At 69.0% G+C, this 51,427-nt stretch carries 49 protein-coding genes (1 of these 49 cut by a window edge); 19 read left to right on the top strand and 30 right to left on the bottom strand.

What is annotated here, in order from left to right; genetic code table 11:
- Nucleotides 1-99 precede the first annotated feature (99 nt).
- The gene (locus ACZ5IK_RS13985; RefSeq protein ID WP_465488010.1) at nt 100-576 is read right to left on the bottom strand and encodes a nuclear transport factor 2 family protein; all 477 of its coding nucleotides are present in this window, start codon (nt 574-576) and stop codon (nt 100-102) included.
- A gap of 77 nt (nt 577-653) precedes the next feature.
- On the opposite strand from ACZ5IK_RS13985, the gene cysD reads away from it, so the two are divergent.
- Nucleotides 654-1,562, top strand: coding sequence for a sulfate adenylyltransferase subunit CysD (cysD, locus tag ACZ5IK_RS13980; protein WP_465488009.1), 909 nt, complete (start codon nt 654-656; stop codon nt 1,560-1,562).
- Nucleotides 1,562-3,391 carry an adenylyl-sulfate kinase gene (cysC, locus tag ACZ5IK_RS13975; RefSeq protein WP_465488008.1) on the top strand — a complete coding sequence of 610 codons (1,830 nt, stop codon included), beginning with the start codon at nt 1,562-1,564 and terminating at the stop codon, nt 3,389-3,391. The genes cysD and cysC overlap by 1 nt, the downstream gene beginning before the upstream one ends.
- Before the next feature lie 3 nt (nt 3,392-3,394).
- Here cysC and ACZ5IK_RS13970 read toward each other — a convergent pair whose 3' ends face one another.
- Genes ACZ5IK_RS13970 through ACZ5IK_RS13955 form a run of 4 tightly spaced genes read right to left on the bottom strand, consistent with a single transcriptional unit; the run spans nt 3,395 to nt 6,909 of the window.
- Entirely contained in the window at nt 3,395-4,432 is a 1,038-nt protein-coding gene (locus ACZ5IK_RS13970) for a serine hydrolase (protein WP_465488007.1), read from the bottom strand.
- A gap of 18 nt (nt 4,433-4,450) precedes the next feature.
- Complete coding sequence (locus ACZ5IK_RS13965; RefSeq protein ID WP_465488006.1) at nt 4,451-5,104, bottom strand: response regulator; 654 nt, start codon at nt 5,102-5,104, stop codon at nt 4,451-4,453.
- Nucleotides 5,101-6,330, bottom strand: coding sequence for a sensor histidine kinase (locus ACZ5IK_RS13960; RefSeq protein WP_465488005.1), 1,230 nt, complete (start codon nt 6,328-6,330; stop codon nt 5,101-5,103). The genes ACZ5IK_RS13965 and ACZ5IK_RS13960 overlap by 4 nt, the downstream gene beginning before the upstream one ends.
- A gap of 9 nt (nt 6,331-6,339) precedes the next feature.
- The gene (locus ACZ5IK_RS13955; RefSeq protein ID WP_465488004.1) at nt 6,340-6,909 is read right to left on the bottom strand and encodes a TetR/AcrR family transcriptional regulator; all 570 of its coding nucleotides are present in this window, start codon (nt 6,907-6,909) and stop codon (nt 6,340-6,342) included.
- Between the two features lie 89 nt (nt 6,910-6,998).
- On the opposite strand from ACZ5IK_RS13955, the gene ACZ5IK_RS13950 reads away from it, so the two are divergent.
- Nucleotides 6,999-8,216 carry an MFS transporter gene (locus tag ACZ5IK_RS13950; RefSeq protein ID WP_465488003.1) on the top strand — a complete coding sequence of 406 codons (1,218 nt, stop codon included), beginning with the start codon at nt 6,999-7,001 and terminating at the stop codon, nt 8,214-8,216.
- A gap of 13 nt (nt 8,217-8,229) precedes the next feature.
- Nucleotides 8,230-10,197, top strand: coding sequence for an ABC1 kinase family protein (locus ACZ5IK_RS13945; RefSeq protein WP_465488002.1), 1,968 nt, complete (start codon nt 8,230-8,232; stop codon nt 10,195-10,197).
- Here the strand turns inward: ACZ5IK_RS13945 and lepB are convergent.
- The 9 genes from lepB to ACZ5IK_RS13900 form a co-directional block, all read right to left on the bottom strand.
- On the bottom strand, nt 10,121-10,921 hold the full coding sequence (lepB, locus tag ACZ5IK_RS13940) for a signal peptidase I (protein WP_465488001.1): 801 nt from the start codon (nt 10,919-10,921) through the stop codon (nt 10,121-10,123). The two genes, ACZ5IK_RS13945 and lepB, sit on opposite strands and share 77 nt — an antisense overlap.
- 42 nt (nt 10,922-10,963) lie before the next feature.
- Complete coding sequence (locus tag ACZ5IK_RS13935) at nt 10,964-11,290, bottom strand: YnfA family protein (RefSeq protein ID WP_465488000.1); 327 nt, start codon at nt 11,288-11,290, stop codon at nt 10,964-10,966.
- A gap of 331 nt (nt 11,291-11,621) precedes the next feature.
- On the bottom strand, nt 11,622-12,029 hold the full coding sequence (locus tag ACZ5IK_RS13930; protein WP_020637162.1) for a metal-sulfur cluster assembly factor: 408 nt from the start codon (nt 12,027-12,029) through the stop codon (nt 11,622-11,624).
- A complete protein-coding gene (sufU, locus tag ACZ5IK_RS13925) occupies nt 12,026-12,475 on the bottom strand; it encodes a Fe-S cluster assembly sulfur transfer protein SufU (RefSeq protein WP_101606798.1) in 450 nt (149 codons plus the stop codon). Before sufU ends, ACZ5IK_RS13930 begins: the two co-directional genes overlap by 4 nt.
- The gene (locus tag ACZ5IK_RS13920) at nt 12,472-13,776 is read right to left on the bottom strand and encodes a cysteine desulfurase (protein ID WP_465487999.1); all 1,305 of its coding nucleotides are present in this window, start codon (nt 13,774-13,776) and stop codon (nt 12,472-12,474) included. The genes sufU and ACZ5IK_RS13920 overlap by 4 nt, the downstream gene beginning before the upstream one ends.
- Nucleotides 13,777-13,814: 38 nt before the next feature.
- Nucleotides 13,815-14,585, bottom strand: coding sequence for a Fe-S cluster assembly ATPase SufC (gene sufC, locus ACZ5IK_RS13915; RefSeq protein WP_465487998.1), 771 nt, complete (start codon nt 14,583-14,585; stop codon nt 13,815-13,817).
- Nucleotides 14,586-14,621: 36 nt separating this feature from the next.
- Nucleotides 14,622-15,794 carry a Fe-S cluster assembly protein SufD gene (sufD, locus tag ACZ5IK_RS13910; protein ID WP_101606795.1) on the bottom strand — a complete coding sequence of 391 codons (1,173 nt, stop codon included), beginning with the start codon at nt 15,792-15,794 and terminating at the stop codon, nt 14,622-14,624.
- Between the two features lie 2 nt (nt 15,795-15,796).
- The gene (sufB, locus tag ACZ5IK_RS13905) at nt 15,797-17,203 is read right to left on the bottom strand and encodes a Fe-S cluster assembly protein SufB (RefSeq protein WP_409492618.1); all 1,407 of its coding nucleotides are present in this window, start codon (nt 17,201-17,203) and stop codon (nt 15,797-15,799) included.
- Nucleotides 17,204-17,241: 38 nt separating this feature from the next.
- Entirely contained in the window at nt 17,242-18,042 is an 801-nt protein-coding gene (locus tag ACZ5IK_RS13900; protein ID WP_465487997.1) for a helix-turn-helix transcriptional regulator, read from the bottom strand.
- A gap of 213 nt (nt 18,043-18,255) precedes the next feature.
- On the opposite strand from ACZ5IK_RS13900, the gene mptB reads away from it, so the two are divergent.
- The 5 genes from mptB (at nt 18,256) to ACZ5IK_RS13875 (ending at nt 23,690) form a co-directional block, all read left to right on the top strand.
- On the top strand, nt 18,256-19,842 hold the full coding sequence (gene mptB, locus ACZ5IK_RS13895) for a polyprenol phosphomannose-dependent alpha 1,6 mannosyltransferase MptB (RefSeq protein ID WP_465488031.1): 1,587 nt from the start codon (nt 18,256-18,258) through the stop codon (nt 19,840-19,842).
- A gap of 19 nt (nt 19,843-19,861) precedes the next feature.
- Nucleotides 19,862-20,788 (top strand): ABC transporter ATP-binding protein, encoded by a 927-nt coding sequence (locus ACZ5IK_RS13890; protein WP_465487996.1) that lies wholly within the window; start codon nt 19,862-19,864, stop codon nt 20,786-20,788.
- Nucleotides 20,785-21,585, top strand: coding sequence for an ABC transporter permease (locus tag ACZ5IK_RS13885; RefSeq protein WP_465487995.1), 801 nt, complete (start codon nt 20,785-20,787; stop codon nt 21,583-21,585). The genes ACZ5IK_RS13890 and ACZ5IK_RS13885 overlap by 4 nt, the downstream gene beginning before the upstream one ends.
- A 75-nt stretch (nt 21,586-21,660) precedes the next feature.
- The gene (locus ACZ5IK_RS13880; protein WP_465487994.1) at nt 21,661-22,629 is read left to right on the top strand and encodes a COX15/CtaA family protein; all 969 of its coding nucleotides are present in this window, start codon (nt 21,661-21,663) and stop codon (nt 22,627-22,629) included.
- 113 nt (nt 22,630-22,742) lie between these two features.
- Nucleotides 22,743-23,690 carry an acyl-CoA desaturase gene (locus ACZ5IK_RS13875; RefSeq protein ID WP_465487993.1) on the top strand — a complete coding sequence of 316 codons (948 nt, stop codon included), beginning with the start codon at nt 22,743-22,745 and terminating at the stop codon, nt 23,688-23,690.
- A 69-nt stretch (nt 23,691-23,759) separates the two neighbouring features.
- On the opposite strand, the gene ACZ5IK_RS13870 is transcribed toward ACZ5IK_RS13875, so the two are convergent.
- Together ACZ5IK_RS13870 and ACZ5IK_RS13865 are read right to left on the bottom strand one after the other, a co-directional pair.
- On the bottom strand, nt 23,760-24,632 hold the full coding sequence (locus tag ACZ5IK_RS13870) for an ATP-grasp domain-containing protein (RefSeq protein WP_465487992.1): 873 nt from the start codon (nt 24,630-24,632) through the stop codon (nt 23,760-23,762).
- Nucleotides 24,629-24,937, bottom strand: a complete 309-nt coding sequence (locus tag ACZ5IK_RS13865; protein ID WP_465487991.1) for a hypothetical protein — start codon at nt 24,935-24,937, stop codon at nt 24,629-24,631. Before ACZ5IK_RS13865 ends, ACZ5IK_RS13870 begins: the two co-directional genes overlap by 4 nt.
- Nucleotides 24,938-25,032: 95 nt before the next feature.
- Between ACZ5IK_RS13865 and ACZ5IK_RS13860 the strand changes: the two genes are divergently transcribed.
- Both ACZ5IK_RS13860 and ACZ5IK_RS13855 read left to right on the top strand, forming a co-directional pair.
- Nucleotides 25,033-26,004, top strand: a complete 972-nt coding sequence (locus ACZ5IK_RS13860; protein WP_465487990.1) for a quinone oxidoreductase family protein — start codon at nt 25,033-25,035, stop codon at nt 26,002-26,004.
- On the top strand, nt 26,001-26,534 hold the full coding sequence (locus ACZ5IK_RS13855; RefSeq protein ID WP_465487989.1) for a GNAT family N-acetyltransferase: 534 nt from the start codon (nt 26,001-26,003) through the stop codon (nt 26,532-26,534). The genes ACZ5IK_RS13860 and ACZ5IK_RS13855 overlap by 4 nt, the downstream gene beginning before the upstream one ends.
- Before the next feature lie 74 nt (nt 26,535-26,608).
- On the opposite strand, the gene ACZ5IK_RS13850 is transcribed toward ACZ5IK_RS13855, so the two are convergent.
- From ACZ5IK_RS13850 to ACZ5IK_RS13835, 4 genes are all read right to left on the bottom strand, one after another.
- On the bottom strand, nt 26,609-27,178 hold the full coding sequence (locus tag ACZ5IK_RS13850; RefSeq protein ID WP_465487988.1) for an FKBP-type peptidyl-prolyl cis-trans isomerase: 570 nt from the start codon (nt 27,176-27,178) through the stop codon (nt 26,609-26,611).
- A gap of 10 nt (nt 27,179-27,188) precedes the next feature.
- Nucleotides 27,189-29,444 (bottom strand): HelD family protein, encoded by a 2,256-nt coding sequence (locus ACZ5IK_RS13845; protein ID WP_465488030.1) that lies wholly within the window; start codon nt 29,442-29,444, stop codon nt 27,189-27,191.
- Between the two features lie 70 nt (nt 29,445-29,514).
- Nucleotides 29,515-30,756, bottom strand: a complete 1,242-nt coding sequence (locus ACZ5IK_RS13840; RefSeq protein WP_465487987.1) for an MFS transporter — start codon at nt 30,754-30,756, stop codon at nt 29,515-29,517.
- 85 nt (nt 30,757-30,841) lie between these two features.
- Nucleotides 30,842-31,822, bottom strand: a complete 981-nt coding sequence (locus ACZ5IK_RS13835) for a heme o synthase (protein WP_465487986.1) — start codon at nt 31,820-31,822, stop codon at nt 30,842-30,844.
- A 301-nt stretch (nt 31,823-32,123) separates the two neighbouring features.
- Between ACZ5IK_RS13835 and tkt the strand changes: the two genes are divergently transcribed.
- From tkt to ACZ5IK_RS13800, 7 genes are all read left to right on the top strand, one after another.
- Nucleotides 32,124-34,226, top strand: a complete 2,103-nt coding sequence (tkt, locus tag ACZ5IK_RS13830; protein WP_465487985.1) for a transketolase — start codon at nt 32,124-32,126, stop codon at nt 34,224-34,226.
- A 13-nt stretch (nt 34,227-34,239) separates the two neighbouring features.
- Nucleotides 34,240-35,352: a transaldolase gene (tal, locus tag ACZ5IK_RS13825; protein ID WP_465487984.1), complete on the top strand. Its 1,113-nt coding sequence runs from the start codon at nt 34,240-34,242 to the stop codon at nt 35,350-35,352.
- 8 nt (nt 35,353-35,360) lie between these two features.
- A complete protein-coding gene (locus tag ACZ5IK_RS13820; protein WP_465487983.1) occupies nt 35,361-36,980 on the top strand; it encodes a glucose-6-phosphate isomerase in 1,620 nt (539 codons plus the stop codon).
- The gene (gene zwf, locus ACZ5IK_RS13815; RefSeq protein WP_465487982.1) at nt 36,977-38,506 is read left to right on the top strand and encodes a glucose-6-phosphate dehydrogenase; all 1,530 of its coding nucleotides are present in this window, start codon (nt 36,977-36,979) and stop codon (nt 38,504-38,506) included. Before ACZ5IK_RS13820 ends, zwf begins: the two co-directional genes overlap by 4 nt.
- Complete coding sequence (gene opcA / locus ACZ5IK_RS13810; RefSeq protein WP_465487981.1) at nt 38,503-39,513, top strand: glucose-6-phosphate dehydrogenase assembly protein OpcA; 1,011 nt, start codon at nt 38,503-38,505, stop codon at nt 39,511-39,513. The genes zwf and opcA overlap by 4 nt, the downstream gene beginning before the upstream one ends.
- Nucleotides 39,510-40,265, top strand: a complete 756-nt coding sequence (pgl, locus tag ACZ5IK_RS13805; protein WP_465487980.1) for a 6-phosphogluconolactonase — start codon at nt 39,510-39,512, stop codon at nt 40,263-40,265. Before opcA ends, pgl begins: the two co-directional genes overlap by 4 nt.
- A gap of 468 nt (nt 40,266-40,733) precedes the next feature.
- Entirely contained in the window at nt 40,734-41,936 is a 1,203-nt protein-coding gene (locus ACZ5IK_RS13800; RefSeq protein WP_465487979.1) for a sensor histidine kinase, read from the top strand.
- A 133-nt stretch (nt 41,937-42,069) separates the two neighbouring features.
- On the opposite strand, the gene ACZ5IK_RS13795 is transcribed toward ACZ5IK_RS13800, so the two are convergent.
- The 7 genes from ACZ5IK_RS13795 to ACZ5IK_RS13765 all read right to left on the bottom strand — a co-directional run bounded on the left by ACZ5IK_RS13795 (nt 42,070) and on the right by ACZ5IK_RS13765 (nt 47,885).
- A complete protein-coding gene (locus tag ACZ5IK_RS13795; protein WP_026467877.1) occupies nt 42,070-42,411 on the bottom strand; it encodes an RNA polymerase-binding protein RbpA in 342 nt (113 codons plus the stop codon).
- Nucleotides 42,412-42,476: 65 nt separating this feature from the next.
- Nucleotides 42,477-42,707: a preprotein translocase subunit SecG gene (gene secG, locus ACZ5IK_RS13790; RefSeq protein ID WP_005152283.1), complete on the bottom strand. Its 231-nt coding sequence runs from the start codon at nt 42,705-42,707 to the stop codon at nt 42,477-42,479.
- Nucleotides 42,708-42,846: 139 nt separating this feature from the next.
- Nucleotides 42,847-43,632: a triose-phosphate isomerase gene (tpiA, locus tag ACZ5IK_RS13785; RefSeq protein ID WP_465487978.1), complete on the bottom strand. Its 786-nt coding sequence runs from the start codon at nt 43,630-43,632 to the stop codon at nt 42,847-42,849.
- Nucleotides 43,632-44,849, bottom strand: a complete 1,218-nt coding sequence (locus ACZ5IK_RS13780) for a phosphoglycerate kinase (RefSeq protein WP_465488029.1) — start codon at nt 44,847-44,849, stop codon at nt 43,632-43,634. Before ACZ5IK_RS13780 ends, tpiA begins: the two co-directional genes overlap by 1 nt.
- A gap of 9 nt (nt 44,850-44,858) precedes the next feature.
- Nucleotides 44,859-45,863 (bottom strand): type I glyceraldehyde-3-phosphate dehydrogenase, encoded by a 1,005-nt coding sequence (gene gap / locus ACZ5IK_RS13775; protein ID WP_125793806.1) that lies wholly within the window; start codon nt 45,861-45,863, stop codon nt 44,859-44,861.
- Nucleotides 45,864-46,041: 178 nt separating this feature from the next.
- Nucleotides 46,042-47,229, bottom strand: coding sequence for a winged helix DNA-binding domain-containing protein (locus ACZ5IK_RS13770; RefSeq protein ID WP_465487977.1), 1,188 nt, complete (start codon nt 47,227-47,229; stop codon nt 46,042-46,044).
- A 227-nt stretch (nt 47,230-47,456) separates the two neighbouring features.
- A complete protein-coding gene (locus ACZ5IK_RS13765; RefSeq protein ID WP_465487976.1) occupies nt 47,457-47,885 on the bottom strand; it encodes a nitroreductase/quinone reductase family protein in 429 nt (142 codons plus the stop codon).
- Between the two features lie 87 nt (nt 47,886-47,972).
- Between ACZ5IK_RS13765 and ACZ5IK_RS13760 the strand changes: the two genes are divergently transcribed.
- Entirely contained in the window at nt 47,973-48,911 is a 939-nt protein-coding gene (locus ACZ5IK_RS13760; RefSeq protein ID WP_465487975.1) for an AraC family transcriptional regulator, read from the top strand.
- On the opposite strand, the gene ACZ5IK_RS13755 is transcribed toward ACZ5IK_RS13760, so the two are convergent.
- The 3 genes in view from ACZ5IK_RS13755 to ACZ5IK_RS13745 are tightly spaced (at most 53 nt apart) and all read right to left on the bottom strand, a layout consistent with a single transcriptional unit that may run on beyond the window.
- Complete coding sequence (locus ACZ5IK_RS13755; RefSeq protein WP_465487974.1) at nt 48,895-49,308, bottom strand: PIN domain-containing protein; 414 nt, start codon at nt 49,306-49,308, stop codon at nt 48,895-48,897. The two genes, ACZ5IK_RS13760 and ACZ5IK_RS13755, sit on opposite strands and share 17 nt — an antisense overlap.
- Nucleotides 49,298-49,564 carry a type II toxin-antitoxin system Phd/YefM family antitoxin gene (locus tag ACZ5IK_RS13750; protein ID WP_101606770.1) on the bottom strand — a complete coding sequence of 89 codons (267 nt, stop codon included), beginning with the start codon at nt 49,562-49,564 and terminating at the stop codon, nt 49,298-49,300. The genes ACZ5IK_RS13755 and ACZ5IK_RS13750 overlap by 11 nt, the downstream gene beginning before the upstream one ends.
- A 53-nt stretch (nt 49,565-49,617) precedes the next feature.
- On the bottom strand, nt 49,618-51,427 hold the end of the coding sequence (locus ACZ5IK_RS13745; RefSeq protein ID WP_465487973.1) for a hypothetical protein. The gene runs 2,666 nt beyond the window's last position; 1,810 of the gene's 4,476 nt are visible here — the last part of the coding sequence; its start codon lies beyond the right edge, outside the window; it ends in the stop codon at nt 49,618-49,620.

Below are 51,427 nucleotides of genomic sequence, written 5' to 3'. Positions count from 1 at the left end.
ACGGTTCCAGTATCGCCCACTGCTCATTCGTCAGGTCACCACGCCCCACACGAAGATCATCTCAAACCAAGACACACTTCTAAAACACGCCCTAGAGGACTACTTGCGGGGTGGGGACCATCGGTTCGCGGTGAGCTTGAAGCTCGGCAAGTCGGCGGTCGACGTCATCGTTTCGTACAGCCGGTCGTACTGGGTCGAGGCGGTCAGCCACTCGCCGTCCACCCGCCGATAGGTGTCCTCGTAGTACGCCGCGCCCTCGATCACCACGCGATGCTCGGGCACGATCACCTTGTCCCGCATCAGCCACGTGCCCGTCGCGGTGTCGCCGTCGACGTCGATCTCCGGCTGCCCGGCGAAATGCACCGTGATGACGCCGGGCCCGACGGCGTTCCGGAAGAACCCGATGATCTCGTCGCGGCCATCGAAGGTCAGGGGCTTGCCGTACGACGGCGTGCCGTAGCGCGCGTGCGCGTCGGCGGTCAGAGTCCCTGCCATCTCGTCCCACAGCTTGAGGTCGAGACACCGGAGGTAACGGGCTTTGAGGCGTCGGATCTCTTCGAGCGCGACCAGGTCCATGCCGACAGCGTCCTCCTCCCCTTGACCAAGCACAAGAACTTGTTCTACTTTTCTGATCTCGAACCACGGAGGTCACGATGGCGTCCCCGGCCTACGAGCTCACCCATCTCGAAGCACTCGAAGCCGAAGCCGTGCACATCTTCCGAGAGGTCGCGGCGACCTTCGAACGGCCGGTACTGCTGTTCTCCGGCGGCAAGGACTCGATGGTGATGCTCCACGTGGCGGCCAAGGCGTTCTGGCCGTCGCCACCGCCCTTCCCGGTGATGCACGTCGACACCGGGCACAACTTCGACGAGGTCATCGAGTTCCGCGACCGCACAGTCGGCACCTACGGCCTCCGGCTCGTCGTCACCAGCGTGCAGGACGACATCGACGCGGGCCGGGTCGTCGAAGACCCCAAGGCCGGCCGGAACCGCCTCCAGACCGCCGCCCTGCTGCGCGGCATCCGCGAGCATTCCTTCGACGCGGTCTTCGGCGGCGCCCGGCGCGACGAGGAGAAGGCCCGCGCCAAGGAACGGGTGTTCAGTTTCCGCGACGAGTTCGGCCAATGGGATCCGCGTAATCAGCGCCCGGAGCTTTGGGATCTCTACAACGGCAGGCACCGCAAAGGTGAGCACATCCGCGTCTTCCCGCTGTCGAACTGGACCGAGCTCGACATCTGGCAGTACATCGAGGCCGAGGGCGTCGGCCTGCCGTCGATCTACTATTCGCACCGGCGCCCGGTCGTCCAACGGGACGGCATGCTGCTCGCGCACACCCGCTTCCTCACCTTGAGCGAAGGCGAAAGTCCTTACGAGGCAACGGTTCGCTTTCGCACCGTCGGCGACGCGACGTGCACCGGCTGCGTCGAGTCGACGGCGACGTCGCCGGGTGAAGTGGTCGCCGAGGTGGCCGCAAGCAGGCTCACCGAGCGTGGCGCCACCCGCGCCGACGACCGGATCTCCGAGACCGGAATGGAAGACCGGAAGAAGGAAGGCTACTTCTGATGGGCGCTTCACAGCTGGTCCGCCTCGCGACCGCGGGCAGCGTCGACGACGGGAAGTCGACCCTGATCGGCCGCCTGCTGTTCGACTCGAAGACGGTGTTCACCGACCAGCTCGAAGCCATCGAACGCACCAGCCGCGCCCGCGGCGAGGCGTACCCGAACCTCGCGTTGCTCACCGACGGCCTGCGCGCCGAACGCGAACAGGGCATCACCATCGACGTCGCCCACCGGTATTTCGCGACCCCCCAACGAAAGTTCATCATCGCCGACACCCCGGGACACGTGCAGTACACCCGCAACATGGTCACCGGGGCGTCCACGGCGGACCTCGCGCTGATCCTGATCGACGCCCGTAAAGGCGTGCTCGAACAGTCGCGGCGGCACGCCTTCCTGGCGAGCCTCCTGGGCATCCCGCATCTGGTGTTGTGCGTCAACAAAATGGACCTCGTCGACTGGTCGCAGGAACGCTTCGAGGAGATCCGTGAGGACTTCCGCCGCTTCGCCATGAAACTCCAGGTCCACGACCTGACCTTCATTCCGATGTCGGCGCTGCACGGTGACAACGTCGTGCACCGGGGCGCCAGTATGCCCTGGTACGAGGGCACTTCCCTGCTGCACCACCTCGAACAAGTACACGTGGCCTCGGATCGCAACCTCATCGACGCGCGATTCCCGGTGCAGTACGTGATCCGGGAACACGGCCGCGATTTCCGCGGGTACGCGGGCACCGTCGCGGGCGGGGTGTTCAAACCCGGCGACGAGGTCACCGTGCTGCCGTCCGGTTTCACCACGACGGTGCGCGCGATCTGGGGGCCGGGCGGCACGACGATCACCGAAGCCTTCGCCTCGCGGGCCGTCACGATCGAACTCGCCGACGACCTCGACCTCGGCCGCGGCGACCTGATCTGCCGTCCCGGGAACCGCCCGCACACCAGCCGGGACGTCGACGCGATGGTGTGCTGGTTCTCCGAGCAGGGATCCTTGTCCCCCGGGGCGAACTACCTCGTGCGGCACACCACCCGCGAGACCAAGGCCGAGATCCGCGACCTCGACTACCGGCTCGACGTCACCACCCTGCATCGCGACGAGACCGCGAAAGCGTTGTCCCTCAACGAGATCGGCCGAATCCGGCTGCGCACCCGGCAACCGCTGCTGTTCGATTCCTACCGCCGCAACCGGTCCACCGGCGGTTTCCTCCTCGTCGACGAGCATTCCGGGGCGACGGTCGCGGCCGGGATGATCACCGGGCCGAGCGTGACGGCGTCGAACGTCGTCTGGCACACCGCCGCGGTCACCAGGACCGAACGCGCGACGCGTGGACTCACTGTCTGGCTCACCGGGCTTTCCGCGTCCGGGAAATCGAGTGTGGCCGTCGAACTGGAGCGGCGCCTGGTCGCCTCCGGCAGGCCCGCGTATCTGCTGGACGGTGACAACCTCCGGCACGGGCTGAACGGCAACCTCGGCTTCAGCCCTGCCGATCGCGCCGAGAACGTCCGGCGCGTCGCGGAGGTCGCGAAGCTGTTCGCCGACGCCGGGGTGGTGTCGGTGGTTTCGCTGATCAGCCCGTACCAGGCCGACCGCGAACTCGCCCGCGCCGCGCACGAAGCCGCCGGGCTGCCGTTCCTGGAGGTCTTCGTCGACACCCCGCTCGAGGTCTGCGAAGACCGCGACCCCAAGGGGATGTACGCGAAGGCGAGGGCGGGCGAGATCAGCGGGTTCACCGGGGTGGACGCTCCCTACGAACGTCCCGAGACCCCGGAACTGGTGCTACGGCCCGAAAACGGCGATCCCGCCTCGATGGCCGCGCTGATCCTCGCCGCCCTCGAGTGACGATCAGCCGCCGTTGGAGGCCCGGTACGGAACGGCCGCGTAGGTGCGGGCCGTGGCGGCGGTCAGCTTCTCGACCGAACGGAACATCGTCTTCCCGAGCTTCGCCCGCGCCTTGAGCGCCGGATGCGTCGCGGCGTAGTCGTCCTTGGTGACCGCCGGGTCGCCCGCGAACGCGCCCGACGCGAACAGCGAGTACGTCAGGATCGGCTTGCCGTCGGCGCTGAACATCACGCCCGCCTCATTGCGGCCGTCGTTGAACCAGCCGGCCTTCGTGGCGACCCGCAGCCGCTCGGCCGAGGTCAGGCCGAGCCGCACCCCGTCGGTGAACGCGCTCAGCGAGCGCAGGATGTTCAGCAGGTACTCGGTGGACTTCGCCGAAAGCAGCGTCCCGCCGACCAGTTTCCGCAGCAGCGTATGCGTCTCGGCCGGGGTCGTCTTGCCGAGGAAGAAGCGGTTCGGGTTGGCCACCGGGACGACCTGGGTGTGGACGAATCCCTTGCCGCGCAAGATCTCGTTGACCTCCGCGGCGGGGCAGACCAGCCCGCACAGGCGGACGGCGGTGTTGTCGGACAGCGTCAGCAGCGCGGCCATCGCGTGCCCGAGCGTCACCGAACTCGGATACGCGCCGTCCAGGGCGAAGATGCCGTCGGTGTCCTTGATGACGATGTCGGCCGTGACGTCGACGCGCTGGTCCAAGGTGAGCAGTCCGCGGTCGATCTTGTCGAGTACCGCGGTGGCGACCGCGATCTTGTTGACGCTGTAAGCCTCGACGACCTCGTCGGCCCGCTCGGAGACGGCGGTGACCAGGTTCCCGTCGGAGTCCGCGACGCTGACGTGAGACGACCAGGTGCCGCCCGCCTTCGCGGTTTCCCGGGCGTAGACCTGGAAAATCCGGCGAGCGGCGGCCGACGCGTCTTTGGCAGCGATGTCCGATTCGGACTCTTCGGCGGCTTGAGCGAGCTGCGCCGTCCCGAGGACCGCGCCCGCGGCGGCGACCGTTCCCAGCCCCAGCACGCGACGGCGGTTGACGTTCGTATCCACCACGGAACCCTACCGCGTTCAGCCCGCCGGTGTGACGAATCCGGTGTCGTAGGCCTTGATCACCGCTTGCGTCCGGTCCCTCGCTCCGAGTTTCGACAGGACGTTCCCGACGTGCGTCTTCACCGTCTGCACGCCGAGGTACAGCTCTCCCGCGATCTCCACATTGGACAGTCCGCTCGCCATCAGCCGCAGCACCTCGCGTTCGCGTTCGGTGAGCCCCGCGTCGGCGAGACCGTCCTGCGGGCCCCGGTTCGCCTGCTGCGCGGCCAGCCGCCGGATCGCGGCCGGGAACAGCAGCGATTCCCCCGCCGCCACCGTCCGGATCGCCGAGACGATCTCCTCGGGCCGGGTCCGCTTCAGCAGGAAGCCGCTCGCGCCGGCGAGCAAAGCGTCGTAGACGTAGTCGTCGTTCTCGAAGGTGGTCACCACGATCACCTTGGGCGGATTGGCAAGAGTGGCCATCAGATGCGTGGTCGCGCGGATCCCGTCGACCGAGGGCATCCGGACGTCCATCAGCACGACGTCGGGCCGGAACCGCGAGACCAGGCCCGGCACCTCGGCGCCGTCGGACGCCTCGCCCACGACCTCCAGATCCGGCTCGGAGGCGACGATCGCCCGCAGCCCCGCCCGGATCAGCTGTTCGTCGTCGACCAGCAGCACCCCGATGCTCATCGCCGTTTCCCCCATGGCACCGCCACCTCGACCTTCCAGAATCCGTCCGCGCGCCCCGCGGTGATCGTGCCGCCGAGCACGTCCACCCGTTCCGCCATTCCCCGCAGCCCCCTGCCGCCCCCGTCGCGTGACGGAGCCGCGGCGCCGAGCGGGTTGGACACCCGCAGCGACAGCAGTTCCGAGCCGACGTCGACGAGCACCGTCACCGGCACCTTACCGGCGTGCCGCAACGCGTTCGTCAGGCATTCCTGCAGGATCCGGTACGCCTCACGGGAGACGACCGGCGGCACCGACGACGGTTCGCCCCGCACCTCCGCCGTCACCTCGGCGCCCGCCAGCCGCGTGGCTTCGACCAGCGCGGACAGCTCCGTCAGCCCGGATTGCGGCGCGCGTGACGACGCCTCCTCGCGCAGCAGTCCGAGCACGTGGTCGAGGTCGTCCAGCGCGGCGCGGGCGGAGTCCTCGATCGCGGTGAGCGCCTGTTCCGTGAAGTCCGGATCGGCGCGCAAGGTTCGGCGCGCTGCCCCGGCCTGGATGGTCACGACGCTCAGCGCGTGCCCGACCGAGTCGTGCAGTTCCCGCGCCAGCCGGTTGCGTTCGGCGAGCTGTTCGGTGCGTTTCTCCAGCTGGGCGATCCGTTCGGCGGCCGAGACGCCCAGCAGACTGCGGGCGACGCGGGTCAGCACCGCGCCCGCTCCCCACACCACGTACGCCAGCGCGACGACGCCCAGCAGGAAGGCCAGCGGGATCCACGCGCTCGCCCAGCCGGCCGGTACCACGATCGGATCCTCTGTGGACAGTGCGATCCGGCCGGTGAACGGGGCCGCGACGGTGAAACCGAATCCGACCGGGACGAACAGGCTCGCCAGGCTGAGGACGCAACCCGTGCCCACGTGCAGCAGGTACATCGCCGTCGACCGCAGCCGGACGGGCCAGCTCCCGGCGGGCCCGAACGTCACCCCCGGCACGGGATCGTCCAGCAGTTCCCGGACGGCCGCGCCCTCCAGCACCCGGACCGCGGGGATGAACGACGACGCGATGATCACCAGGACGACGGTGATCATCGCGATGACGACCCCGCGCTCCACCGTCACGACGAGCGGCAGCAGCGAAGGCACCACGATGGCGGCGAAGAGCACGTACGGCACGCTCAGGGCGCCACCGAGGATGAAATACACCCACCGGCGATAGGTCGCCCGATCCGCGAGCGGGCCGAAAAGTCGCATGCGCTCTTTCTAGCCTGTGCCCGCCTCGCGCGGATCCCTCAGCAGTATCTCCGCGATCTCCCTCGCCAGGGTGACCCGGTGCGCGTCCCCGTCGATACCGGTGTGCGCGACAGCGCCTTCCAGCAAGAGGAAAAGCTGTTCCGCGAGCCGTTGCGGATCGGCCGCGCCCGGGACGTCCTCGCGGAGGAGTTCGGTGAACTTCGCCCGTACCGCCGCCTTGTGCCGCCGGATCACGTCGAGTCCGGGATGCCCCGCGGGCAGCTCGGCGGCCGCGTTGAGGAACGCGCACCCCCGGTCGCTCCCGAGCTTCGGGTGATCGACGTAGGCGTCGAAGACGGTCAGCGCCCGAGGCGTGCCGGCCTCGGCAAGCCGCTGTTCGAGGTACGCCCACCAGACGTCGTGACGGCTTCGCAAGTACGCGACCGTGAGGTCCGTCTTCGACCCGAAGCACGCGTACAGCGTCTTCTTCGTGACGCCCGCGGCCTCGGCGATCGCCGCGACGCCCACGGCGTTCAGCCCGTCTCGGTAGAACAACGTGCTCGCCGCGCTCAGGACACGCTCGCCCGCCGGTGTCAGCATGCCTCGACTATACCGATCGGTTGACCTGAGCGCGAAATGCGGGAACACTCCCTGAGTATACCGATCGGTATACCTCTGAAGGAGAGCTGATGGTTTCTTCGTACAAACGCGAGCTGACGCTCACCGCGGCCGGGTTGTCGCTGATCGCGGTCTCCTACGGACTCGCGAGGTACGCGTACGGCCTCTTCGCACCGACACTCCGGATGGAGTTCGGGCTCGACGGCGGCACCCTCGGCGCCATCGCGGCGGGCAGCTACGTCGCGTACTGCCTCGCCGTCGTCGCCTCGACCGCCATCACGGCCCGCAGGGGCGCACGGGCGGGCGCGCTCGCCGCCGGAGCGACCGCCACCGCGGGGACCGCCTTGATCGCGGCCGCTCCGAACGCCGCGGTTCTCGCGCTCGGCGTCGTCCTCGCCGGGGGCAGCACCGGCCTGGCGTCCCCTTCGCTCGCGGACGCGGTCTCCCGCGTCGTCCGCGTGACCCGCCGCGACCGAGCCCAGTCCGTGGTGAACGCCGGAACCGGGCTCGGCGTGCTGATCTCCGGTCCGGTCTCCCTGCTCGCGATCGGCGATTGGAGGCTGGCCTGGTGGGCTTTCGCGGCAGCATCGGCACTGGTGACCTTGTGGATCGCCCGCGTCGTGCCGCCGGTCAGGGAGGACCGGAAGAGCGGCCTGCCGGTACCGCTGTTCCCGCCGGCCACCGGACGGCTGCTGCCCGCGGCGGCGACGCTCGGCCTGGCCAGCGCGGCGATCTGGACGTTCGGCCGGGACATCGCCGTGAGCGTCGGCGGGCTCGGCGAGACCGCCTCGACGGTGGTGTGGATCGTCCTCGGCGCGGTCGGCCTTGCCGGTGCGTTCACCGCCGAACTGACCTCGCGGGCGGGGCTGCGCCGGGCCTGGTCCGCGGGAATGATCCTGTTCGCCGTCGCCACGGCTCTCTTCGCCCTCGCCACCCGATCGCTGCCGGCGCTCATCATCGCGGCGGCGCTCTTCGGAGCCGTCTACATCGGACTGACCGGCGTGCTGATCCTCTGGGGCACCAGGGCCTATCCGGCGTCTCCCGCGTTCGGTGTCGGCGTGGCCTTCCTGATGCTGGCGCTCGGCCAGGCCGCCGGAGCGCCACTGATCGGCTTCCTCGGCGACCTCATCGACCTTCGTGCCGGTTTCCTCGCGGCCGCGGCGACCGCCGTCCTCGGCGTCCTGTTCGCCCCCAAGGAGGCGACCACGACCTACAACTTCGGGGTTCGTTCCCTCTCAAGGGTGAGCCCCGTCCCGCCGGAGCGGGAATCCCGCGCGGGCTGCGCGTGATGTCCTCATCGGCATGAACCTGCTGCTCGGCCTGCTCACCCTGCCCGTCTACGCGCTCATGCTGTGGCCACTCGTGGTCGCCGCCCGCCGCGTGCTGGGCGTGCGGATCGGCGTGGTGCGCGCGTTCTGCGCCGCGGGTTTCGGCTGGCTCGTCGCGGGCGGCATCCTCAGCGCGTTCCCCACCCCGATGTACGCGAGCGGCGGCGCCTTCGCCGGGCTGATCATCCCGGTGGCGGGCGGCGCGTTCCTGGCGACGCTGATGTTCCTGTTCGTCGCGGAGTTCGTGCTGCCGTCGGGCTCCGGGCTCGGGCTGATCGGCAGGATCCGTTCCCTGCGCCGCCGCGCCGCCCGGACGCGGCGGTACTCGCAGATCACCCGGATCGCGATCAAGCACGGCCTCGGCCGCTACCTCACCGGCCGCCGGGAAGCCGGGCTCGCCCAGGTCCGGCACGCCAAATTGGCGCGTTCGCTGCGCCGCGCGCTGGAAGAGGGCGGCGTGACGTTCGTGAAGCTCGGCCAACTGCTCTCGACCCGGTCCGATCTGCTCCCGCCGGTGTTCATCGACGAACTCAGCAAGCTCCAGGACCAGGTCGCGTTCGCCGACGCCGACGAGGTCGCGACCGTGCTGCGCGAGGAACTGGGCGGCGACCCGGACGAGATCTTCGCCGAGTTCGATCCGGAACCGATCGCGGCCGCGTCGATCGCGCAGGTCTACCGGGCGAAGCTGCGCGACGGGCAGGAAGTCGTCGTCAAGGTGCAGCGGCCCGGCGTGCAGTCGCTGGTCGACCGGGACCTCGACATCGTCCGCCGCGTCGCCGCCGCACTGGACCTGCGCGCGGACTGGGCCCGCTCGCTCGGCGTCATCGACCTCGCCGAAGGCTTCGCCGACGCCCTGGTCGAGGAACTCGACTTCCGGACCGAGGCCAGGAACATCGAAGCGGTCGCCGCGGCCTACCCCGGCACCGAAGTCGCCCTGCCGACCGTCCACAAAGCACTGTCCACCGAGCGCGTCCTGGTGATGCGGCGCCTCGACGGCAAACCGCTCGCCGCCGCCAAGGAACAGGTCCCGGTCGCCGAACGGGCGAACCTCGCGCGGTCGATGCTGCGCTGCGTACTCGGCCAGGTGATGGGCAGCGGCGTCTTCCACGCCGACCCGCATCCCGGCAACGTCCTGCTGCTCACCGACGGCAGGCTGGGCCTGCTCGACTTCGGCTCCGTCGGACGGCTCGACTCGGGCCTGCGCGGCGGGCTGCAGAACCTCATCCTCGCCCTCGACCGCGGCGACCCGGCCGCGTTGCGCGACGGCCTGCTGGAGATCGTCGACCGGCCGGACGAGATCGAGGAGCAACGGCTGGAGCGGGCACTGGGTTCCTTGGTGGCCAAGCATTTCAACCACGGGCAGGCCCCGGATCTGGACATGTTCACCGACCTGTTCCGGGTGATCGCCGACTTCCGGCTCAGCGTGCCCCCGCCGATCGCCGCGGTGTTCCGCGCACTGGCCACTTTGGAGGGAACGCTGGCCGCGCTGGCGCCGGGATTCAACATCGTCGTCGAATCCCGCGCCTACGCCGCCGAGCAGGTGGGTGCCGGCCTGCGGCCGGAGTCGTTGCGCTCCACCGCCACCAACGAACTGATGGCGCTCCTGCCGGTGCTGCGCCGTCTGCCCCGCCGCGTCGACCGGATCGGCAACGCGCTGGAGCAGGGCAGGCTTTCGGTCAACGTCCGGCTGTTCTCCGACGAACGCGACCGCGACGTGGTGACCGGGCTGGTGCACGAACTCCTGCTGGCGTTCGTCGGCGCGGCCACCGGGCTGATGGCCGTGCTGCTGCTGGGCGGCGCGGGCGGCCCGGAGATGCTGCCCGGCGTCACGCTGCACCAGATGTTCGGCTACAACCTGCTCGTGGTCAGTGCGCTGGTGGGACTGCGGCTGCTTTTCGTCGTTTTCCGGCGAAGCGGGCAACGCTCACGATCGCCCCGATGACACCCAGGACGACGAGGCCCGCTCCCCCGAACACGAGGAGCCGCGAGGTGCGGAACCCGGTGTCGGACACCGGATCCCCGGGAAGACCGGCCTCGACGAAAGCGGTGGTCTGAGGAAAGGGATCCGCGGCGAAAGGGCTTCCCCGCCCGACGACGACACCGTTCACCTTCGACAGCGGCACGGCGCCGTCACCCGGTGAACCGACGTAGATCCGCGAGTCCCGGGAGTTGTTCCGCTGATCGCCCGCGACGAACACCGTGCCCGGCGGCACCTGGACGCTGAACGGCCGGTACTCCTTGCGGCCATACCCGTTGTCGTCTTCGGTGTACGGCTCTTTGACCGGTTTCCCGTTGACGGTGATCAGGTTGTCTTTCGTGCAGCAGACGACCTGATCGCCACCGATGCCGATCACCCGTTTGATGGTCCGGCCCTCACCGGGCCGTGAGTCCGGGAACGCGGAAAGATCCATGAGGACGACGGCCCCGCGTGGGATCTCGGGGGCATCCACCCAGCGGTACAGCACGACCTCCCCGGGCTGGATCGTGGGCGCCATCGCTTCGCCGGGAACGCTCGCCATGCGATAGCTCATCAGGGTCCAGAACCCGTATCCCCCGGCGCCCACGCCGACGACCGCCAGCAGGATCATCACGAAGAGGAGCGGGGAGAATCTTCGCTTCGGCCCCGGTCTCGCGGCGGGCGGAGCGGGGAAGTCCGTTTCGGTCACAGCGCACGATAGCGCTGGTGGCCGACAGTTTCCGGCGAACGCTCAAGCTCGGGGTGCGTACATGATGACCCCGACCCCGGCGAGGCAGATCAGGGCGCCGATGACGTCGTAGCGGTCCGGCCGGAAGCCGTCGGCGACCATCCCCCACGCCAGCGAACCCGCGACGAACACTCCCCCGTACGCGGCAAGGATGCGGCCGAAGTTCGCGTCGGGCTGGAGCGTCGCGACGAAGCCGTAGAGGCCCAGTGCGACGACGCCCGCGCCGATCCAGAGGTATCCGCGGTGTTCCCTGACGCCTTGCCAGATCAGCCAGGCGCCGCCGATCTCCAGCAGGGCTGCGAGTGCGAAGAGCGCTATGGACCGGATCATGCCGTTACCCAACCAGACGCCGGGCGACCTCCGGGGCGCGGTATAGGTCGTTATACGCAAGGGTGACACAGTCCGGCACGAATGTCCCTGTCACGAACGGATCCAGAGGGGGTGTGTGGAAATAGGGACGTTGAGTGGTCCCTATTTCCACACACCCTTGTCAGAGAAGTCCGTGAAGGCCTCCTTGAGGGACTCTGGGTCCCTCAAGGAGGCCTTCACGGACAGCGGCGATCTAGCCCAGAGCAACCCACACCCTAGGTACATGAAGGCCCCCTTCCTGTACCTAGGCGCAAGGAAGGGGGCCTTCATGTACTACGACGAAAAGTGAGGGTCAGACGGTGAAGCCCAGGGCGCGCAGCTGCTCGCGGCCGTCCTCGGTGATCTTCTCCGGGCCCCACGGCGGCATCCAGACCCAGTTGATCCGGAAGTCCTTGACCAGTCCCGTTCCCCCGCCGACGAGCGCGGCACCGGTCTGGTCTTCGATGACGTCGGTCAGCGGGCAGGCCGCGGACGTCAGGGTCATGTCGATGGTGGCGGTGTTGTCCGGCTCCACGTGGATGCCGTAGACGAGCCCCAGGTCGACGACGTTGATGCCCAGCTCGGGGTCGACGACGTCGCGCATCGCCTCTTCGAGGTCCTCGACCTTCGCCAGGTCGGCGGTGTCCGCGGCGGCGGTGGTCTCGGCGTCGAGGTCGGCGGCCGTGCGCCCCTCGCGGGTTTCGGTCTGCTGTTCGGTCATGCCGTCTCAACTCCGTTGGTCGTGCGGGCGACGGCGTCCTTGAACGCCATCCATCCGAGCAGGGCGCACTTCACGCGTGCCGGGTACTTGGCGACGCCCGCGAAGGCGATGCCGTCCTCCAGCACTTCCTCGTCCGGCTCGATCTGACCCTTGCCCTGCATCAGCTCGACGAAGGCGTCCATGGTGGTGAACGCCTCCTCCACGGTGTGCCCGACGACGAGATCCGTCAAGACCGACGTGGACGCCTGGCTGATCGAGCAGCCTTGTCCGTCGTAGGAGATGTCGGCGACCTTCCCGTCGTCGACCTTCACCCGCAGGGTCACCTCGTCACCACAGGTCGGGTTGACCTGGAACGACTCGGCGTCGAACGGCTCGCGCAGACCGCGGCCGTGCGGGTTCTTGTAGTGGTCCAGGATGATCTCCTGGTACATGCTTTCGAGGTTCACAGCGCAGAACCCCCTTGGGCCACCCCGAAGAACCTCTGCGCCTCACGCACACCGTTCACCAGCGCGTCCACTTCGGTCAGGGTGTTGTAGACGTAGAACGACGCGCGCACGGTCGCCGGGACCGAGCAGGCCCGGTGCAGCGGCCACGCGCAGTGGTGCCCGACGCGGACGGCGATGCCGAGGCTGTCCAGCACCTGGCCCGAGTCGTGCGGGTGGACTCCGTCGATGACGAACGAGACCAATCCGCCGCGGTCGATCATGTCGGTGGGGCCGATGATCCGCACGCCGGGGATCTCGCCGAGTCCGGCCAGCGCCGCCTCGGTGAGGAGGTGCTCGTGCGCGGCGACCCGGTCCATGCCGATCGCCGACAGGTAGTCGGTGGCAGCACCCAGACCGACGGCTTGCGACGTCATCGGGGTGCCCGCCTCGAAGCGCTGCGGCGGCGCGGCGAAGGTGGTCTGCTCCATGCGGACCATCTCGATCATCGAACCGCCGGTCAGGAACGGCGGCATCGCTTCGAGCAGCTCACGGCGGCCGTAAAGGACGCCGATGCCGTACGGGCCGACCATCTTGTGCCCGGCGAAAGCGGCGAAGTCGACGTCCAGGTCGTGGAGGTCCACGGGGAAGTGCGGCACCGACTGGCAGGCGTCCAGCACGACCAGCGCGCCGACCTTGCGGGCCTTCTCCACCAGGAACTTGACCGGGTTGATCGTGCCGAGCACGTTGGACTGGTGCGTGAACGCGAGCACCTTGGTCCGCTCGGTGATCAGCTCGTCCACATTGGACAGATCCAGACGGCCGTCCGCGGTGACGGAGAACCACTTCAGCGTCGCGCCGGTGCGCTGGCAGAGTTGCTGCCACGGCACCAGGTTCGCGTGGTGTTCCATCTCGGTGATGACGATCTCGTCGCCGGGGCCGAGCTTGAACCGCTCGGCCTCGGGGCCGGCCGTGGCGGCGTTGCTCATCGCGTAGGCGACGAGGTTGATGCCCTCGGTGGCGTTCTTGGTGAACACCAGCTCGTGCGGGGAGGCGCCGACGAACTCCGCGATCCGCACGCGGGCGGATTCGTAGGCGTCGGTCGCCTCCTCGGCGAGCTGGTGCGCGCCGCGGTGCACCGCGGCGTTCGAGGTCTCCAGGAACCGGCGCTCGGCTTCGAGCACCTGCGCCGGTTTCTGGGACGTCGCACCGGAATCCAGATACACCAAGGGTTTCCCGTCCCGCACCGTGCGGGTCAGGATGGGGAAGTCGGCCCTGATGGCCGCCACATCTAAGGGCACAGAGTTAGCCGTGGTGGTGGTCATCGGGCCAACTCCTCTCGGTGTAGTCGTGAAAACAGTGATCAGACAGCGGCGGTCTCGGTGGAGCCGGCGTACTTGACGTACCCGTTCTCCTCCAGCTCGTCCGCGAGCTCACGGCCGCCGGACTCGACGATCTTGCCGCCGGCGAAGACGTGCACGAAGTCGGGCGTGATGTGCCGCAGGATCCGCGTGTAGTGCGTGATCAACATGACGCCGGCGTCACTGTTGGCCTTGAACTCGTTGACGCCCTCGGAGACGACGCGCAGCGCGTCGACGTCGAGGCCGGAGTCGGTCTCGTCGAGGATGGCGATCTTCGGCTTGAGCAGCGCCAGCTGCAGGATCTCGTGGCGCTTCTTCTCGCCGCCGGAGAAGCCCTCGTTCACCGAACGCTCGGCGAACTCGGACGAGATCTCCAGCTTGCCCATCTCCTCCTTGACCTCCTTGACCCAGTGGCGCAGCTTGGGGGCCTCGCCACGGACCGCGGTGGCCGCGGTGCGGAGGAAGTTGGACATGGACACGCCCGGTACCTCGACCGGGTACTGCATGGCGAGGAACAGGCCCGCGCGGGCGCGCTCGTCGACGCTCATCTCCAGCACGTCCTCACCGTCGAGCAGGACCTGCCCGGAGGTGACTTCGTACTTGGGGTGACCGGCGATGGCGTAGGACAGCGTGGACTTGCCCGAACCGTTGGGGCCCATGATCGCGTGGGTCTCGCCCGACTTGATGGTCAGGTTGACGCCCTTGAGGATCTCCTTGGGGCCTTCCTCGGTCGTGACCGAGGCGTGCAGATCCTTGATTTCCAGCGTAGGCATTTCTTTCCTAAAAGTCTGATGTGGACGGACGAGGGCTTAGACGCCCACGGCTTCGAGCTCGGCTTCGATCGCGGTCTCGAGACGCTCGCGCACCTCGGGAACGCCGATCTTGACCAGGATCTCGTGGAAGAACCCGCGTACGACCAGGCGCCGCGCGGCGTCCTCGCCGATTCCACGCGACTGGAGGTAGAACAACTGCTCGTCGTCGAACCTTCCCGTCGCGCTCGCGTGCCCGGCGCCTTCGATCTCGCCGGTCTCGATCTCCAGGTTCGGGATCGAGTCCGCCCGCGCGCCCGGCGTCAGCACCAGGTTGCGGTTGAGCTCGTAGGTGTCGGTCGCTTCGGCGGCCGCCCGGATCAGCACGTCGCCGACCCACACGGTGTGCGCGTTTTCGCCCTGCAGTGCGCCCTTGTACATCACCCGCGACTTGCAGTTCGGCACCGCGTGGTCGACGAAGAGACGGTGCTCCTGGTGCTGCCCCGCGTCCGCGAAGTACAGGCCGAGCATCTCGACGTCGCCGCCCTTGTCGGCGAACGTCGCCGTCGGCGAGACGCGGACGAGGTCACCGCCCAGGGTGATGACGATGTGCTTGAGCGTGGCGTCGCGGCCGAGCTTGAGGTGCTGCTCGGACACGTGCACCGCGTCGTCGGCCCAGTCCTGGACGCTGACCACGGTCACGTTCGCCGAATCGCCGATGACGAACTCGACGTTGTCGGCGTAGGTGCCGGAGCCGACGTGGTCGAGGACGATGACGGCCTCGGAGAACTGCTCGGCGCGGACCTGCAGGTGCCCGTAGGCGACCTCGCCCTCGCCGGGACCGGTGATCTTCACCGTCGACGGCTTCGACGCCTTGGTCTCCTTGGGCACCGTGATGACGGTGGCCTCGGTGAACGAGGAGTACGCCTGCGCGGCGATCCGGTCGCTCGGGACGCCCGCGACGCCGAGGCGCTCGTCGTCCCTGCCGACCTGCTCGATCTTCAGTTCGGGCGCGGCGTCGGATTCCAGGGTCGCCGAACCCGAAGCGGTGGCGGACCCGTCGTGCAGGCCGCGCAGCCGCTTCATCGGAGTGAAGCGCCAGTTCTCCTCACGGCCGCCGGGGACCTCGAAGGCCTCGACGTCGTGAGAGGTGAACCGCTCCGCGCGGGACGTGGCCGGGATGACCACGCCCTCGCGCATCGCTTCGGAAACGTTGTTCTCGGTAACCGACATGACTAGCCGACGGACCCTTCCATCTGAAGCTCGATCAGGCGGTTCAGCTCGAGCGCGTACTCCATCGGCAGCTCACGCGCGATGGGCTCGACGAACCCGCGCACGATCATCGCCATGGCCTCGGCCTCGTCGAGACCGCGCGACATGAGGTAGAACATCTGGTCTTCGCTGACCTTCGAGACGGTCGCCTCGTGGCCCATGGAGACCTCGTCATTGCGGATGTCCACGTACGGGTACGTGTCCGACCGCGAGATCGTGTCGACCAGCAGCGCGTCACAGACCACGCTGGACCGCGAGTGGTGCGCCCGCTTCGCGATCTTGATCAGACCGCGGTAGGAGGTGCGGCCACCGCCGCGCGCCACCGACTTCGACACGATGGTCGAGGAGGTGTGCGGCGCCAGGTGCTCCATCTTCGCGCCGGCGTCCTGGTGCTGACCTTCGCCCGCGAACGCGACCGAGAGGACCTCGCCCTTGGCGTGCTCGCCCATCAGGAAGACGGACGGGTACTTCATCGTGACCTTGGAACCGATGTTGCCGTCGATCCACTCCATGGTCGCGCCCTCTTCGCACTTGGCGCGCTTGGTGACCAGGTTGTAGACGTTGTTCGACCAGTTCTGGATGGTCGTGTAACGGCAGCGGGCGCCCTTCTTCACGATGATCTCCACGACCGCCGAGTGCAGCGAGTCGGACTGGTAGATCGGCGCGGTGCAACCCTCGACGTAGTGCACGTAGGCGTCTTCGTCGACGATGATCAGGGTCCGCTCGAACTGACCCATGTTCTCGGTGTTGATCCGGAAGTAGGCCTGCAGCGGGATGTCCACCTTGACGCCCTTGGGCACGTAGATGAACGAGCCGCCGGACCACACCGCGGTGTTCAGCGCGGAGAACTTGTTGTCCCCGGCCGGGATCACGGAGCCGAAGTACTCCTTGAAGATCTCCGGGTGCTCCTTGAGCGCGGTGTCGGTGTCCAGGAACAGGACGCCCTGCGCCTCCAGATCCTCGCGGATCGAGTGGTAGACGACCTCGGACTCGTACTGCGCGGCGACACCGGCGACGAGGCGCTGCTTCTCCGCCTCGGGGATGCCGAGCCGGTCGTACGTGTTCTTGATGTCCTCGGGCAGGTCTTCCCAGGAGGTGGCCTGCTTCTCACTGGACCGCACGAAGTACTTGATGTTGTCGAAGTCGATCCCGGAGAGGTCCGCACCCCAGTTGGGCATCGGCTTCAAGTCGAAGAGCTTGAGAGCCTTCAGTCGTGCTTCGCGCATCCACTCCGGCTCGGACTTCTTCGAGGAGATGTCGGTGACGACGTCCTCGTTCAGTCCGCGACGGGCAGTAGAGCCCGCCTCGTCGGAGTCCGCCCAGCCGAACGCGTACTTGCCAAGGGACTCGATGGTCTCTTCCTGGCTCATGGGCGCGGTGGTGGGAGTGCGCTGCTCGGCAGCGGCAGTCATGCGGGTTTCCCTCCATTCGGGATCCGTGCTGTGCGCCCAGGAGAGGGCGCCGTGCTTCCCGGCCGGGGTGTGGCCGGGTGACCCGCCGAAACGACGGGTACGTGTGTGGTGCACGCGTTGTCGCCGCGTGCGATGGTCGCCAGTCGCTGCACGTGAGTACCCAGAAGTTCCGCGAAAGCCTCGGTTTCGGCTTCACACAACTGAGGGAACTCGGCGGCGACGTGGGCGACCGGGCAATGGTGCTGGCAAAGCTGTTCGCCGACACCGACCTGACGGGTCGACGCAGCGTAACCCTCCCTGGTCAGCGCCGCAGCGAGGGCCTCGGCGCGAGCGGCGGGGTCCGCGTGCTTGGTGATGGCCTCCTGATGCGGGCCGACCAGCGAAGCGACACGAGCCTCGGCGAAGGCCTTCACAGCGTCCTCGCCGGCGTGTTCGGAGAGGAACCTGATGGCCGAGGACGCGAGGTCGTCGTAGGCGTGCCCAAAGCGGGCGCGGCCCGCTTCGGTGAGGAGAAAGTTCTTGGCGGGACGGCCTCGTCCGCGGGGGCCGCGACGGGGCGCGTCCCGGGTTTCGGCCTCGCCGTCGGCGAGCAGGGCGTCGAGATGACGGCGGACGGCGGCGGCGCTGATCCCCAGCTGCTCGGCCACCACGACGGCGGTCATCGGGCCCTGTTCCAGCAGCAAGCGGGCCACTTCGTGCCTGGTCCGGCCCTCGGGGCCGACCTGCGCGGGGACAGGCTGAACGTCGGCGTGCGACATGTCGCCACCGGCCTCGTTCCGCGTCCCCGTCTTTTTCACAACACAAGTGTGACGTATTTCCGGGGAGACGGCAAAGAGGGGTGCCTCACGGAGTGGCGTGGGTCACGTTGACCGTCGAAAGCACAGGGGTAACCACGTACCCGTCAAGTCTGTTCCCGCGATCGCTACCCTTCGTGCGTGGCAGTGGACGATCACCCGGTACGGCGGGACACGGACGGGGCAGCACCGGAGGACGCTTCGGCGGCGGGTTCGGTGTCGACGCTCACCCCCGGGCACCCGCGCGAACCGGAGCCGCTCGACGACAAGGAGTTGCGCGGGCTGAACGTGGTCCGCCGGTTCGGCGCGGTCGGTTCCCTGTTCCTCGCCCTCGGCTCGCTCGGCGCGGGCGCAGCACCGGTGATCAACCCGGTGCAGGAGATCCCGGTCCTGCGGCTGTTCACCCGGATCCCCACCGTTTCGCTCGCGATGGGCCTGGCCGGGATGGCGATCATCGTGCTGAGCTGGCTGCTGCTCGGCCGGTTCGCCCAGCCCGCGCGCCGCCGCCTCGCCACCCAGGGCCAGCTCGCCCGCACGATCGCGCTCTGGTGCGCGCCGCTGCTGTTCATCCCGCCGCTGTTCTCCCGCGACGTCTACAGCTACCTCGCGCAGAGCGAGATCGTGGCCCGCGGGATGGATCCGTACTCCCTCGGACCCGCCGAGGCGCTCGGCGTGTCCGATCCGCTGACCTCGGGCGTCTCCAACATGTGGCGCGAGACCCCGGCGCCCTACGGCCCGCTGCTGCTCCGCCTCGGCGGCTGGCTCGCGCCGCTGAGCAGCGGGAACATCGTCACCGGGGTGCTGTTGCAGCGCGGGCTCGCGCTGATCGGCGTCATCCTGATCATCTGGGCGCTGCCCCGGCTCGCCCGGCGGTTCGGCGTGCAGCCCGCCACCGCGCTGTGGCTCGGCGCGGCGAACCCGCTGCTGATCTTCCACTTCGTCGCGGGCGCCCACAACGACGCGCTGGCGATCGGCCTCATGGTGGCCGGGCTGGAGGTCGGCCTCAGCCGGATGCCGGTGCGGTTCAAGGGTGACGCTCCCCCGCCACTGGCCAGGGGCGAGCTGCTGTTCATCGGGCTCGGGGTGGCGATCATCACCCTCGGCGTCGCGGTGAAGCTGAACGCGATCCTGGCGTTGCCGTTCTTCACGGTGATGGTGGCCAGACGCTGGCACGGCAGGCTCAAGGACCTGCTCACCGCGGCGGTGCCGATGGCGCTGCTGTTCGGCGTCGTGCTGGTGGCGGTCTGTTACGGCACCGGACTCGGCTTCGGCTGGGTCGGCGCTCTCGGGACACCGGGACTGGTCCGCTCGTGGATTTCGCCGACGTCGGAACTCGCCGCGCTCGGCGGTGTCCTCGGCATCGCGCTCGGCCTCGGCAACCACACCAACGCGATGGTGCCGATCCTCGGCACGCTCGGCTATCTCGTCGCGGGCGCCGTGACGGTCAAGTTCCTGTGGGACAGCTTCAACTGGCGCTACCGGCCGATCATCGGCCTCGGTGTCTCGCTGGGCGCGGTGATGGTGCTGCACGTGGCGCTGCAGCCCTGGTACCTGCTGTGGGCGATCATCCCGCTCGCCGCGGCGGCGGGCACCTCGCGGTTCCGCATCGCCGCGACGATCGTCACCGCCGTCCTGCCGTTCCTGCTGCCCACGACGGGCAGCACCTTCGACGGCCGCGGGTACGTCCTGCCGTTCGCGTGGGCGGCCGCGGGTGTCCTCACGCTGCTGGGGCTGTTCATCGTCCACCGCATCTCGCCGCTGCTGCTGTCCAGACCGTCCCCGGAGCATTCGGTCCCGGCGTGACGCCGTATCGTGACCTGTCGTGAACACCCCCGCCGTCGAGATCACCGGGCTGGTGAAACGCTACGGATCCACCATCGCGGTCGATGAACTCGACCTGCGGATGGAACGTGGCACACTGCTCGCTCTGCTCGGCCCGAACGGGGCCGGCAAGACCACCACCGTCGAGATCTGCGAAGGCTTCCTGCGGGCTGACGACGGCGAAGTCCGCGTGCTGGGCCTGGATCCGTCGCGGGACGGCTCGGCGCTGCGACCCCGGATCGGCGTGATGCCCCAGGGCGGCGGCGCGTATCCCGGTGTCCGCGCCGACGAGATGCTCGGACTGGTCGCCGCCTGTGCCGCGAACCCGCTCGATCCGGCCTGGCTGCTGGACGTCCTCGGTCTTTCGGGAGCGCGCAAGACGCCGTTCAAACGGCTCTCCGGCGGGCAGCAGCAGCGGCTTTCCCTCGCCTGCGCGCTCGTCGGGCGCCCGGAACTGCTCTTCCTCGACGAGCCGACGGCGGGGATGGACCCGCAGGTCCGCCGCCTGGTCTGGGACCTGCTCGGCGCGCTGCGCGCCGACGGGGTCAGCGTGCTGCTCACCACGCATCTGATGGAGGAGGCCGAAACACTGGCCGACACCGTCGTCATCGTGGATCACGGCAAGGTCGTCGTCGAAGGCTCCCCGCAGTCGCTGACCGTCGACGCGGGCGAAGCCGCGCAGTTGCGTTTCAAGGCCCGGACGCGGCTCGACACCGGCCTGCTGACAGCGGCCCTGCCCGAAGGCCACCTCGTGCGCGAATCCGCGCCGGGGACGTACCTCGTCGAGGGCGCGATCGACCCGCAGGTGGTGTCGACCGTGACGGCGTGGTGCGCGCAGCAGGGTGTCATGCCCGAGGAACTGCAGGTCGGCAAGCGCACGCTGGAAGAGGTCTTCCTGGAACTGACCGGACGGGAACTGCGCGCATGACCACGACACCGGCACCGCGGTTCGCCCCGGGCACGTTCACCCCGGCCCCCGGCCGCGGTTCGCTCGGCAAGATGCTGCGCACGCACGCGAAGGTCGAAGCGAGCCTGACCCTGCGCCACGGCGAGCAGATCCTGCTGACCCTGCTCATCCCGCTCGCGCTGCTGATCGGCTTGTCACTGCTGGACATCCTGCCGTCGTCACAACTCGGCTCGGCGTCCAAAGTGGACTGGATCACGCCGAGGATCCTGGCACTGGCGGTGATGTCGTCCGCGTTCACCGGACAGGCCATCGCACTGGGCTTCGACCGCCGATACGGCGTCCTCAAACGACTTTCCGCCACCGCGCTGCCCCGCTGGCTGCTCGTCGCGGGCCGGGTGGCCGCCGCGCTGGTCGTCGTCGCGCTGCAGGCGGTGATCCTCGGTGCCGTCGCCGCGCTGCTGGGCTGGTCGCCGTCGCCGGGCGGAATCCTCGGCGCGATCCCGTTCCTGATCGTCGGCACCTTCGCGTTCGGCGCGCTCGGACTGCTGCTCGGCGGGGCGCTGCGCGCGGAGGCCGTACTGGCGCTGGCGAACATCGTCTGGTTCGTGCTGCTGCTCGCCGGCGGCATCCTGCTGGCGCCGTCGACGATGCCTTCGGGCGTCGCGACGATCGTCGAGCTACTGCCCTCGGGCGCGCTCGCGGAAGGCCTGCGCTCGGTACTGCTCGACGGTTCGTTCGGCTGGGGCCCGTTCGCGGTCCTCGTCGGCTGGGGCGTCGTCGCCGGCGCGCTGGCGAGCAAGACCACCAAGCTCACCTGAGGCTCTTCTGAGGCGACCGACACAGCGGGTACGGCCGGTGGAACGCTCTCAGGAACGTCGTTCTAGCATCGGACGGTGCCGTTCCAGAGCCTTGTAGCGCGTCTGCCGTATCCCTCGTTCGCGGTCCAGCGAGCGGTCGCGATCGCGGCGGTGATCGCCCAGGCCGGAATCGGCGTCACCGGTTCGGTCGTCCGCGTCACGGGTTCGGGCCTCGGCTGCCCGACCTGGCCGCAGTGCGTCGAAGGCAGCATCGTGCCGGTGGCGCACCCCGAATTCGACGCGCTCACCCAGTGGATCGAGTTCAGCAACCGGATGCTGACCGGTGTCGTCATCGCCGTCGCCGCGCTGTGCGTGATCACCGCGTGGCGCGTGCAGATCGAGCACCCGAGCCGCCGCCGTCTGGTGAAGCTGGCCTGGACGATGCCCGCGGGCGTGATGCTGCAGGCCGTCGTCGGCGGGATCACCGTGCTCGCCAAACTCGAATGGTGGACCGTCGCGCTCCACTTCCTCGCCTCCACTCCCCTGGTCTGGCTCGCGGTCCTGCTGCTGCGCGCGTTCAAGGAGGGTGACGAGCCCGCCCGCTGGCTGATCCCGGACGCGGGCCGCAAGACGCTGATCGCGCTGGCCGTGTCGATGTGGGCCGTCCTCGTGGCGGGTACCACCGTGACCGGCGCCGGCCCGCACGGCGGCGACCCCGGCACCCACCGGCTCCAGGCCCCGATCGAGACGCTCACCCAGGTCCACGGCGGACTGCTGGTGGTCTACCTGATCGTGCTGGCCGTCTTCGGGCTTCAGTTGATGCGTGGTGAGACGCCGAAGCAGCTGTGGCAGCGGTACACCATCGTGTGGGTGATCGCGCTCGCCCAGGGCGTCCTGGGCTCCGTGCAGTACGCCCTCGGTGTGCCGGAGGCGCTGGTCTCGTTCCACGTCCTCGGCTCGGCGCTGGTGATCATCTCGACGGCGGCACTGTGGTGCGGCTCCCGCGATCGCGGTCCGGCTCCGTTTGCGAACGCCCCCGAACGGGAACTCGCCACTTCAAACTGACCCTCCGGTAAACCGGACGTAACCCCCAGGCGGCGTGGGCGCCAGACGGTGCCCTTACGCTGCGCACGGTGCCCCACACGGGGGGACCACCGAGTCGAGGCACGAGGTGTCGCATGACCGCCAGCACGGAGCCGGACGCACCGGCCAGTCAGTCCAAGCCCCTGATCTCCCACCGGCGAGGCTCCGGGGAGATGCTGATACTCAAGACCTTCCTGCTGGTCCCGTTCGTCGCGCTGCTCGCCGCCGTGCCGATCGTCTGGGGCTGGGGCATGACCTGGGTCGATCTCGTGCTGGCGGCAGTGTTCTACACCGTCGGGACGCTCGGGGTGACCGTCGGCTACCACCGCTACTTCACCCACGGCGCCTTCAAGGCCGGGCGGCCGCTGCGGATCGCGCTCGCCATCGCCGGGAGTTTCGCGGTGCAGGGGTCGGTCATCTTCTGGGTGGCCAGCCACCGTCGCCACCACGCCTTCGCCGACCGCGAAGGCGACCCGCACTCCCCTTGGCTGTTCGGGACTTCGCCCACGGCGCTGCTGCGCGGGTTCTGGCACGCGCACATGGGCTGGATGTTCAGCCGCGAAGTGACCAACTACGAGCGTTTCGCGCCGGATCTGGTGGCCGACAAGGATCTTCGCGTGGTGAACCGCTACTTCTGGCTGTGGATCACGCTCAGCCTCGTGCTGCCCGCCGTACTCGGCGGACTGATCAGCTGGTCCTGGTGGGGTGTGGTGACCGGGTTCTTCTGGGCCGGGCTGGTCCGGATCGCGTTCCTGCACCACGTCACCTGGTCGGTGAACTCGATCTGCCACATGGTCGGCGAGCGCCCGTTCGCGAGCCGTGACAAGGCCGCGAACTTCTGGCCGCTGGCGATCCTGTCCATGGGCGAGTCGTGGCACAACTCCCACCACGCCGACCCGACCTGCGCGCGGCACGGTGTCCTGCGCGGACAGGTCGACGTGTCGGCGCGGGTGATCTGGCTGTTCGAGAAGTTCGGCTGGGCGCGGGACGTGCGGTGGCCGAAGCCCGAACGTCTGGCCGCGAAGCTCGTGAAACCCGCCTGACTCCCCGCGATTCGTCCTCTAGTTGCGGTACTTGCGCGTGCATCTACCGCAACTAGAGGACGACTTGCGTCAGGAGAGTTGCTGCCGCACGGCGGAAGCGAAGCGCCAAGCGGCGGCGGCGTCGGTCTGACGGAAGCCGAGCGAAGGCTCGACGAGCTCGAGTTCCAGCAGCAGCGGCCTGCCGTCCGGACCGGCGACGAGGTCGACGCGGGCGTACAGCAGTTCCGCGCGCAGGATTCCGAGCAGCGCCGCCGTCGCGTCGAGGGTGTCCTCGGCGAGTGCGCGGAACGCGGCGGGCGGCTGCGCGGCACCGAGCTTCTCCGTGACCCACAAACCGGATTCGTCGAGTTCCCGGCCCAGCATGGCGGCTTTCGAGAAGGCGTGCGAGTACACGCCGCCGAAGAACACCAGCGCGAGCTCGCCCTCGGTGTCCACACTGGACTGATACGGCTGCATCACCACGGTGTGGTCCGCGGCGTGAAGGCTCTTCAGATGGGACGCGGCGTTCTCGGCGCCTTCGGGCGAGAACTTCCCGACACCCCGGGATCCGGCACCGATCGCGGGCTTCAGCACGAAGTCGCCCTTGGGCCAGCGCGGGGCCTCGTCGCCCGGCGCGATCAGGGTCGTCGGCACGACCGCGACCCCGGCGTCGCCGAGTTCGGCCAGATAGGACTTGTCGGTGTTCCACCGCGCGACTTCGGCCGAATTGGACAGCGCGGGCACGGATTCGGCCCAGGACAGGAACTCGTCGCGGCGTTCGGCGTAGTCCCAGGTGGCGCGCAGGACGACGATGTCCGCGGCGCCGAAGTCGACGGTCGTGTCGTCCCAGGCGGCCCAGCGGGTCTTGAAACCGAGGTCGGCCAGCGCCTCGGGAACGGCGTGTTCGTCGCCGTCGCCCTCCGGCACCCCGGAACAAGAGGCGAAGATCGCGGAACCGGTCACTTCCCCGCCATCCGGCGTCGGTGCTCGGCACCGATCTTGGTGGCCTTCACGGTCTCGCTGTCCCACTCGGCGGGCTCGAGGTCCTCGACGGCCTCGACCAGCGCGTCGCCCGCCTCCGTGGAGGCGACGACGACGTCACCGAGCGCGCCGTCGGCGCCCACGAGCACGACACGGGCACCGATCCGCCCGATGTTCTCCACCACCGCGCGCGACGGCTTCCCGTGCCGCTTCACGAAGTCGCGGGCGGCCGCGACCTGGCGCGACGTGGGGGCGGCGGTCTCGATCTTCTCTTCGGTCTCAGCCACGGGCCGAGCTTAACCGCGAAAGGCCCGGGACGCGGAATAACCGTGGCGTCGGCCATAGTTGTCCCGGTCGGAACGACCTTGAACGAGGAGGATGTATGCCCACGGCAGTGCAGATCCGGCGAACCGGCGGTCCCGAAGTCCTTGAACTGTCCGAAGTCGAGGTCGGCGATCCCGGTGCGGGGGAACTGCTCGTGGACGTCGCCGCGGCGGGCGTCAACTACATCGACACCTATCACCGCGAGGGCATCTACCCGGTCGACACGCCGTTCATCCTGGGTATGGAAGGCGCCGGGACGGTGGCCGCGGTCGGCGCGGACGTCTCCGGTTTCGCCGTCGGCGACCGGGTCGCCTGGCAGGGCTCGCTGGGCAGCTACGCCCAGCGCCGTCTGCTCCCCGCCGCGGTCGCGGTGAAGATCCCGGACGGCGTGACCACGGAGACCGCCGCCGCGACGATGCTCCAGGGCGTCACCGCGCACGCGCTGATCGCCTCGACCTACGAGGTCAAGGCGGGCGACGACGTGCTGATCCACGCCGCCGCGGGCGGGATGGGCCTGCTGCTGGTCCAGCTGGCCAAGGCACGCGGCGCCCGGGTGATCGGCACCGTCTCCACCGATGAGAAGGCCGAACTCGCCAAGCAGGCCGGCGCGGACGACGTCATCCGCTACGACCAGGTCGACTTCGCCGCAGCGGCCCGCGAACTCACCGGCGGCAAGGGTGTCGCGGTGGTCTACGACGGCGTCGGCAAGTCCACTGTGGACGGCAGCCTGGCGAGCCTGAAGATCCGCGGCCTGCTCGCCCTCTACGGCGCGGCCAGCGGCCCGGTGCCGCCGATCGACCCGCAGCTGCTCAACCGCAGCGGCTCGGTGTACCTCACCCGGCCGACCTCGGCGCATTACGTGCTCACCCGCGAGGAACTGGAATGGCGGGTGAACGAACTGTTCGCCGCCGTCGGAGACGGCTCGCTGAACATCCGGATCGGCGGCCGCTACCCCCTGGCCGACGCCCGTCAGGCGCACGAAGACCTCCAGGGGCGGCGCACCACCGGCAAGCTGCTGCTGATCCCGTGACCGTGGTCTGGCCGGAGGAGGTCCGGCTCACCGGAGACGGTCTCGTCCTGCGGGACTGGATCGAAGACGACGTCGCGTTCATGCCGGGGCTGTTCGACAACCCCGCCGTCGCGCGGTTCACGCCGCTGCCGTCACCATTCGACGCGGTGGCGGCGAAGGCCCACTACGAGAAGAGTCTCGTCCGCCGCACGGAAGGGACGGGACGACGGCTCGCCATCACGATCGACGGCGGCGAGCCACTCGGCGAAGTCGTGCTGTTCCTGCAGGAAGCAGGCTACGTCGAGCTCGGCTACGCGGTCGGTCCGGCCCACCGCGGACAGGATCTCGCGGCGCGGTCTCTCCGGGTGTTGACCGCCTACGCGCTCGAACACGGAGTCGGGCCGCTCCGGCTGCAGATCGACGCCCAGAACGCGGCGAGCGAGACCGTCGCGCGCCGCGTCGGCTACGCCCTGACCGACTCGCCTCCCGAGACCAAGGTCGAGAAGGGGCTGGAGATCACCCTGCTCACCTGGGAGTACTCCGGGGGCTGAAGGGGACTTTCCCCGCATCGCATGCGGCGAAGGGGCCCTTCACCGCGTGAGATGCGGTGAAGGGCCCCTTCAGCTCAGCCCTTGTCGGTCGGGACGCTCACCGCGTCGGTGACGAACACCAGGGTCTCGTTCGGCGCGATGCCGCGGCCGCCCTCGCCGTAACCGAGGTCCGGCGGGATGATCAGCAGCCGCCGCCCGCCCTGCTTGATCCCTTCGAGCCCCTGGTCCCAGCCCTTGATGACCATGCCGGCGCCGAGTGTCAGATCGAACGGCTCACCGCGGTCGAAGGAGCTGTCCAGCTTCTGCTTGTTGGACCAGGTGATCAGCGAGTAGTTCATCTTCAGGTTGGCGCCCGACTTGGCGCCCTCACCCGTGCCGGGCTCGAGGTCCTTGGTGATGAGCTTCTTCGGCGGGTCGCAGTCGTCCGGGATGGTGATGGTCGGCGCCTCCCCGAACTTCCCGGTGGTCTTGACGTCCTCCGCCGTGCATTCCTTGCCCTTCGGGGCGGCCGGGGCCGACGACGACGCCGACGCGGGGGCCGCGCCGGAGGTCTGGGCCGAACCTGCGGTGTTCTGCTTCTCGCCACAGGCCGCCAGGGCGAGCACGCCCGCGCCGATGACCACGATCTTGCCGAATGTGCGCATGCGGCCGACCTTAGCCAAGACCCTCCAGCGCCGGAACAAGGTCACCGGTCTGCACTACGCCCATCCGACGGGTCGCCCTGGTCAGGGCCACATAAAGATCGTTGAGCCCGCGCGGTGACCCGGCGACGACCTCGTCCGGGGCGACCAGCACCACCGAATCGAACTCGAGGCCCTTGGCCCGCTCGACCGGCATCACCGACACCCGGTCACCCGTCTCGCCCAGTGCCTCGGAGAGCGAAGCGATCAGTGACGCCGGGCACAGCACGGCGACCGTCCCACCGTCCACAGCGGACAGTTCGGCGTCGACGATCCCCGGCAGCTCCGCGGCGAGATCCGCCGGCTTCACGGAACGCAGCCAAGGCTCGAAACCCGTCTCCCGCACCGAAACCGGCGCTTCCAGCTCCGGGTTGACGTCGGCGAGCACCCGGGACGCGACGGCCATGATCTCCGCCGGGGTCCGGTAGTTCACGGTCAGCTCTTCGAGCCGCCAGCGATCGGCGACGTACGGGGACAGCACCTCGCCCCACGTCCGCGCTCCCCCGGCCGCCCCGGTCTGGGCGACGTCGCCGACGAGCGTCATCGACCGGTTCGGCGACCGGCGCATGAGCAGCCGCCAGTCCATCGCGGTCAGTTCCTGCGCCTCGTCGACGATCACGTGCCCGAAGGTCCAGGTCCGGTCCTGCGCCGCCCGTTGCGCCGCGGTCATCTCGCTTCGGCGATGCTGGCGTTCGGCGAACAGCTCGGCGTCGAGGACGTCGCCCACCCGCAGCAGCTCCTCGTCGATGATCTCCTCGTCCTGTTCGAGGATGTCGAGCACGCCTTCCGCGTAGGCGCGGTCTTCCCGCTCGCGGCGAGCCCGCTCGGCCCGGACGTCCGTGTCGTCCTCACCGAGCAACTCGGCGAGTTCGTCGAGCAGCGGGACGTCGGCCGGGCTCCACTTCGCGTCCGTCGGGCTGTAGAGATGCTCACGATCGGTGTCCGACAAGGCTTTCCCGGACGCGCTCCGCAACCGTTCGCGGTCGGCGAACAGCTCGTCGAGCACGATCTCGGGGGTGAGTTTGGGCCACAGTCCGTTGATCGCGGCGGCCACGTTCTTGTCGGCGGAGACCTCGGCGCGGATGTCCTGGACGTCCCGCGCGTCGAGCAGGTCCTCCCCCAGTTTGCGGGCGGCCTGGCGGGTCAGCGCGTCGAGGAGGTCCGAGACGAAGATCCGCCGGGCGAGGTTGTGCGGGCGGCGCGACCGGCGGGCCCGCGTCCGCGCCTCGGTGCAGGTCTTGCGGTCGAGCATGAGGATCTCGCGCTCGAATTCGATCTCCAGCACCGGTTCCGGCACGCGCTGGCGATCGCGGACCGCGGCGGCGAGCACGTCGGCCATCACCGGGCGGCCCTTGATCTCGGCGGCCTCGCGGGTGACCGGTCCGGTGGCGTCCAGGCCCGGGTACAGCTGCCCGATCGTGGCCAGGAGCACTCCGGTCTCCCCCAGCGACGGCAGCACTTGCCCGATGTAGCGGAGGAACGTGCTGTTCGGCCCGACCACCAGCACGCCGCGCGTGGTGAGCTGCTGCCGGTGCGTGTAGAGCAGGTACGCCGCGCGGTGCAGCGCGACCGCGGTCTTGCCGGTGCCCGGACCGCCCTGGACGACCAGGACGCCGTTCGGCGACGCGCGGATGATGCGGTCCTGCTCGGCCTGGATGGTGGCGACGATGTCGCTCATCTCGCCGGTGCGACGCCGTTCGAGCGCGGCCAGCAGCGCGGCCTCCCCCGCGAGCCCGAGGTCCTGCCCCTGGTCGGCGGCGGAGAGATCGAGGATCTCGTCGTCGACGCCGACGACCTTCCGGCTCAGCGACCGGATGTGACGACGGCGGCGGACGCCTTCGGGCGAGGCGGCGGTGGCGAGGTAGAAGGGCCGCGCGACCGGCGCGCGCCAGTCGACGAGCAGCGGGCGGTAGTCGTCGTCCTCGTCGAACAGCCCGAGCCGCCCGATGTAGGTGGTCTCCTCCGCGTGCTCGGGCAGGAAGTCGAGACGGCCGAAGCACAGTCCCTGCTCGACGGAACCCAGCTGGGAGAGCCTGTCGGTGTACAGCGTCGTGGCGACATCGCGTTCGGTGCGCGCCTGCGGGGTGCCGCCGGTCTGGCGCAGCGTCTGGTCGAGCCTGCGCTGCGCGTCGACGCGTTCGGCGTCGAGTTTGCGGTAAAGGGTGGTGACGTACTCCTGCTCGAGCGCGACGTCCTGCTCGAGCGCGTCGAGTTCCCGGTCCGGGGACACGGACAAAAGCAGCCTGCTTTCGAGAGGTGGGACAGGGGCCGAAAGGTTTACAACGGCGCCCGCCATCATCTCATTCCCGCGTGCGCACGCGGACCAGGAGGAAGGCCGCCAGGGAAAGACCGGTGGCGACGCTCGCCCACACGAGGTTCTCGTGCAGCAGGACGGCGAAGGTGGCCGCGACGCCCGCGATGGACTGCGCGACGAAACCGCACAGCGCGACGGCGTAGGCACCGTGTCCCGGCACCTCGCTCACCGCGACGGCCATGCTGCTCGGGAAGAGCGCGGCCTGGCCGAAGGTGGTCCCGCAGTACAGGGCGACGAACGTCACGAGCGCGGCCGTGAGCGGGATCCCGGGGATCAGCCACAAGGCGATCGTCAACGCGCCCGCACCGGTCATGACCAGCGCGCCCGCCCGCATCAGCCAGGACGAGCCCTTGCTGCCCGCCAGCCGGTTCACCAGCAACGCGCCGCCGAAGTAGGCCAGCCCGAACAGGAGGCCCAGGCCGCCGTACTGGTCCGCGCTCAGGCCGAAGTGCCGCTGGAAGACGAACGGAGCGACCTCCTGGAGGAGCACGATCGTCGCGAAGCCGAGTCCGGCCGCGATCGTCGGCAGCAGGAACGCCGGAACGGTGAGGATCCGGAGATAGATCCGGATCACGCCGGTCGTCTCCCCGCCGCCCCGGGTGAGCGGGATCGTCAGGGTGCCGATGACGCAGATCACCCCCGCCGCGGTCAGCACGGCGAACCCGGCCTGCCACCCGCCCATCAGCCCGCCGAGGAACTGCCCGCCGCCGAGCGCGGTGACGAACGCGATGGACAGCACCGAAAGCCGTTTGGCGAGCGCGTCGCCGCCGCCGAGGTCCCGGACCGCGATACGGGCGATGATGGCCGCGCCGCCGGCGCCGATCCCTTGCAGGGACCGGAGAATCAGCAGCCAGGCGGGCGCGGTGTTGACGATCAGCACCGCGCTGGAGACGACGAACAGGCCCAGCGCCGCGAGCATCGCCGGACGCCGTCCGAGGCGGTCGGCCAGCCAGCCCCACAGCACCACCGGCGCCGCCGCGCCGATGACGAACAGCGACACCGAGAGCGCCGCGAAGCTGCGCGACACCGCGAAGTCGTGCTCGATCACCGGGAGGGAGGGCAGGTAGATCGTCGTCGCCATCTGGGCCGTGAAGACGACCAGGCAGGCGACCGCCATGGTCGCCCGCACGGCGCGAACCGTGGCCGGGCGTTCGGTTGTGGACGTCACCTTGCCGGACCGTACCGACGGGTAACCCAGCGCGTCGCGGCGTGCCACCCCTTGGGACACGCCCCCAACGCAATTCGTCCTCTAGTTGCGGTAGTTCGACGCTGAACTACCGCCACTAGAGGACGAATTGCGGGACGAGAGAGAGTTAGAAGGGCAGGCCGATGGCGGGGAGGCCGATCGCGGCGTCCACGGCCAGCGCGACGAACACGATCATCAGGTACGTGTTCGACCGGTGGAACAGCGACATCGGCTTGGTCTCCTCGCCGCGCCGCACCGCCGCGTTGAGGCTGTGCGCGTAGAAGAGGAACCAGCCGCCCGCCAGGATCGCGAACGTCGTGTAGATCCAGCTCGTCACCGGGACCAGCAGCAGCGTCCAGGCGACCATCACCCACGAGTAGATGACGATCTGCCGCGCCACGTGCTGCGGGGTGGCGACCACCGGCAGCATCGGAACGCCGGCGCGCTCGTAGTCGTCGCGGTACTTCATGCCCAGCGCCCAGGTGTGCGGCGGGGTCCAGAAGAAGATGACGCCGAACATCACGAACGCGGGCCACTCGACGGTGCCGGTGACGGCGGCCCAGCCGATGACGACCGGCATGCAGCCCGCCGCCCCGCCCCAGACCACGTTCTGTGACGTACGCCGCTTCAGCACCAGCGTGTAGACGAAGATGTAGAACAGGATCGTCGCGATCGCGAGGATCGCCGAGAGCAGGTTCACCGTGAAATAGAGCACCACGGCGGACAGCACGCCGAGTACGAGACCGAAGATCAGCGCGCCGCGGCGGGGCACCGATTCCTTCACCAGCGGACGGCGCTTGGTGCGGTTCATCACCTTGTCGATGTCCGCGTCGATGACGCAGTTCAAGGCGTTCGCACTGCCGGCGGCCATGGTGCCGCCCACGAGCGTCGCGAGTACCAGCCAAGGCGACGGGATTTCCCGGCCTGCCAGGAACATCGCGGGAATCGTGGTGACGAGGAGGAGCTCGATCACCCTGGGCTTCGCGAGGGCGGCGTACGCGCCGACGACCTGGCGGATTGTTCGCCGGCCACCGTGCGGTCGTTCACCGGTCGGATGTACGGCGCTGGTGCTGTCACTGCGTCCGTGCGCAGCGTTCACCAACGACATTTCACTCCCTGCGTCAGTTTTCGGGGCGGGGCCCACCAGGCTTCCGGGTGATGTGGCGGGCCCCGGATCCCTGCGTTCTGAACCCTTCCTCGATGTTAGACGTGCTGTTTCCAGAGGGTGATCGCGGGTCCTCGACCGGCCGAACCATTAGGCTGGCCGCGGTAGGTCGCGGCGTGCCTCTGCGAACGGCCCGGAGCAGGAATATCGTCCCTTCCGGATCGATTGAGATTAGTAGCGGTACACGTGGGTTACCCACGAGGGAAAGAGAAGCCACAACCTGATGACGGGGAGTTCGAGTTCAGTGTCCGAAACCGCCTCTACCAGCGAGAAGAACCCACTCCTCCGGCGCAACGTGCCCGCCGACTGGACCGACCTCGACACGCGGGCCGTCGACACCGTTCGGGTGCTCGCCGCGGACGCGGTCGAGAACTGCGGCAGCGGTCACCCCGGCACCGCGATGAGCCTCGCGCCGCTCGCCTACACGCTGTTCCAGCGGACGCTGCGTCATGACCCGGCGGACCCCGAGTGGCCCGCCCGCGACCGCTTCATCCTCTCCGCAGGACACTCGAGCCTGACCCTCTACATCCAGCTGTACCTCGCCGGATTCGGCCTGGAGCTGGAAGACCTGAAGCAGCTTCGCAAATGGGACTCGAAGACCCCGGGTCACCCGGAGTACCGCCACACCAAGGGCGTCGAGACCACCACCGGCCCGCTCGGCCAGGGTCTCGCCAACGGCGTCGGCATGGCGATGGCGGCCCGCCGCGAGCGCGGCCTGCTGGACCCGGAGCCCGCCGTCGGCGAAAGCATCTTCGACCACTACGTCTACGTGGTCGCCTCCGACGGTGACATCGAAGAGGGCGTCACCGCCGAGGCTTCGTCGATCGCCGGCCGCCAGGAGCTCGGCAACCTGATCGTCTTCTGGGACGACAACGAGATCTCGATCGAGGACGACACCAAGATCGCGCTGTCCGAGGACGTCGTGAAGCGCTACGAGGCCTACGGGTGGCACACCCAGGTCGTCGAGGGTGGCGAGGACGTCGTCGCGATCGAAGAGGCCATCAAGGCCGCGAAGGCGGAGACCGAGCGCCCGTCCTTCATCGCGCTGAAGACCGTCATCGGGTACCCGGCGCCGAAGAAGATGGGCACCGGCAAGGCTCACGGTGCCGCGCTGGGCGCCGAAGAGGTCGCCGCGGTCAAGGAGATCCTCGGCTTCGACCCGGAGCAGAACTTCCAGGTCGACGACGAGGTCATCGCGCACACCCGCCAGGCCGTCGACCGCGGCAAGACCGCGCGCGCCGAATGGCAGGAGAAGTTCGAGGCGTGGGGCGCCGCCAACCCGGAGCGCAAGAAGATCGCGGACCGGATGTCCACCCGCACGCTTCCCGAGGGCTTCGCCGACAACCTGCCGACGTGGGAGCCGGACGCCAAGGGCATCGCGACCCGCAAGGCCTCCGGTGAGGTGCTCAACGCGCTCGCTGAGCCGCTTCCCGAGCTGTGGGGCGGTTCCGCGGACCTCGCGGAGAGCAACAACACCACCATGAAGGGGGCCGACTCGTTCGGCCCGGAGAAGGCTTCCACCGACATGTGGAAGACCAGCCCGTACGGCCGGACGCTGCACTTCGGCATCCGCGAGCACGCGATGGGCTCGATCCTCAACGGCATCGCGCTGCACGGCGGCACCCGTCCCTACGGCGCGACGTTCCTGATCTTCTCCGACTACATGCGCCCGCCCGTGCGGCTGGCCGCGCTGATGAAGGCGCCGGTCACCTACGTGTGGACGCACGACTCGATCGGCCTGGGCGAGGACGGCCCCACCCACCAGCCGATCGAGCAGCTCTCCTCGCTGCGCGCGATCCCCGGCCTCAACGTCGTCCGCCCGGCGGACGCCAACGAGACCGCGTACGCGTGGAAGGCCGTCCTGGAGGACGTCCACCACCCGTCGGGCCTCGCGCTCACCCGGCAGAACGTGCCGGTCCTGGAGGGCACCAGCGCCGAAGGCGTCAAGCGGGGCGGCTATGTCCTCGCCGAAGCGTCCGACGGCAAGCCCCAGGTCGTGCTGATCGCGACCGGCTCCGAGGTCCAGCTGGCCGTCGAGGCCCGCAAGACCCTCGAAGCCGACGGCATCACGGCGAGCGTCGTCTCGATGCCGTGTGTCGAGTGGTTCGACGCGCAGGACCAGTCCTACAAGGACTCCGTGCTGCCGCCGTCGGTCAAGGCACGCGTCTCCGTCGAAGCCGGTATCGCCCTTTCGTGGCACCGCTTCACCGGTGACGCCGGGGAGAACGTCTCGATCGAGCACTTCGGTGCCTCGGCCGACGCCGGCACTCTGTTCCGCGAGTTCGGTTTCACCGCGGAAGCCGTCGTCGACGCCGCCCGTCGCTCGATCGCCAACACCAAGAACTGAAGGGGAGCCAAGCATGAGCAACGACAAGCTCGCGCAGCTGTCGGAGGCCGGGGTATCGATCTGGCTCGACGACCTGTCCCGTGAGCGCCTGAACACCGGCAACCTCGCCGGTCTCGTCCGCGACAAGCACGTCGTGGGCGTGACGACCAACCCGACGATCTTCGCGAACGCGATGTCGAAGGGCGAAGCGTACGACGAGCAGACCAAGGAGCTCGCCGCGCGCGGCGCCGACGTCGAGGCCACCATCCGCGAGCTGACCACCACCGACGTGCGCAACGCCGCGGACCTGTTCCGCGACGTCTACACCGCCACGAACGGGGTCGACGGCCGAGTGTCCATCGAGGTGGACCCGCGGCTGGCGAAGGAGACCGACAAGACGGTCGCCGAGGCGCAGGACCTGTGGAAGACCGTGGACCGGCCGAACGTGCTGATCAAGATCCCGGCGACCGAAGAAGGTCTCCCGGCGATCACCCGCACGCTGGCCGAAGGCATCAGCGTCAACGTCACGCTGATCTTCTCGGTCGAGCGCTACAAGAAGGTCATCGAGGCCTACTTCGCCGGGCTCGAGCAGGCCAAGGCCAACGGCCACGACCTCAAGGGCATTCACTCGGTCGCGTCGTTCTTCGTGTCCCGTGTGGACACCGAGATCGACAAGCGGCTCGACGCCATCGGCACCGACGAAGCCAAGGCGCTGCGCGGCGAGGCCGCCATCGCCAACGCGCGGCTCGCGTACGCGGCGTTCGAAGAGCTCTCCGCCACGGACCGCTGGAAGAAGCTCGCCGAGGCGGGCGCGAACGCGCAGCGTCCGCTGTGGGCCTCCACCGGCGTGAAGGACCCGGAGTACTCCGACACCCGCTACGTGGACCAGCTGGTCGTCAAGGACACGGTCAACACGATGCCGGAGAAGACCCTCGACGCGGCCGCGGACCACGCCGACGTCACCGGTGACACGGTGACCGGCAAGGGCGCCGACGCGCAGGCCGTCTTCGACAAGCTGAGCGCCGTCGGCATCGACATCACGGACGTGTTCCTCACCCTCGAGAACGAGGGTGTCGAGAAGTTCGAGAAGTCCTGGGTGGAACTTCTCGAGACCGTCACCGGGCAGCTGGAAAAGGCAAAGGACTGAACTGGACCATGGCAGGGGAAACGACCGGCGTCGAAATAGTCGACGCCGCCCTGGCCGGCGAAGCCGCTCCGTTCGCGGAGCGGCTCGTCGCCGATCAGGTCGCATCGAAATTGGCGTCCCAGGACGCCACACTGTGGGGTCCCGAAGCCGAGTCCGAAGCGTCGATCCGTCTCTCGTGGACGACGCTGCACAAGTCCTCGCGGCCGTTGATCGGCGAGATCGAGGCACTGCGGACCGACCTGCGCTCGGAGGGCGTCGACCGCGTCGTCCTCGCCGGCATGGGCGGTTCGTCGCTGGCACCTGAAGTGATCACCGCGACGGACGGCGTCGCGCTGACCGTGCTCGACACCACCGACCCGGGTCAGGTCGCCGACGCGCTCGCCGGTGACCTGGAGCGGACGGTCATCGTCGTGTCGTCGAAGTCCGGCGGCACCGTCGAGACCGACAGCCACCGGCGGATCTTCGCGAAGGCCTTCGCCGACGCGGGCATCGACGCGGCGCGGCGGATCGTGGTCGTCACCGACCCGGGCTCGCCGTTCGCGGAACTGTCCGAAAAGGAGGGTTACCGCAAGGTCTTCCTCGCCGACCCGAACGTCGGCGGCCGCTATTCGGCGCTGACCGCGTTCGGGCTCGTCCCGGCAGGGCTCGCCGGCGCGGACGTCGCCCGCCTGCTCGACCAGGCCGCTTCGGTGGCGGACACGCTGGCAGCCGACTCCGTGGACAACCCCGCGGTCAAGCTGGCGGCGGCGTGGGTCGCGGCGCACGAAAAGGGCGCCGAGAAAGTCGTCATCGCTGACACTGGATCCGGCATCAAGGGCTTCGCCGACTGGGCGGAGCAGCTGATCGCCGAGTCCACCGGCAAGCAGGGCACCGGTCTCCTGCCGGTCGCCGTCGAGGGCCCGGACTCCCCCGGGTTCGCCGACGCCAAGGACGACGCCACCCCGGTGGCCGTCGGTCAGGCCGAAGGCACCGCGAAGATCTCCGTGACCGGCTCGCTCGGCGCGCAGTTCCTGCTGTGGGAGTTCGCCACCGCGTTCGCCGGACGGCTGCTCGGGATCAACCCGTTCGACCAGCCCGACGTCGAGGCCGCCAAGAAGGCCGCGCGGTCGCTGCTCGACAACCCGGACAAGCTCAAGGGGGGCGAAGAGCCGTCCACTGTGGACGGCGCGGTCCAGGTGTTCGGCTCGGATGGAGTGACCACCGACGGGAAGCTCGCGGACATTCTGCGGGCTTTCTTCGACTCCGCACCGGAAACCGGCTACATCGCGGTGCAGGCGTACCTCGACCGTCTCGACGACGCGTCGACGTCGCTCCTGCGCGGCGAGATCGCCAAGCGGACCGGCCGCCAGACCACCTTCGGGTGGGGGCCGCGGTTCCTGCACTCCACCGGCCAGTATCACAAGGGCGGGCACCAGAACGGCGTCTTCCTGCAGATCACCGGCGCGGTCGAGCAGGATCTCGACGTTCCGGACCGGCCGTACACGCTCGGCGTCCTGCAGCACGCTCAGGCGCTGGGTGACGGCCAGGTGCTCGCGGAGCACGGTCGTCCGGTGCTGCGGCTGCACCTCACCGACCGGGCCGCCGGCCTGGCCGAACTGGTCCGCGCGGTACAGGAGGCAGGCGAGTGACCCGAGCCTGGAGCAACCCGCTGCGCGACCCGCGCGACAAGCGGCTGCCGAGGATCGCCGGGCCGTCCAGCCTGGTGATCTTCGGCGTGACCGGTGACCTCGCCCGCAAGAAGCTGATGCCGGCGATCTACGACCTCGCCCACCGCGGGCTGCTGCCCGCCGGGTTCTCGCTGGTCGGTTTCGCCCGCCGGGACTGGGAGCACCAGGACTTCGGCGAGCTCGTGCACGACTCGGTCAAGGAGCACGCGCGGACGCCGTTCAAGGAGTCGGTGTGGAACCGGCTCGCCGAAGGCATCCGTTTCGTGCAGGGCACCTTCGACGACGACGACGCCTTCGACAGGCTCGCGCAGACGGTCAAGGACCTCGACGCCGAACGTGGGACCGGTGGCAACACCGCGTTCTACCTGTCGATCCCGCCGAGCGCGTTCCCGGTGGTGACCAAGCAGCTCGCCCGCTCCGGCCTCGCCGACGCGAGCGACGACACCTGGCGCCGCGTGGTCATCGAGAAGCCGTTCGGCCGCGACCTCAAGAGCGCCAAGGAGCTCAACGAGATCGTGAACGACGTCTTCCCCGAGGAGTCGGTGTTCCGCATCGACCACTACCTCGGCAAGGAGACGGTGCAGAACCTGCTGGCGCTGCGGTTCGCGAACCAGCTGTTCGAGCCGATCTGGAACGCCAACTACGTCGACCACGTGCAGATCACCATGGCCGAGGACATCGGTCTCGGCGGCCGCGCGGGGTACTACGACGGCATCGGCGCCGCACGCGACGTCATCCAGAACCACCTGCTGCAGCTCCTCGCGCTGACCGCGATGGAGGAGCCGGTCTCGTTCGCGCCGCGCGCGCTGCGGTCCGAGAAGGTCAAGGTGCTTTCGGCGACGAAACCCTTGGGACCGCTGGAAGAGACCACCGCGCGCGGGCAGTACGCGGGCGGCTGGCAGGGCGGCTCGAAGGTGCCGGGCCTGCTGCAGGAAGACGGTTTCGCGAAGGACTCGACCACCGAGACCTACGCCGCGGTGACGCTGGAGGTGCAGAACCGCCGCTGGGCGGGCGTGCCGTTCTACCTGCGCACCGGCAAACGCCTGGGCCGCCGGGTCACCGAGATCGCCGTGGTGTTCAAGCGGGCGCCGCATCTGCCGTTCGACTCGACCTCGACCGAGGAACTGGGCCAGAACGCGCTGGTGATCCGGGTGCAGCCCGACGAGGGCATCACGCTGCGGTTTGGGTCGAAGGTGCCGGGGACCACGATGGAGGTCCGCGACGTCACCATGGACTTCGGCTACGGGCACGCGTTCACCGAGTCCTCGCCGGAGGCCTACGAGCGGCTCATCCTGGACGTGCTGCTCGGCGAGCCGTCGCTATTCCCGGTGAACGAAGAGGTCGAACTGTCCTGGGAGATCCTCGACCCGATCCTCGACCACTGGGCCAAGAAGGGCGCGCCCGAGGCGTACCCGCCTGGTTCGTGGGGACCGCCGTCCGCGGACGAAATGCTGGAACGTACCGGCCGGAACTGGAGGCGTCCGTGATCATCGACCTGCCGTCGACCACGACGTCGCAGCTGAACAAGAAACTCGTCGAGATCCGCGAACAAGGCGGGCAGGTGGCACTCGGCCGGGTGCTGACGCTGGTCATAGTGGCCGACGACGACGACCGGCTCGAAGAAGCGATCGAAGCCGCCAACGAGGCCAGCCGGGAGCACCCCTCGCGGGTGATCGTGGTGGCCAAGGGCGCGCGGACCGCGGCACCGCGGATCGACGGCCAGATCCGGGTCGGCGGCGACGCCGGCGCGAGCGAGGTCATCGTCCTGCGGCTCTACGGTCCGCTGGCCTCGCAGGGGCAGAGTGCGGTCGTGCCGCTGCTCCTGCCCGACGCGCCGATCGTCACCTGGTGGCCCGGCACCGGCCCGAAGGCGCCCGCCAAGGACCCGCTCGGTGAACTGGCCCAGCGCCGGATCACCGACTCCGCGGCGGAGAAGGCGCCGGTGCGGGCACTCACCACCCGGGCAAAGTCCTATGTGGAGGGTGACACCGACCTGGCGTGGACCCGGCTGACCAGCTGGCGCGCCCAGCTGGTGTCCGCTTTGGACCTTCCGCCGCATGAGAAGGTCACCGGGGCGACCGTGACCGGTGAGGCCGACTCCCCGTCGACCGAACTGCTCGCGGGCTGGCTGGCCGAGTACCTCAAGGTGCCGGTGAAGCGGGTCAAGAGCACCGGTGCCGCGGGCATCATCTCGGTGACGCTGGAGCGGCGTTCCGGCCCGGTGGAACTGCACCGGCCGGACGGGCGGGTCGGCACGCTGACCCAGCCGGGCCAGCCGACGCGCCGGATCGCCCTGCAGCGGCGGGACAACAAGGACTGCCTGATCGAGGAGCTGCGGCGGCTCGACCCGGACGAGGTCTACGAGGCTTCGCTGAACGGGCTCTCCAAGATCTCGTCGGGCACCACGGTCAAGGCCGCTCCGGCGAAGAAGGCGGCCCCGGCCGCTTCCAAGAAGAAGGCCCCTGTCGCCGCTTCGAAGAAGAGCGCCTCATGAGCAAGACCGAGGTCGTCGTCTACCAGAACCCGGACCTCCTGGCCGCCGCCACGGCGGCCAGGCTGGTCACCCGGATCGTCGACGTCCAGGCCGCCAAGGGCTCGGCTTCGGTGGTGCTCACCGGCGGCGGCACCGGGATCGCGATCCTACGGGAACTGCGTGACTCCAGCGCCCGTGACGCCATCGACTGGTCGCGTCTCGACCTCTACTGGGGCGACGAGCGTTTCGTCCCGGCGGACTCCGACGAGCGCAACGAGAAGCAGGCCCGCGAGGCCCTGCTCGACCATGTCCCGCTCGACCCGAAGCGGGTGCACGCCATGGCACCCTCCGACGGCGAGTTCGGCGACGACGTAGATGCCGCCGCCGCGGCCTACGCGGAGGTCCTGGCGGCCAACGACGCGGCCTTCGACATCATGCTGCTGGGCCTCGGCGGGGAGGGGCACACCGCCTCGATCTTCCCGGAAAGCCCCGCGGTGTACGAGAAGGAGCTTTCGGTCGTCGCGGTCCGCGACTGCCCGAAGCCGCCGCCGACCCGGATCTCGCTGACCCTGCCCGCGATCCGTCGCGCGCAGGACATCTGGCTGGTCACCGGCGGCGACGCCAAGGCGGACGCCGTCGCACAGGCGCTGGCCGGGGCGGGCGAGGTCCAGATCCCGGTGGCGGGAGCACGCGGCAGCCGTCGCACGCTCTGGCTGCTGGACCAGGGCTCCGCCTCGAAGCTGACGAAGGTCTATCAAACGCCTGCGGGCTGACCTTCTCTTTGCGCGTGAAGGCCCCCTTCCCTCGGCTCAGCCGAGGGAAGGGGGCCTTCACGCGTTTCCGGGGCCTCGTGACACTCCCATGGCGGAAGTCCGGGAGGGTCTCTCTTCACTACTCTGAAGGTCGAGCAGGACGCACGGAAGGGTCACCGTGCGACCACGAAACGTGACGAAGATCAAAAACCGGCACCACTGGCGTCAGAACCGGCGCCGGCATCCGTCGGAGTGATCAGCGGACCACCGAGCCCAGGTGGTCCGGTGTGGATCCGACCGACCGAACGTTCATGCACTTGTCCGCAGAACGGACAGTGACCGGACAGTCGCTAGCCCGACTGGGGGAAACTTACCGTCCTGGTACATCCACCCGTTAGCATCCGCACATTTGTTCGTTCCTGCGCGTCCCGATCGGGCGAAGAACACGTCTCTTCATTCAAGTCCACAAGACGAGTGAGGTCGCCAGCGATGAGCACAGAGGGTCTCTCGATGCCAGGTATCTCGGTGGGCGGCTCCGGAGCGGACGCCGCCGAGCGGATGCGCCGTGCCGCCGGGGTCATGTCGTTCGCCAAGATCAAACGTCCGGCGCTGGTCGCGCTGGGCGTCGACACACTCGCGATCTTCCTGGCCGCACTCGACGTGTGGCTGGTGATCCCCGAAAAGGCCCAGCCGTACTCCATCTACCTGTCCGGCGCCGCGTGCCTCGGCCTCGCCTTCCGCCGCAAGCTGCCGTTCCTCGCGGTGATCGTGACCGTCCCCGGCTTCCTGGCGGGATGGTCCCAGCTGGCCGCGATGATCGCGCTCGGCTTCCTCGCCACCCGGAAGCAGATGCACTGGCAGACCTGGACGGGGTTCGCGCTCGTCTTCACCTGCCGGTTCGTCCAGTGGCCGCTGGCCGACTTCGTCGAGCTCAGCTGGCGTGAACACGTCCTGGACGGGATCTACGGCGTCATCGTCGCCGGGATGCCGGTGGCCATCGGCCTGCTCATCGGAGCTCGGACCGAGATCTCGCAGAAGCTCTCCGAACTCGCCGCCAGCCGCGACCGCGAACGCCGCTTCCACGCCGACGCGGTCCGCGCGGAGGAACGGGCCCGCCTCGCGCGGGAGATGCACGACGTCGTCTCGCATCAGATCACGCTGATCGCGATGCAGGCCGGCGCGTTGCAGGCGCAGACCACCGACCCGCGCTCGCTCGAGACCGCGCTGGTCATCCGGAAACTCAGCACCAAGACCCTGGAAGAGCTGCGTTCACTCGTGAGCGTGCTCCGCTCGGGCTCCGAGGACGACGGGCCGCGGCCCGGGATCAACGAACTCGACCGGCTGATCCGCGGCTCGGACGTCCCGGTGCACCTCACCGTCGAGCGGATCCCCGAGCTCCTGCCGAGCCAGGTGTCGGCGGCCGCCTACCGGACGGTGCAGGAATGCCTGACCAACGTGCACAAACACGCACCGGGTGCCACCGCGACCATTCGGATCCAGGGCGAGCACGGTTCCCTCAAGGTCGAGATACGCAATGAGCGCGCCCGGACGTCCGGTGCGTCCCTGCCGTCGGGAGGGCATGGGCTGACCGGTCTGGCCGAACGCGCTCGACTGCTGGGTGGGAGTTTCGAGACCGCCGACACCGAGGACGGCGGGTTCCGGGTGCGTGCCCGGTATCCGCTCGACCGATGACCGGCCGGCCGGTGGAGGCGCGCTGAACCCGCGTCTCCGGCGGCGAGGCGCACCCACCTGGTGTTGACATGCCAAACGCCCGCGTCCTGGCGACGGATCGCGGACGCGGGCTTCAGCCCTGGAAGACCGGAGGCTAGATCTCCCGGCGCTGGCGCAACCGCTCCAGCGCCTCGGCGAGGATGGCCTCACCGTCGGCGTCGGAACGCCGTTCCTTCACGTAGGCGAGGTGGGTCTTGTAAGGCTCGGTCCGCGGCGCGGCAGGTGGGTTCTTCTCGTCCTGCCCACCCGGAAGCCCGCAGCGTGGGCAGTCCCACTCTTCGGGAATCTCGGCGTCCATCGAGAACGACGGCTGCGCCTCGTGCCTGTTGGCACACCAGTAGGAAATGCGGCGCCGCGGCGCCGACTCACCCCGTTCCGATTCGCCCGAAGGTCCGGCACCCACACGGGTGCCCCGAATCGCGTTACCGCCAACCATGAATCCTCACACCTATAGGGATCGGCGGCGCGCCCCCCATAGGCACGCCGAAACACCTGGATCGATCAGACCTTGAGCAGGAGCCCCAGGCCGATGATGCTGATCAGCCACACCGCGCCCAGCAGGAGCGTGATCCGGTCGAGGTTCTTCTCGGCCACGCTCGAGCCGGAAAGGCTCGACTGCATACCGCCACCGAACAGCGACGACAGACCGCCACCACGACCGCGGTGCAGCAACACGGCGACCACCAGGAAAAAGCTTGAGGCGATCAACAGGATTTGCAGGAACAGCTTCATGTCATCCTCTGCGCTCTTGGAGAATGCAGGAAAACGGTGCGTGCCGATAGTTCGTGACTACCAGAACACACCGTACTCCTGGACTCGTCCACTGCTGTGTGACGGACCGGATACACAGGTTACCCGGTTGGTGCCCCGATCAGGGCAGGGGCCCGCCCGCGGCGAGTGCGCAGAGTTTGGTGAACTCGTCACCATCCAGGCTGGCACCACCAACGAGGGCACCATCGATGTTCTCGCAGGCGACGAGGTCACTGATGTTGTTGGCCTTCGCCGAGCCGCCGTAGAGCACGCGGACCGAGGACGCGACCTCGGCACCGTACTTTTCGGCGAGGGTGGCGCGGATGGCTCCGCACACCTCCTCGGCGTCCTGCGGGGTCGCGACCTTGCCGGTCCCGATGGCCCAGACCGGCTCGTAGGCGACGACGACGTCCTTGACCTGCTCGTTCTTGAGCCCCTTGAGGCCCTCGACCAGCTGGTTCGTGGTGTGGGCGATGTGCTCGCCAGCCTCGCGGACCTCGAGCTTCTCCCCCACGCACAGGATCGGCGTGATGCCGTGCTTGAGCGCGGCCTTGACCTTCTTGTTGACCAGTTCGTCGGACTCGCCGTGGTACTCGCGCCGTTCCGAGTGCCCGACGGTGACGAAGCTGCAGCCCAGCTTCTTCAGCATCACGCCCGACACGTCACCGGTGTAGGCACCGGAGTCGTGCGGCGACAGGTCCTGGGCGCCGTAGGTGAGCGACAGCTTGTCGCCGTCGGTCAGCGTCTGGACGCTGCGGATGTCGGTGAACGGCGGCAGGACCGCGACGTCGACCTTCGCGTAGTACTTCTCCGGCAGGGCGAAGGCGATCTTCTGAACCAGCGCGATGGCTTCGAGGTGGTTCTGGTTCATCTTCCAGTTACCGGCGATGAGCGGTTTACGCGCCACTAGTCGTTCTCTCCCAGCACAGCGACTCCGGGCAGTTCCTTGCCCTCCAGGTACTCCAGCGACGCGCCGCCGCCGGTCGAGATGTGCGAGAAGCCGTCCTCGGGAAGGCCGAGCTGCCGCACGGCCGCGGCGGAGTCGCCACCGCCGACCACGGTGAAGGCGTCGCTCTTGACGAGCGCTTCGGCCACGGCACGGGTGCCGCCGGCGAAGGACTCGAACTCGAACACGCCCATCGGGCCGTTCCAGAACACGGTCGCGGCGTCGGCCAGCTTGCCCGCGAACAGCTCGCGCGACTTCGGGCCGATGTCGAGACCCATGCGGTCGGCCGGGATGGCCGACGCGTCGACGACGTCGAACTCGGCGTCGGCGGCGAAGCCCGTCGCGGCGAGGAAGTCCACCGGCAGGATCAGTTCGACGCCACGCTTCTCCGCCTCGGCGAGGAAACCGGCGACCTGCTCCAGCTGGTCTTCCTGCAACAGCGATTTGCCGACCTCGTGGCCCTGGGCCTTGAGGAAGGTGTACGCCATGCCGCCGCCGATGAGCAGCCTGTCGACCTTGGTCAGCAGGTTGGCGATCACCGCCAGCTTGTCCGACACCTTCGCGCCGCCGAGCACGACCACATAGGGCCGGGCGAGCACAGTGTCTTTACCGGCAAGCTTCTTGAGGACGTCGACCTCGGCCAGCACCAGACCGCCCGCGTACGCCGGAAGCGCCCGCGCGATCTCGTAGACCGAGGCCTGCTTGCGGTGCACGACACCGAAACCGTCGGAGACGAACGCGCCGCCCGGGACGAGCGCGGCCAGCTCGGCGGCCAGTTCCTGACGCTCCGCCTCGACCTTGCTGGTCTCGCGCGCGTCGAAACGCACGTTCTCCAGCAGGGCGACCTGACCGTCGGTCAGGCCCGCGACGGTGGCCTTGGCGGACTCGCCGACCAGGTCACCGGCCAGCGGGACGTCGACGCCGAGCAGCTCGGTGAGCTTCGCGGCGACGGGCGCGAGCGAGAACTTCGGGTCCGGCTCGCCCTTGGGACGGCCGAGGTGCGCCGTGACGACCACCTTCGCGCCCGCCTCGGCGAGGCGCTTGAGGGTCGGCAGGGCAGCGCGGACGCGGCCGTCGTCGGTGATCTTGTCCCCGTCGAGGGGGACGTTCAGGTCGGAACGTACGAGTACGAACCGGCCCGAAACGTCCCCGCTCAGCAGGTCTTCGAGGTTCTTCAGCGTCATCGGTCAGGAAAGCTTGTTGCCGACGAGCTTGACGAGGTCGGCGAGGCGGTTGGAGTAGCCCCACTCGTTGTCGTACCAGCCGATGACCTTGACCTGGTTGCCGATGACCTTGGTCAGCGGCGCGTCGTAGATGCAGGACGCCGGGTCGGTGACGATGTCGGCCGAAACGATCGGGTCCTCGTTGTAGCGCAGGATGCCGGCCAGGGGGCCCTCGGCGGCGGCCTTGTACGCGGCGTTGATCTCCTCGAGGGTCGCGCTCTTGGTCAGCGTGACGGTGAGGTCGGTGGCCGAGCCCGTCGGGATCGGGACGCGCAGCGCGTAGCCGTCCAGCTTGCCCTGCAGCTCCGGCAGGACCAGGCCGATGGCCTTGGCGGCACCGGTCGAGGTCGGGACGATGTTCAGCGCGGCGGCGCGGGCGCGGCGCAGGTCCTTGTGCGGCGCGTCCTGCAGGTTCTGGTCCTGCGTGTACGCGTGGATGGTGGTCATCAGGCCCTGCTCGATGCCGAACGAGTCCTGCAGGACCTTGGCCAGCGGGCCGAGGCAGTTCGTGGTGCAGGAGGCGTTCGAGATGATGTTCTGCGAGCCGTCGTACTTGTCGTCGTTGACGCCCAGCACCACGGTCAGGTCCTCGCCCTTGGCGGGCGCGGAGATGATGACCTTCTTCGCGCCGCCGGCGAGGTGCGCCTTCGCGGCGTCGGCGTTGGTGAAGAAGCCGGTCGACTCGACGACGACGTCCACGCCCAGGTCGCCCCAGGGCAGGTTGGCCGGGTCGCGCTCGGCGAGGGCCTTGATCGTCTTGCCGTCCACGACGATGCCCTCGTCGCTGACGCTGACCTCGCCCGGGAAGCGGCCGAGGATGGAGTCGTACTTGAGCAGGTGGGCCATCGTGGCGACGTCGCCGAGGTCGTTGAAAGCGACAACCTCGATGTCGTGACCGGCGGCCTGCACGGCCCGGAAGAAGTTGCGGCCGATGCGGCCGAAGCCGTTGACACCTACGCGAACCGTCACTGCTGCCACTCCCTAGAGACTCGTCCGGGATCGCCCCGGTAAGACGTCCTTTACTCGGGCGCAACCCTAGCGTGCGTGCTCGGGCGACCCTCTTTGCCCTGACGAGACTTCCACCACTCGGTGGGTCAGGTCAAGAATCGATTAAGTGCATCGCCACCAGGACGTCTTGGGAAAACTCTCAGCTTCGTTGTGCTAGCCGTCGCTCCAGCGGGGTGCGCATCCGTGGCGTGACTCGCACCTCTCCGAACCACCCGGCCAGGTGGTTCGCCTCCGCCTCGACGGCCCGTTCGACGTCCGAGCCGACGTCCTCCAGGAAGTGGTGGACGACCTCGCCGTCCGGACGCTGGGCCCAGCCGCCGACGATCCGGCCGTCGGCCCAGACGGTGGGCCCGATGTTGCCCGTGCCGTCGAACAGCGGGGCGCGGTGCGGCCCGAGGTACCAGTCCCGCTCGATCCACCCCATCGACGTCGGGTCGAGCGACGGGAGCAGCGCGACCCACGGTCCGGGCTCCGCGACCGGCTCCAGATCGTCGGCGAGCACCACGCCGGGGACACCGTCGAGGTCGACCTCGATCGGCTGAACGGCCGCGAGTGCCTTCTTCGTCTGGCCGGCCGTCCAGCCCGTCCACCATCGCAGGTCCGCGATCGGTGCCGGGCCGTAGGCGTGAAGCCACTTGCGGGCGAGTTCGGCCCTGGCCTCGTCGGCGTCCCGCTCGGCGATGCCCTGCGGCAGCCAGTCCGCCATCGGGGACCAGTAGTGCTGGCTGCTGATCCAGCTCCCGCGCGGGCGCCCGCGCACGATGCGGCCGTCGACCGCGAGCTGGAACAGGACCCGGCTGGTGACGTTGGCGATCGCCTCGTACGGCTTTCCCTTCGCCATGACGAGTTGCTGCCTCAGCCGGGGCTCGTCCTCGGCGAGCTGTTGTGCCGTCGCGGTACCGCGGGCCTTCAGCGCGCGCTCGGTCGCGTCCTCGACCTCGGCCAGCCAGCGCTCCGGATCGGGCACGTTCTCGGGATGCCCCTGCCTGCCGAGGTGCTGTTCGAGCAGGCGGCGCTGCTTCTTGGCGATGTCCGCCGAGCACGCCGCCTGGACCAGGGCCACGTTCTCCCGTCCGACCACGAAGACCGTGCGGCGCATGCCGAGCATCCGCACCAGCGGGCGCTCTTCGTAGAGCGCGTTCTCCAGTTCCGCGACGCCGTCGCCCCTGACCCGCGCCCACGCCGAGAGGTGGACCGTCGCCGGGTCCGTGGCGTGCAACGCGACGACCGCGTCCGCTGCGGCCCGCACCGACGGGGCGGGCGTGGCGAGGCGATGGCGCACGGCGAGGCGGGCGCGGCGCTGGCGGACGTCGATCTTGAGGGTCACGGACCGGTTCTACCACCGGGCCCCGACAGGACTCCGGGACGCGTGGGTTCCGGTCTACCCGCCGAGTGGGGAAGATTCCGGACGTTCAACGTCCCAAATCCTCCCCGCTCGCCCGCATCACCATCCAGAACAAGCGCTACACGCTCACCAAGATGACATCCGAATCCAGCGGGGAGGCAAATACGGGTCCACCAGAACCGAAACGCCACTCACGACCAGCGGCACCCTCAGACCCGTTCGAGCTCGAAGACCGGGATGACCCGGCTCGTCTTGTTCTGGTACTCGGCGAACTGCGGCATGAGGGCGGACTGCCGGGCGTAGACGTCTTCGCGCTCTGAGCCGGTGAGCACCCGCGCCCGGACCGGGAAGGTCTCGGTGCCGAGCTCGACCTTGGTGTCCGGGTGGGCGACCAGGTTGTGGAACCACGCCGGGTTGTCGTCAGCGCCGCCCTTGCTGGCGAAGATATAGATCCGGTCGTCCTCCAGGAGCGGGACGAGCGGCGCGATCCGCTGGGTGTCGGACTTCGCGCCGGTGTGGTGGACGAGGACCAGCGGGAAGCCCTCGAACATGCCACCCGCCTTGCCGCCGGTCTCGCGGAACTCGGCGATCACGCCGCGGTTGATCTCGTCGAAGTCGAAGTCGATCGTTTCTGCCATGAAGCCGATCGTATGACGCAGCGGGTGACCGTATCGATGCCTGAAATGACCATGAACTTGTCCGTCTGTCGCACTATCCTCGGCACCATGGACCTTTTGGCCGAAATTCTCGCCGTCGGCGGCGTCCGGGGCGCCGCCGGGGCCCGGATCGAGGCGTCCGGGCCGTGGGGAATCCTCTGGCACCGCATCGCCGGCGCGGCCTTCTACGCCGTCACCTGCGGTACGGCCTGGCTGGACCTGCCGGGCCACCCGCCGAGACAGCTCATGCCCGGCGACGTCGTCCTGCTTCCGAACGGGCCGGAACACACCCTGCGCAGCGCCCCCGACGCCCCGATCATTCCCCAGCTGTGCACGGCGGCGGAGCGAGCTCGAAAGTGCGGCGGAGTACTGCGTCTCGGCTCCGGGGACGTGCAGACCCACATCCTCGGCGCGTCGTACGACTACGACCCGGCGGTGTCCATCCAGGTGCTCGCCACCCTGCCGGAACTGGTGCACATCCGCGCGGACCACGGCGGTGGCGGCCTCGACGACACCGTCCGCCTGCTCTCGCGCGAACTGGCCCGTCCGCAGATCGCCACCGAGTTCGTCCTCAACCGGCTCGTCGACATCCTGCTCGTCCAGTTGCTCCGCGTATGGCGAACGGAGAAACCGGCTGAGACGCGGGGAACCTGGCTCGGTGTCCTCGGCGATCCGCTGATCAGCGTGGCCTTGGTCAAGATCCACGAGGACCCGGCGAAACCGTGGACCACCGACGTCCTCGCGGCGGAGCTGTCGACTTCGCGCAGCACGCTGACCCGCCGGTTCCGCGAAACGACCGGCCGCACTCCCGGCGACTACCTCACCCAGTGGCGGATGGACCTGGCCGCGGTCCGGCTCCGCGACACCGGCGACACGGTGGACGCCATCGCCCACTCGGTCGGCTACACGTCGGTGTACGCGTTCAGCCGGGCTTTCCGGCGCGCACGCCACCAAGCCCCTGGGCAGTACCGCGCCTCGGCCCGAGAGGCGCTCAAGCCGGCCGAGTAACGGGAACGACGTCGAGAAGTTCTTTCATGCCTTCGAAATCCTGTGGATTCGTGGTGTAGAGCGGCATCCGGTGCGCGATGGCCACGCTGGCGATCATCAGATCGGCCACCCGCCGCCGGGGTGTCCTGCCCATCGCGAGCACGGACGCCGACACCCGGCCGAAGATCCGGGCCGCCTCGGTACCGAACGGCAGCGGATCGAATTCCGATTCCACCCGTTGCAGCAGATCCGTGCGCCGGGCCCGTTCGGCCGGGTCGGTGGCGTAATGCGGACCCGCCGAAAGCTCGGCGAGCGTGATCGTGCTGATCGACATCAGATCCGGCAGCTGGGCGTGATCGATCGCCCGCCGGAGGATGAGGATGTTCGTGTCGAGCAGGCCGTGAACCTCAGCGGCCATAGGGATCGTCCGCCTCACCTTCGAAAGCGTCGTCGAGGTCCGCGCGGAACCTGTCCGGGTCGATGAGCGGGGCATTGGCCGAGCCGGTGGCGAACTGCTCACGGGAAACGGCGTGCCGGCGACAGAGCGGAACCAGCTGGGCGATGGGCGAGCCGCTGCGGGTCACGGTGAAGGTTTCACCGTGCTCGACCGCGTCCATGATCTCGCCGGACCGGTTCCGGAGATCACGCTGGGAGATCTCGTGCTGAACGCTCATGAATCAATTCTAACACCCTGTGCCCCGCGGTGCCACCCAGTGCCACCGCCCGGTCAGGCTGTCTCTTCCTCCGCTTCCGGCTCCTCGGCAGGCCGAGTGAACAACCGCGTCGCCGAAAGCCGCGCGACACCGTCCGGATCCCCGAGTTCGTCGGTGGCGTTGCGGATGGTCGCGTCGACGGACAGGTACTTCCGCCCCGCCCGCAGGTCCGCGTCGTTGCGCAGCCGCACGATCAGCGGGAACTCGCTCAGCGCGCCGGCGTCGAACAGGCCGGTCGTGTAGATCAGCTGGACACCCAGCGCCTCGGCCACCGCCCGCTGCAATTCGAGCAGGTACCCGGCCGAGGCACGGCCGATCGGGTTGTCGAGGAACAGCACACCGGAGTGCCGGTTGCGGGCCTTGCCGCGGTTGTTGGCCCGTAGCGCCGCCAAGGTGCAGTACAGGATGATCGCCGCGGTCAGCTGCTGCCCGCCGGAGAACACGTCCCGAATCTCGGAAACGCGCTGGCGTTCGGTCCGCAGCACGGAGTCCGGTTTCAGCATGTCGACCCGGAAGCCCTTGGGAGCGGCGGCCTGCACGCCGCGCAGCACGAGCGAAAGCCCGTCCCGCTTGACGTCCCGGCCGTCGGAGGTCTTCCCCACCGCGGCCTCGTCGACGACCTCGCCCAGTTTCTCGGCGAGCACGTTCTCTTCGAGTTCGGTGAAGCGGATCCGCAGGAACTCCTGGCCCGACCAATCGCCGAGACCGTCCGGCAGCCGCGAAACCCGTTGTGCCGCGCGAAGAGTGCGCAGCGCGCCATCGACCATGCCCTGCAGGCGGGTGATGATGCCGCCGCGGTGCCGGTCGATCTGCGCGAGATCGTCGGTGAGCGTGCGCAACCGCGGGCGCAACGCCTCCGCCCATTCCGCGGCGTGCGCGGGCAGCTGGTCGCGGCGGACCGAGATCACCTGCTGCCGCACCGGCGTGCTGAGCTTCTCGAACCGCTTGTCCGTGGCGTACTGCGCCAGCTGGTCCGCCGCGGCCCGCACCCGGCGGTCACCCGCGTCGGCCGCGTCCTGCGCCTCGGTGAGCGCGGCGTTGAGCCGGGAGTGTTTGGTGCGAGCCGATTCGACGTCGCCGTCGAACGCCGCCGCGTCGTCCTCTTTGGACAGGAGATGGGCCATCGACTCGGCCAGCAGACCGAAACCGGACGCGGACGTCTTCGCGGACTCCAACGTCGCTTCGGCCGCGGCACGGCGTTCCTGCAGTTCCTCCCATTTCCGCGCGGCGGCGGACACCTCGAGGCTGGCGTCGTCGATCAGCGCCAGACCGTGCTCGATGTCCTTCGGCCGCGCGTCGGAAGAGATCGCGGCGAGCGCGGACGGCTGTTCCGGGAGCTGGCTCAGTTCCGCCTTGCGGGTCGCGACGAGGCCGACGATCTCGGTGCGTTCGTCCTCCAGCACCGCGACCGCGCGGTTCGCCCGCGCCTGCGCGGCGGCGCGCGCCGAAGCGTCGGAACCGTCGGGCGTCTCCAGCAAGGTCAGGGCCCGCTCGCGGACGGCGTCGTCCAGTGCCTCGACGGCCGCCCGCGCGGACGCCTCGACACTCTCAGCCTGGTCGAGTTCGGCCCGGAGATCGCTGCCGACCTCGACCTTCGAGTAAGCCTCGGACGCGGACGCGAAGGTGCGCCGCAACGCGTCCACCGGCTCGGCGGGCGTGGGGTCGTCCTCGGTGACGTCGCTCGATCCCGGCACCTCGGCCAGTTCCGACTTCGCGGTCGTCGCCGTGCGGCGGTGCCCGTCGGCGGTGCGTTGTTCCTCACCGGCCTGCTCGCGCAGCCGGGAGGCCTTCGCCGCGGCTTCGGACGCCGTCGACTCGGCCCGC

The sequence above is a fragment of the Amycolatopsis sp. NPDC031561 genome (assembly GCF_055580625.1).
The sequence above is the reverse complement of the archived record's forward strand: the minus strand, read 5'-3'. Positions and strand labels throughout refer to the sequence as shown.

What these genes read in the sequence shown, in the direction of transcription:
- ACZ5IK_RS13985 (WP_465488010.1), bottom strand. Translation starts at nt 576, where the DNA reads ATGGACCTGGTCGCGCTCGAAGAGATCCGACGCCTCAAAGCCCGTTAC.
- cysD (WP_465488009.1), top strand. Translation starts at nt 654, where the DNA reads ATGGCGTCCCCGGCCTACGAGCTCACCCATCTCGAAGCACTCGAAGCC.
- cysC (WP_465488008.1), top strand. Translation starts at nt 1,562, where the DNA reads ATGGGCGCTTCACAGCTGGTCCGCCTCGCGACCGCGGGCAGCGTCGAC.
- ACZ5IK_RS13965 (WP_465488006.1), bottom strand. Translation starts at nt 5,104, where the DNA reads ATGAGCATCGGGGTGCTGCTGGTCGACGACGAACAGCTGATCCGGGCG.
- ACZ5IK_RS13960 (WP_465488005.1), bottom strand. Translation starts at nt 6,330, where the DNA reads ATGCGACTTTTCGGCCCGCTCGCGGATCGGGCGACCTATCGCCGGTGG.
- ACZ5IK_RS13955 (WP_465488004.1), bottom strand. Translation starts at nt 6,909, where the DNA reads ATGCTGACACCGGCGGGCGAGCGTGTCCTGAGCGCGGCGAGCACGTTG.
- ACZ5IK_RS13950 (WP_465488003.1), top strand. Translation starts at nt 6,999, where the DNA reads ATGGTTTCTTCGTACAAACGCGAGCTGACGCTCACCGCGGCCGGGTTG.
- ACZ5IK_RS13945 (WP_465488002.1), top strand. Translation starts at nt 8,230, where the DNA reads ATGAACCTGCTGCTCGGCCTGCTCACCCTGCCCGTCTACGCGCTCATG.
- ACZ5IK_RS13935 (WP_465488000.1), bottom strand. Translation starts at nt 11,290, where the DNA reads ATGATCCGGTCCATAGCGCTCTTCGCACTCGCAGCCCTGCTGGAGATC.
- ACZ5IK_RS13930 (WP_020637162.1), bottom strand. Translation starts at nt 12,029, where the DNA reads ATGACCGAACAGCAGACCGAAACCCGCGAGGGGCGCACGGCCGCCGAC.
- ACZ5IK_RS13920 (WP_465487999.1), bottom strand. Translation starts at nt 13,776, where the DNA reads ATGACCACCACCACGGCTAACTCTGTGCCCTTAGATGTGGCGGCCATC.
- sufC (WP_465487998.1), bottom strand. Translation starts at nt 14,585, where the DNA reads ATGCCTACGCTGGAAATCAAGGATCTGCACGCCTCGGTCACGACCGAG.
- sufD (WP_101606795.1), bottom strand. Translation starts at nt 15,794, where the DNA reads ATGTCGGTTACCGAGAACAACGTTTCCGAAGCGATGCGCGAGGGCGTG.
- sufB (WP_409492618.1), bottom strand. Translation starts at nt 17,203, where the DNA reads ATGAGCCAGGAAGAGACCATCGAGTCCCTTGGCAAGTACGCGTTCGGC.
- ACZ5IK_RS13885 (WP_465487995.1), top strand. Translation starts at nt 20,785, where the DNA reads ATGACCACGACACCGGCACCGCGGTTCGCCCCGGGCACGTTCACCCCG.
- ACZ5IK_RS13875 (WP_465487993.1), top strand. Translation starts at nt 22,743, where the DNA reads ATGACCGCCAGCACGGAGCCGGACGCACCGGCCAGTCAGTCCAAGCCC.
- ACZ5IK_RS13860 (WP_465487990.1), top strand. Translation starts at nt 25,033, where the DNA reads ATGCCCACGGCAGTGCAGATCCGGCGAACCGGCGGTCCCGAAGTCCTT.
- ACZ5IK_RS13850 (WP_465487988.1), bottom strand. Translation starts at nt 27,178, where the DNA reads ATGCGCACATTCGGCAAGATCGTGGTCATCGGCGCGGGCGTGCTCGCC.
- ACZ5IK_RS13835 (WP_465487986.1), bottom strand. Translation starts at nt 31,822, where the DNA reads ATGTCGTTGGTGAACGCTGCGCACGGACGCAGTGACAGCACCAGCGCC.
- tal (WP_465487984.1), top strand. Translation starts at nt 34,240, where the DNA reads ATGAGCAACGACAAGCTCGCGCAGCTGTCGGAGGCCGGGGTATCGATC.
- ACZ5IK_RS13820 (WP_465487983.1), top strand. Translation starts at nt 35,361, where the DNA reads ATGGCAGGGGAAACGACCGGCGTCGAAATAGTCGACGCCGCCCTGGCC.
- pgl (WP_465487980.1), top strand. Translation starts at nt 39,510, where the DNA reads ATGAGCAAGACCGAGGTCGTCGTCTACCAGAACCCGGACCTCCTGGCC.
- ACZ5IK_RS13800 (WP_465487979.1), top strand. Translation starts at nt 40,734, where the DNA reads ATGAGCACAGAGGGTCTCTCGATGCCAGGTATCTCGGTGGGCGGCTCC.
- ACZ5IK_RS13795 (WP_026467877.1), bottom strand. Translation starts at nt 42,411, where the DNA reads ATGGTTGGCGGTAACGCGATTCGGGGCACCCGTGTGGGTGCCGGACCT.
- secG (WP_005152283.1), bottom strand. Translation starts at nt 42,707, where the DNA reads ATGAAGCTGTTCCTGCAAATCCTGTTGATCGCCTCAAGCTTTTTCCTG.
- ACZ5IK_RS13765 (WP_465487976.1), bottom strand. Translation starts at nt 47,885, where the DNA reads ATGGCAGAAACGATCGACTTCGACTTCGACGAGATCAACCGCGGCGTG.
- ACZ5IK_RS13760 (WP_465487975.1), top strand. Translation starts at nt 47,973, where the DNA reads ATGGACCTTTTGGCCGAAATTCTCGCCGTCGGCGGCGTCCGGGGCGCC.
- ACZ5IK_RS13755 (WP_465487974.1), bottom strand. Translation starts at nt 49,308, where the DNA reads ATGGCCGCTGAGGTTCACGGCCTGCTCGACACGAACATCCTCATCCTC.
- ACZ5IK_RS13750 (WP_101606770.1), bottom strand. Translation starts at nt 49,564, where the DNA reads ATGAGCGTTCAGCACGAGATCTCCCAGCGTGATCTCCGGAACCGGTCC.